Source organism: Sulfurimonas hydrogeniphila, from assembly GCF_009068765.1.
Lineage (GTDB): Bacteria > Campylobacterota > Campylobacteria > Campylobacterales > Sulfurimonadaceae > Sulfurimonas > Sulfurimonas hydrogeniphila.
Genome location: NZ_CP035534.1, coordinates 346029 through 403699 on the forward strand (window position 1 = coordinate 346029; position 57671 = coordinate 403699).

Sequence of the window (57671 nt, forward strand, 5' to 3'; positions counted from 1 at the left end):
TTACGAGAACTTCTGATTGACAAGTTTGAGCTTGTTCCGGATCCAAACGGTGGACGTGCACAGCTTGTAAAAATAGAGGGTGAATCCTATACTATTGAAGCAGACTATCTGATTCCTGCTGTTTCTCAGTCGGCTGATTTGGATTTACTGCCTGAAGAGTGGGACATTGAGATGACTTCATGGGCGACTATTAAGACAAACGGCAAAGACTATATGACATCACGCAAAGGTATTTTTGCCGCAGGTGACTGTGAATACGGTCCTATGACGATTGTCAATGCGGTCGGTCAAGCCAAACGTGCGGCTTCTGTTATGGCCCGATATGTACAGACCGGTGAAGTGAGCTTGACTGATGATGAGATTATGGAAGATCATCTTGTTAAACTGAAAGTTTATGATAAAAAAGAGAAAGTTACCGGCTGGTTGCCGGGTCTTCCTCGTGAGCACTCTTCTGTTTTGGATGTTGAAGTGAGAAAGCATAATAATGCGGAAGTAAATCTTGGTTTCACACAGGAACAGGCTTTAAGTGAAGCTGAGAGATGTATGCGTTGTTATTATATAGCAATGGTACAGGCATAAGGGGAGTCGTAAATGAGTAAAATTATAAATTTTAAAATTGACGGCAAAGATGTTACAGCAGTAAAAGGGGAGACAATTCTTCAGGCTGCGAGAAAAAATGATATCTATATTCCTACTATGTGTTATATTTCAAAAACGACGCCCTGTGCATCATGCCGTATCTGTTCTGTCGAGGTAGAAGGTGTAGATGGGCTTGTTCTCTCCTGTAACACACCTCCGACAGAGGGTATTGAAGTCAGAACAAACTCTGCCGAGCTTGAGCTTGAGCGTACAAATATCATGAGACTCTATGATGTAAATCATCCGCTGGAGTGTGGTGTTTGTGACAAATCCGGAGAATGTGATCTGCAAAATATGACTTTGGAGTTTGGCGTAGCACAACAGGAATTTTCTGCAAAAGACCAACTCAGAAAAGTGGAACACTGGGGACTGATTAATTATGACCCAGCATTATGTATTATGTGCGAAAAATGTGTACATGTATGTAATGAAGTTATAGGCGATGATGCTATTGAAGTAAAATTCGGCGGATACTCTTCTGTGATTATCCCAAAAAATGCGGATACACTGGATTGTACTTTTTGTGGTGAATGTATTGCAGTCTGTCCGGTCGGTGCTTTGGTAAGCAGTGATTTCCAGTACTCTGCAAATGCATGGGAACTCTCCCGTATTCCTTCAACATGTGCCCACTGTTCTGCCGGTTGTGCTTTGGAATATGAAACACGCCACGTCGGTATCAACGGTGAAGATTCTATTTACAGAGTGAAAAACAATTATGAATTCAATTCATTATGTGGAGCAGGGCGTTTCGGATTTGATTTTGAAAATCGCGCCTCTAAAGACGAAGAAGCATTTAAAAAGGCAGTTGAAGCCATTCAAAATGCAAATGCTATACGCTTTTCTTCAATTATTACAAATGAAGAGGCACATATTTTACAGCTTTTAAAAGAGAAACTTGGGATAAAACTTTTTAATGAGGACGCAAGACTGTATGCTGAATTTATGAAATCTTATTCTTCAGTAAGCGGTAAACTGCATCACAGTGCTTCGATGGATGCCGTCAAACAGGCCGATGCGATTATTATTATCGGCACACGTTTGGCGACGGATAATCCGATGGTACGTTATGCTGTGCGAACAGCATCCCAGCATAATGGTGCAAAAATAGTATATGCGCATCCGCTTGAAGATGCGCTTATGAAAAATACCGCTACACAGTTTATGAAATATGAAGTGGGTACAGAAGAGGGTGTCATGGCACTTTTGGCAAATGAGCTTCTTCAAAACAGTGATGTGGACGAACAAACCAGATCATTTTTAGATGATTTGGATTTGGGCTACCTTGAAGCTGAAAGCAATGTGGGCGATGATGAACTTAAATTAATGACGAAGTCATTCAAGCGGGCACAAAAGCATGTACTTATCATCGGAAGTGATGTATTTGCACATAAGCGTGCAAAAAATATTGCGAAACTTGCAGCTTTGATTGAAAAATATACTGAATTTTCATTACTGATTATTCCTGCAGAAGTAAATACTGCAGGGGTTGCCCTTACATGTAAACTCGACACTGATGAAAATATAGGCAACATTGTTGCTTATAATGCAGAAGGTGACTTTATAATGTCATCTTTAAAAGATTCAGATTTAGCGATGCCGGCACTTAATCAAGTGGAAGGAACAGTTGTCAATGTTGACAATCAGGTACTTCCGTTGAATGTGGCACTTCCTTTTGAAGGATATACTTTGAATGATATAGCAAATGCTCTTGGTCTGAAAAAAGAAAATACTATTGACTATACAAAAGAGCTCGACACATCAAAAGGTTTTAAAGCAATTGCTTTTGATGATTTGGAGAATTTTTTAACACCTTACGGTGAAGACAAAAGGGGCTATATCTTAGATGAAGTTGTCTGTGAAGCAGATTCAGAAGTAGCACCGATTGAAGAGTTGCCTGAGTTTAACGGAAGTGTAATTTATAATTGTAACCCTGTTTTGCAGTTTAATGCGTTTACAAATAAAACACATCAGTTGGAAAAAGACACAACATTAAGAGGCTCGGCTCAGTTTGCGGCAGCTGCAAAGATTGCAGATGGTGATGTAGTTGAAATAAGCTTTGCATCAAGAACAATACAAAGAGTTTTTAAACAAGATGAAGAACTAAAAGGAACTATAGCACTCAATCCTACCTTCGATTTAGGTCAGGATTTTAGCAGATATAGATTTGAAAAATCCAAAATAGCGAGAGTAATATAATGAGTGAAATTACCATAAACATTGACGGAAAAGATGTTCAGACAAAAGAGGGTGAGTATTTGTTAAATGCTGCCCGTGCAAATGACATATTTATTCCTGCAATATGTTATTTAACAAGATGCAGCCCGACTCTAGCCTGTCGTATATGTCTTGTTGAAGCAAATGGAAAACAGGTATATGCCTGTAATGCAAAAGCAAAAGAGGGAATGCAGGTAGTAACATCGACTGAGTCTATAGAAAAAGAGCGCAGAATCATCATGGAAGTATACGATGTGAACCATCCGCTTCAGTGTGGTGTATGTGACCAGTCAGGTGAGTGTGAACTGCAAAATTATACACTTGAGATGGGTGTTGATTCACAACATTATTCCATTAAAGATGTAGACAGAAGTTCTCATGACTGGGGACATTTACACTATGATCCGGGCCTTTGTATCGTGTGTGAACGTTGTGTTACTGCCTGTAAGGATATGATAGGTGACAATTCACTTAAAACAATTCCGCGCGGTTCTGATCCTATCAATGCAGATTATAAAGAGAGTATGCCAAAAGACGCATATGCAATGTGGAACAAACTCAACAAGTCTGTCATTGGTTTGACAAACGGAACTGATGTTCTTGACTGTACCTCATGCGGCGAATGTGCAGCAGTCTGTCCGGTCGGAGCACTTGTTGATACCCAGTTTATGTATAAGTCCAATGCATGGGAGTTAAAACAGGTTCCTGCAACCTGTGGACACTGTTCTGCGGGATGTCAGATAACTTATGATCTGAAACATACAAGTATTGACAATCCTGAAGATAAAATATACCGTGTTATGAACGAATGGAACTATGTTTCACTTTGTGGTGCAGGCCGTTACGGATTTGATTATCAAAATGCCGGTGTTACAAAAGACGAGACTGCATTTGCAAATGCAGTAGAGGCCTTTAAAAAGGCAGATACAATAGCTTTTACATCTACAATTACCAATGAAGAAGCCTACCTGCTTCAAAAAATGAAAGAAAAATTCGGATACAGACTTGTCAATCCGGAAGCAAAAGCATTTCAGGATTTTTTAAACAATTATGCACAAATCAGTGGACATAAACTCTATAAAGGCGATCTGGAAAAAGTGCATAGTACAAACTTTATAGTCTCTGTCGGTTCGGCACTCAAAACTGACAATCCAAATGCACGCTATGCATTAAATAATTCGTTGACAGTAAAAAAAGGCGCAGGAATTTATTTTCATCCTGTAAAAGATCCGATTATCGAGGGTATAGGGAAGTCTATCATGACAGTTGCCCATGCTCCTCTTCAAGAAGAAGCAGCATTATATCTTCTGCTTGATCTTTTTGCAAACAAATCAAAACTGCCTTCTGATATTGTGGACTACCTTGCTTCTTTTCATTCACAAAAAACCGTTACAGTTGAAGAAGTTGTGAAAGAAAAAGTTGTGGAACTTGTCAAAGAGACAAAAGTCAATGAAGAAACAGGGGAAGAAGAAGAAATTGAAGTAGAAAAAACCAAAATGGTTTCTACAAAGATTGCAAAAGAAATAGAGGTTGATGATAACAGACTCTTGGAAATACTTGGTCTTGATGATAGTTTTATGCAAACACTTGAAAAGAACCTGAAGAAAAAAGAGACTTTTGCGCTTATGGTTGGACCAGATTTGTATATGCATCCAAATGCAAAAAACCTGGCTCGTCTGGTTGCTTTGCTGGAAAAATACTCAGCTTTTGAAGTTACCATGATTCCAACACTTACAAACTCATTGGGTGTAGCGCTGATCTGTGACCTTGATGATGAGAAAGGCTCTTATACGGTTGCGTACAATACTGATGGCGATTTTGTACTCTCCGGGCTTGGCGACGGTGATTTGGATATGCCGGCGATCAATCAGCAGGAAGGAACATTGACATCTGTAAACAAACGTGTCAACCCTACAAATGCTGCTATCGGATATGAGGGATATGAATTAAACGATATTGCAAAAGCGCTTGGTTTTGAAGCAGAAAATATTATAGATTACACTGTAGAACTTCCTGTTGCGAGAGGATTTAAAGCAGAAGAATTCGATAACCTGCCAAATCATTATGAAAATGACGGTACAGAAGTAAGAGGTTATGTGTTAGAAAATGTAGCAGTAGAGGCCAGTGAAGATGAAAGTGTAGAAAAATTCAGTGAAGATAAGTTAGAAGGGTGTATAATCTATTTAGCAAATCCTGTAAGACAGTTTACGGAATTTACCTACAAGACAACAAATCTTGACGAAGTAAGCGGTATTTACATGAGTGAAGAGTATTTATCCAAAACTGATTACAATGAGGGTGATACAGTCACAGTGAAAACTAAAAAAGGTGAACTGACTGCAAAAGTTGTGTGTGACAATAAAATTGCAGGTGATATAGTGGTTTTACCTACATTTGATAAAAAATTAAACTCAGAAGCACTCTTTGACGGCTACCGTTTTAGTACAGCTTCAATCCAAAAGGGGTAATATATGGATACAGCATATTTAATTGAAACGATTATAAAAGTCGTTGTAATTCTACTTATATTTTCTGCATTGGCAGGTATCGGTACATATTTTGAGCGGAAGATACTTGCATTTATGCAACGTCGTTTAGGGCCGATGTATGTCGGACCATACGGGTTGTTGCAGGTGGCAGCAGACGGTATAAAACTTTTTACAAAAGAAGATATTATTCCTACAAACGTAGTGGGTCCGGTATTTAAAATTGCACCTGTAATTACTGCGGCAACTGCATTTATGGCAGCAGCAGCGATTCCGTTTTTTCCACAATTCACAGTGTTCGGTTATACAGTACATCCTATTGTAGCTGATTTGAATATCGGTATTTTGTATATTCTGGGTGTAATGGCAGTCGGACTTTACGGACCTTTGCTTGGCGGTATGGCTTCGGCAAACAAATTTTCCCTGCTTTCAGCAGCGCGTACGGCAGCTGTTTTCATCTCTTATGAAGTTGTCAGCGGTTTAGCTATTCTGGCGCCGATTATGATGGTGGGTTCTTTGTCTCTGATTGATTTTAACAATTATCAGGCAGGCGGTATCAGTGACTGGATTATATGGTCTCAGCCTGTAGCCTTTGTTTTATTTTGGATCGCGGCTTTTGCTGAAACCGGACGTACGCCGTTTCACCTGATAGCAAATGACCATGAAATTATTGACGGTTTTGGAACAGAGTACTCTGGAATGAGATGGGGTCTTTTCTTCATTGGCGAGTATGCAAATATGTTCTTTATCTCCTTTGTGATTCCTCTTATCTTTTTAGGCGGATACGGTGACGGAAGTATGCTTGGCGCATTGGGGCTGATAGGAAAAGTGGCATTTTTCTTTTTCTTCTTTTTGTGGACAAGAGCTGCCTGGCCGGATGTAAGACCGGATCAGTTGATGTGGTTGTGTTGGAAAGTACTAATGCCATTGGCCGTGATTAATGTTGTAATCACCGGCTTTGTGATGATGTTTTAAGGGGATAATGAATGAAAATGGAACAATTTAATGATAGAAATGTAGCTGACAACGGTTACTTTTTAGTTGATATTGAAGATTATCCTACTGATGGTTGGGGTAAATTTAAACGTGTCGTAAAAAGAACTTTCAGAGCCGAACTTTTTGTAGGTTTATGGGTAGTGCTTCGTGAAATGATCAAATTTGATATTCATACGGTACAGTATCCGCAGGAGAAACTGCCTATAGGTCCTCGTTATCGTGCCGTGCATGAAATGAAAAGACTTTGGGAAAGTGATGCTGAACGTTGTATCGGATGTGGACTTTGTGAAAAAATCTGTATATCTGACTGTATTCGTATGGATACAAAGATAGATGAGAATTCACGAAAAGAAGTAACCGAATATACAATTAATTTAGGGCGTTGTATTTTTTGCGGTTACTGTGCGGAAGTTTGTCCTGAACTTGCTATTACTCATGGCGGAGAGTATGAACAGGCATCAGAACAGCGTGAGCATTTTGTTGACTATGCGTATATGTTGACGCCACTTGACAAAATGAAAGCCGGAACTCAAATGGAGTTTGAAGGTTTTGGTGCGATTACACCACATGAAGATGAGCGTGTTAAAAAAACACCTCTAGCATATTAAGGAGTTTGGATTATGTTTGAAGCGGTAGCATTTTACTTGTTTGCATTTCTGACGATAACGATGTTTTTCATCACAGTAACAACATCACAGGCGTTATATGCATTAAGTGCATTGGCAGCGGGAATGATTTTCATATCAGCATTTTTCTTTATTCTGGGTGCTGATTTTTTAGGTGCAGTGCAAATAATTGTTTACACTGGTGCAGTAATGGCTTTATATGCTTTTGGTATGATGTTTTTTGACACGACAAGAGAAGTTAAAGAGAAACAGGGAAACAAATACATTATCGTCGGACTCTCAACACTGGCAGCAGTTCTGGTAGTTGTTATTTTTGCAGCGCCGATGGTATCTGAAAATATTGTTGCTCTTTATCCGGCAATTGAAGGAGTAGGCAATACTCAAGAAGTAGGACTGATTTTATTTACAAAATATCTAGTACCGTTTGAAGTGGCTGCAATTATGCTGCTTGTTGCAATGGTAGCAGGTATCGTCCTTGCAGGGAAGAAAATGGATCTTTCAATTACACTGATGAATGATGCTGAAATTGAAGAACAAAATAACACAAAGGTACTTTCATGATGGAAATAGGTTTAAATCATTATCTTGTTTTATCTACTATTTTATTTGCTATTGGTTTAGTAGGTGTTATGCGTAGAAAAAACCTTCTTTTACTGTTTTTTGCAACCGAAATACTCTTAAATGCAGTTAATGTTGCTTTTGCAGCAATTTCGCATTATTATGGCGATTTGACTGGTCAGATGTTTGCATTTTTCGTAATTGCTATTGCAGCTTCAGAAGTTGCAGTCGGTCTTGGACTTCTGATAGTATGGTATAAACGCCACAGTTCAATTGACTTAGATGCGTTAACAGCGATGAAAGGATAAAGAATGGAAAAATATTTATACATAGCACTCTTTGCTCCGCTTGTAAGTTCTTTGTTCTCAGCGTTGTTTACAGCGACACCAAAGAAACTGTTTACGGGTATTGTTGCCAGTCTTATGATATTGACATCATTTGCAGCAAGTACAGTCCTGTTGATTTATATACTCAAAGGCGGAGAGCCTGTACATGTAGAGATGATGACATGGATGGCAACCGGAGATCTTTACATTCCTTTTGGTTTTGTTGTTGATCAGATTTCGGTAACTATGATGATGGTTGTTACCTTGGTTTCAACTATCGTACATATTTACTCTATCGGTTACATGGATCATGACAAAGGTTTTAACCGTTTCTTCGCATGGCTGTCAGCATTTGTGTTTTCAATGATGGTTCTTGTCATGAGTGACAACTTCGCAGGACTTTTTATAGGCTGGGAAGGTGTTGGTCTCTGTTCATGGGGTCTTATCGGTTTTTGGTATCATAAACAAATTGCCACATGGGCAGCCAATGAAGCGTTTATCATGAACCGTATCGCCGACCTTGGTATGCTTATCGGTATCTTTTTAGTCTATTGGAATACAGGTACACTGCAGTATGATGAAGCATTTGCCGTTATGCCATTGCTGGATACTGCCACATTGACATGGATAGGTATATTTTTATTTATCGGTGCAATGGGTAAATCAGCACAGTTTCCTCTGCATACATGGCTTGCAGATGCGATGGAAGGGCCTACTCCTGTATCGGCTCTTATTCATGCAGCAACAATGGTTACAGCGGGTGTTTATCTTGTAGTGCGTTCGAATGAGCTTTACAGTTTGATTCCTCATGTCGGATTGTTTATTGCTTCACTTGGTGCATTTGTGGCATTGTTTGCAGCTTCTATGGCCCTTGTAAACCGTGATATGAAAAGAATCATTGCCTACTCTACACTTTCTCAGTTAGGGTATATGTTTGCCGCAGCAGGTCTTGGTGCTTACTGGGTTGCACTTTTTCACTTAATGGCACATGCGTTCTTTAAAGCACTGTTGTTCCTTGGTGCGGGAAATGTAATGCATGCGATGCATGATGAACTTGATCCGTTTAAGATGGGTGGACTGAAAAAAGTAATGAAGTGGACATGGATTATGATGACAATTGCCTCATTGGCTTTGGCGGGAATCTTTCCTTTTGCAGGATTCTTTTCCAAAGATACGATTCTTGAAGCGGCATTTGCTGAGCATCACTTTGTGATTTACGGTGTACTGCTCTTTACGGCAGGTCTGACAGCATTTTATTCATTTAGACTTGTGGCACTGATCTTTCACGGTGAAGAACGTTACAAGATATTTGGTATTCATCCGCATGAAGCCTATAGATTTATGCTGATTGCAATGAGTCCGTTGCTTATTCTTGCTATGATAGCCGGAATTTTTCAAGAACCGTTCTTTGGCATGATCGAAGAAATTTTACGTGCGCATGAGTATCATATCCATTCCCATACAACACTATGGATTATGTTGGTCGGTACGCAGCTTTTTGTAGCACTTGCTATTTTGTATGCATATAAAAAATATGCTTCATGGAGCAGTGTTCCGGATGGCACAAGTCCGATAGAAAATTCATTTATCTATAAACTGCTGTTTAATCAGTACTATATTCCATATTTTTACGAAGAGTACCTTGTAAAACCGTACAGAGAGGCTTCTGAACTTTTCTGGACAAAAGTAGATATGAAAATTGTGGATGCTACTGTTGACGGGATTGCAGGTATTGTGTATGGTACCGGTAAGAAAACTAGGAAAATGCAAAGTGGTAACTTATCTACTATGCTTAAATGGATGGTAGCAGGTTTAGTTGGTCTGCTCTCACTCGCTGTGGTGTTTGGGCTTGCAGCAAGATATTCTGATGAGATTGTACTATTCTTATCAGCTCTAGGAGTTTAGTATATGTTAGATCATATTTTATCGTTATTAATTTTCTTTCCGGCACTCGCAGCCGTATTTGGTTTTATGATACAAAAAGAGAGTATGCGTGCATACGGTATCTCTGTCGCTGCTATAGAGTTTGCACTTTCACTGTGGCTGTGGTATGTATTTGATGGCAATGTGTCCGGAATGCAGTTTATGGAGAGCCTGCCGCTTGTTCCTTCTTTTGGAATCAATTATATACTTGGAGTGGATGGTATATCTTTGTTTATTGTTATTCTTGCAGCTTTTTTTACTATGATAGGAATAGCCAGTTTAACAGATACGCCTAATGTAAAATATATGATTATTACATTGTTGTTTTTACAAATGACAATGGTCGGTGTTTTTGTGGCACTTGATGCAATAGTCTTTTACATTTTTTGGGAACTTTCGCTTGTACCTATGCTTTATATCATCGGTGCATGGGGCGGACCGTTGCGAATATATGCCTCTGTTAAATTTTTCCTGTATACTTTTACAGGTTCGCTTGTGATGCTTGTCGGTATGCTTTTTATGGCATATTTTTACTATCAGGCAACAGGTGTCTGGAGTTTCGCTATTTTAGACTGGTACAGACTGATTTTACCAGAGTCTTTCCAGCTTTGGCTTTTTGCAGCATTTTTTATCGGTTTTGCTATTAAAGTACCGATGTTTCCGTTTCACACATGGTTACCGTATGCGCACGGACAGGCACCGACTATCGGTTCTGTTATCCTTGCAGCAATTCTGTTAAAGATGGGAACATACGCGTTCATTCGTTTCTCTTTACCAATGTTTCCGGATGCTTCGGCATTTTTTATGGTTCCAATCGCAATCATCGCAATTATTATGATTGTGTATACTGCTATGGTTGCCTATGCGCAAAAAGACATCAAGCAGGTTGTTGCATATTCATCGATCTCGCATATGGGTGTTATTATTCTGGGAACATTCGCACTGAATGTAGAAGGTATCTCGGGATCAATCTTTTTAATGATAGCACACGGTGTTGTTTCTGGAGCTCTGTTCCTGCTCGTAGGTGTTATTTATGACAGACGCCATACGAAGATGATGAGTGAATTTGGCGGCTTGGCACAGGTGATGCCAAGATATGCAACAATATTTGGTCTCATGTTAATGGCTTCTGTCGGAATGCCTTTGACAATCAACTTTGTAGGTGAGTTCTTGTCGCTTCTCGGATTTTACCAACAGTCTCACATTTTGACACTTTTAGCCGGAACAGCGATTATTGTCGGTGCCATCTATATGTTGGCAGCATACAAAAAAATGTTTTTTGGTGAGGTAACAAAAGAAGAGAATAAAAATCTTAAAGATGTCAATAAAAGAGAATGGGTTGCCCTCCTGCCACTTGGAGTAATTACCATATGGCTGGGTATATATCCAAAACCTGTGTTGGAACCGATTAACAACAGTGTGAAATCAATTGTACAGTTAATGCACAATAAAGCTACAACAGAATTAGGTAAAGAAAGAATTCCAAATTTAGTGAAACCTAAAGTTGTAATTATAGAAAAAACTATTATAGAGGAGGTTCACTAATGTTAGCGCCGATAAATATTTCAATGGAGTCGTTAAATGTAATGACTCTGGCGCCTATGCTGATACCGGTAGTAGGTGCATTGTTAATCTTAGTGATTGATGTTATCAAGGGTGGGCTTCACAAATCACTCTACGTCGTACTGAGCCTGCTCTTTTTGGCAATGGACTTTTTCTCTCTGCTTGATGCCTCAGAGATTTTTACCCAAAACGGTACAGTACTTGGTATGTTTGATGTAATGCTGATAGACGGTCTGGCTTTGTTGGCTCAGTTTATTATCGTTATAGCATCAATGCTCTTTATTCCGTTGGCTTTGACAAACAAACGCTTTCATGAGTTTTCCTATCCTGAGTTTTTTGCACTCTTTTTGTTTATGATTGCAGGTTTCCAGTTTATGGTTGCTACAGATAATCTGATCTTGATATTTGTCGGTTTGGAAACAGCATCTTTGGCATTGTACACGCTCATAGCTATGCATAACCGTGACAAATCTTTTGAAGCTGCTGTGAAATACTTTACAATGGGTGCCTTGGCCGCAGGTTTCTTCAGTTTCGGTGCCATGGTCTTTTATGCATTGACGGGTTCGGTAGAAATTAATAAAATTGCCTTGGTTCTTGCTGCAAACGGGTATGCTGACATCGGATATGTCCTTGTAGGTGTTTCGTTTATGCTGGCAGCCTTTGCTTTTAAATTATCACTTATTCCATTTCATACATGGGCTCCGGATGTGTATGAAGGTTCTTCTGCACCAATGGCCGGTTATATGTCAATCGTACCAAAAATAGCTGCTTTTGTCGTGGCTATGAGATTTTTTGAATTTTTAGTCCACAGCGGTATCGTATGGCTTGATATTGTTTTATATGCCTTTGTCATTATTACGATGACAGTGGCAAATATGTGGGCTCTTGTACAAACTGATGTGAAGCGTATGCTGGCATACAGTTCGATTTCGCATGCAGGTTTTGTGATGGCTGCTATTTTAATAGGAACAACACAGGCAAACAGCGCACTCTTTTTATACTGGGTTCTGTTTACATTCACAAACCTCGGGTCGTTCTCAATGCTATGGATCTCCCGTCAAAAAAGCTTACCGGATCATCAAATGTCAGACCACTCGTATGACAAATTTGCGGGGATGATTAAAACCGCACCGGTACCGGCAATGATTATGGGACTGTTTATGCTGAGCTTGGCAGGAATCCCTCCGTTTGCACTGTTTTGGGGTAAAATCTATCTGATCAGCTCTGCGGTAACAAGCGGTTATACAATCCTTGCACTTATTATGGCACTAAACTCAGCAATAGCAGGGTATTACTATTTAAAACTTATTGTATACATGTTTATGAAAGAACCGGTTGTCGGTGCGAGCGGACAGATATATGTTGCCAATGCGACATTGGCGCTCAAAACTATTATCGGTATAGCAGCAGTAGGAACCATATTTGCTTTTGTTGCTATAAACCCGCTTCTAGAGTTTATTACAGCTTTTGTATATAACAGTGGATATTAATAGTCTAAAATCTTAAACAAGGGGGAGAAAATTTGCTAAAATGGATACTCCTGGCCTTTGTTCTTACAAATTCTTTTGCACTTGAAATTTCCATAGAGAGTGCAAAGGACAACTTCATAAAATACTCTACACTTGATATTCGAAACACTGAACGCTTTACATGTAAAGAAATTAAAAATGATCTTGATACAGTTTTGGAAATTCGATGTATTTTTTTAAAAAGACCAGTGCGAAAACTCAAGCATATTCAAAATGATTTTTTTAAAGTAAATACAGTTTTTAAAGATGAAAAATTTATTGTTACAATCAAGCCTTTTTACAAAATAAAATTGATTCCGGAAATATTTGATCTCACAAAAGACAATGAAGTTTTTAATGCAAATGTAACATATTCAGACCATTGGAGTGTTCTAGGGTACAAAAAAACATTTCCTTTGTTTAAGCAGGAGGAAGCCTCTTCACTTGCATTGGATTTTCCTTTTTACCTTGACAAAGACAAACTGCCGTATGTAGGAAGTCTGGACCTGCAGGGAAACCCGGTATATATCAAAAATGTAGAAGATGTGAAAGAGTACTTGAAAATAAAAAAGTATTATAAACACAAAGAGTATGAAATGTGTCTTGAAAGTATAAATGACATATTGAATGATTATCCAAATACGCTTTTTAAAGCAGAGCTGCTCTATTATAAAATTAAAGTGTATGCAAAAATAAAAGACTGGGATAATGTAGTAAGTGTAGCAAAAGAGTTTTTAAGAGAATACTCTTCTGATGAGAATGTAGCAGAGGTCCTTTCCCTGGTAGCAAAAGCATATGCCAAACTCGGTGAAAATTCAAATGCTGACTACTTTTATGACCGATTGTTTACAGAACATCCAAAAAGTAAATTTACACAACTGGGATATATATACAAGGGAGAGATGCTTGAAGAGTCAGGTGGTACAAAACAAGCGCTAAAGTATTATAAAAAAGCATTGTATGAGACGAAAGATTTAGAGGTGGCAGCAAATGCCGCATACCATTTAGCCTCTTTGTATCTTTCTTACAAGCCAAAAGAGGCTTCGCAGTATGCGATGAAAATTATTCAGGCAGATCCTGGCTTTTTTATGGAAGATTTTAAAGCATCACAAAAGATGATGGAGGAATTTGCAAATCAGGGGTATTATAAAGTTGCTGCAGCTATAGCCGATACTTTGTTGCAGGAGATCGATGCCACATATGATGAATATGAAGAGTTGCTTAAAAACAAAGCTTTATGGCTTGCTCAAACAAAAGAGAAAAAGAAGGCTCTGGCTGCTCTCAATGAATATTTGAAAAAGTTTCCTGACGGAGACTATGTGGATGCTGTTCAGGTTGCCAAAGACGCACTCTTTTTTGAAGTTTCTGATTTAAATACAACAGCAAAACTGGCAGAATTTGACAAGCTTATTCAAGAGTACCAAAACGATACTATAGGCAAACGCGCACTGTATGAAAAAGCAAAATTACTTTTAAAAGAGGGAAAATACAAAGAGGTGCTCTCTTTAAAAAACTCCCTGGAATCTCTGGATGGGACAGAGTATAAAGATATCCAAAAAATTATACAGGATGCTGCTATCGGAGAGATGAAACAGTCTCTGCGTAAGAAAAACTGTAAACAGGTTTTAATCATATCAAATGAATATAATATTACGCTTTCGGATAAATGGGATGACGGTATATATGAATGTGCAATGAAAGGCGGAGATTTTCAGCTTTCAAAAAGTATAGCACGTAAAAATTTAAAATCCAAAGATTTGGATAAGCGAAAAAAATGGCTCTTTCGCTACATAAAAGTTGATTTTGCTACGGGAAATTACAGTGATGTACTGGATGCAGCCAAAGATTTAATTACTTTGATAGAAGATGACAAAAATTCAAAATACAAAGAGGTTTACAGATATCTGTTTGATACATATGAACGATTAGAGCAAAAAGAGAAGATGATTGATGCAATGGCAAAAATCGAAGAAATTTTTGGCCTCGACTATAAAGATATAGAACGTTATGTTGCAATGGTAACATTCGGAAACGAACGACATGATGATAATTTGATAATAAAATATGCAAAAAAAGTAATGCAGATACAGAACAAATCAAATTCCTATGCGCAGAGTCCTTATGTGGAATTTGCACTGTACCAGGCATATATGGATAAAAAAGAGTACAACAAGGCTTTGGAAGTTATAAAATCATTGGATAAACTGGGATTAAGGCCTACATTACGTGCGCGGCAAAAATATCTTTTAGGCAGTGTACTTGATAAACTATGGAGAGATGATGCAGCGAAAAAAGCATATAAGGAAGCAATAGCCGCTGACCCAAAATCTTCCTGGGCCAAACTGGCAAAAAGTGCATTGGAACTTTAAATTAAAGTTCCAAACAATCACTGATGCTGTAGAGACCGGCTTCTTTGTCTGCAAGCCATTTTCCGGCACGAAGGGCACCTTTGGAAAAAGTATTTCTTGAAGTTGCTGTATGGTTGAGTTCTATAAATTCTCCGTCATTGTAAAAGCCGACGGTATGGCGTCCTACGATGTCACCGCCACGCAGAGCCATAACTGCTATTTCATCTTTGCTTCTTTCGCCGATGTTCCCGTCTCTGCCGCTGATGCGTACTTTGTCAAGATCCAATCCTCTTGCGGCTGCTGCTGACTGGCTGAGTGTCAATGCCGTACCGCTTGGCGCATCTTTTTTGTGTCTGTGATGCATTTCTACAATTTCTATATCAAATCCCTCAAGGGCTGCTGAAGCCTGATAAACAAGTTTGTTCAAAAGTGCTACACCCAGAGACATATTTGTGGCATAAAGCACTGGCATGCGCTCACTTGCCTCTTTTAAAAGATTGAGTTGATGTGTATTGAGTCCTGTTGTTCCGATGACTAACGGTTTGGGAGTTTTCATTGCTTCTTCCAGAAGTATCTCACAGGCATCCGGTAGTGAGAAATCTATAATAATATCAGCCGCATGCAAAAATGCCTGCATATCAGAAGTAACCAGAACTGAAGGATCTATGGAAAAATCAAGTGAATTTCTGACAAATACTGTACTCAAACTCATTTCATCTGTTGTTTTTAAATCTTCTATTAAAAGTCTGCCAACTCTACCGCTCGCACCGAATACGCCTACTTTTATCATAATATATCCTCATTTTTTTTTCTTATAATAGCAAAATATTACTCAAATACTACTTTCTTTTTCATATACTCATTGTAATATTTTTGCGCTTTGAGTATATTGAGCAGGAGTAAAAGAGATGAAAACAAAAAGAGTGTTGCCGAGGGTATGATAAAAGCAGGTGACAATACAGTGCACAAAAAAAAGAAATATGTGAGATAGTATAGATTTATCTGGATGTTCATCTTTTTCTTTGGAATGACATCACCCATTTCTGCATCAAAAACCATATTTGAACTTAAATGAAACCAGGTCAAAAAAGGGATGATTTTATAAAGCATTGCATTGATTAAGGCATATACAGCGCCAAAGAGAGTAAAAAACCCAATAGCAAAAGAAAGGTTTACATGTAAAATATTTGCACCTGTAAAAAGGAGAGACGCAAGAACAGCATTGCCCATGGCAAAATACCAAAGCTGGATGCTGGCATCTTTTCTTGCCCGTTTTCTTTTTCGTAAAATTTGTATACTCAACAGAGCAAAAATGATGACTGGTACGCAAAGCAGTATCTGTGTTAAAGTGAGAAGCAGCATTTTTTCTTGAAGTTGTGCATATGCAAATAAAAGTAAAAATACAAGTTGTGCAGGATAGAGTCTTTTTTGTAAAAATATCGGAAACTCTTTTGCAACAAAAAACATAGGAATAATTTTATACGATACGGAGACTATAAGTAAAAAGACCCAGCCAAAAAGCATAAAAGCAATATGAGTGTTTCCATAACGCAATGTGTCAACAAATCCAAAATGTCCAAGCAGTGCCAAAGCTCCAAACAGAGCTGCTGCAAAAAGAGCTATAAAAGAAGCTGCAAAGTTTTGTACCAGCGTGTTTTTTTCCTGGCTGAGCAAAACTGTTTTAAAAGAGAGTATTGCAAAATAGAAAAAGGTTCCGCTCAGCACTGCTCCTGCAAGATAGAGCAAGAGTGGCGTATTTGTGAGAAATCCAACAACAAAACTCAGAATTCCGGCATTTAAAGCAATGTGAATGATTGTTGCATTTTTTATGACATTTGTATAGGGTGTTGCCAGCATAACAGGCAACATTTGAAAGAGTGAGCCGAACATGACATGTGTGATAAAGCCCAGAGTCAGCAGATGTGTCAAAGCAATAACTTCATAATCAAACCGTGAACCTATAGAAAATCCGTAGATTGCAATGGCTACTGAAAGAAGTATAAGATAAAAGGCACCACTGAGATAAAATTTTATTGGAATTGCATAAGGGGGTGCCTGTTCAAGACTCAGACCTTGAAACATTATTTACAGATCCTCATTTCAAACTCATTTTCATTTTCTTTCGTAATTTCATATTGCAAACCAAGGGACAAAATGTTTTGAAAAAGCATTTGAGGGTTCATCCGATGGCGAAATATCAGCACTTCATCATCCTGTAAAATATTAAGAGCATTGATGGCTTCTACCAGAGGGTAGGGCGCTTCAAGCTCACTGACATCCAGAATAATCTCTTTTTTAGTTTTCATAGTTTTGTAGTTTTTGAACGATTTCTTCTGCATTTTCTGCCAGGGCACTGTTCATCATGGTATAGAGCATCTGCTCTTCTTTGAGATTGTGCTGTTGCAGGAGAATATTCATGGACTCTCCAAGAGAAAAAGCTCTTTCTTTGTCTTTGGCATTATAGGCTTCATCCATTTTTTCAAAGAGTGATTTTGCCTGTGCATGCTCCATTCGCATAACATTTGTCGGTCCCATACTTCCTATCCCTGATTTTTCTTCAAGCATAGGAAAAAGATACTCCTCTTCCATTGTGAAATGCAGGAGAGTTTCATTTTTAAAGGCTGAATATTTGGAAAGAGCTTCGTCAAACTCTCCGCTTTCAAGAAAATCTTCTGCCTGCGTCAAAAGATGATCACACTCTCTGTGTTTACTTGTCATAAAATCTTTTATAGTCATATCGGTACTCCTAATTTAGTAATTCATCAACATATGAAATGGCAGAAAGCGCAGCAACAGCGCCGTCTCCGGCTGCTGAAACAACCTGTTTCGGTGCTTCTATCCGTATGTCACCCGCAGCGAACAGTCCAGGAACAGAAGTTTTCATGCTTAAGGTTACAATAACCTGTCCCTGCTCATTCACATCACACAGATAAGTTCCGTCTTCTTGGATAAGTGTCTGATTATTGACATTGTTCCCCACAAACACAAAAACACCGGGAACCTGTATATCTTTTATATTTCCATCTTTGTCTTTGACTTTCAATCCGTTTACTCCGCTTGCATCGCCATAAACTTCATCAGGAACAGAGTTGAGTACAAGTTCTATTTTTTCATTTTCTTTGACTCTTTTTACTGTATTTGGTGCTGCACGAAAGCTGTCGCGTCTGTGAACAAGATAGACTTTTGTGCATATTTTTGCAAGGTATAAGGCTTCTTCAAGAGCAGTGTCTCCGCCTCCTATCACTGCCACTTCTTTTCCTTTGTAAAAAAATCCGTCACAGGTTGCACAGGTACTGACCCCTTTGCCAAAAAATTCGTCTTCTCCCCTGAAACCTGCACGGCGGGGAGAGGAACCGGTACAAACAATAACACTGTGTGCCTCAATGCTTGTTCCGTCTGATTTGAGTACATGAAAGAGATCGCCATCTTTTGTTATACGGTTTACTTCTGCCATATCATGTTTGAGTCCAAATCTTTGACACTGCTCGGGCCATGGCATCATCAGATCCATTCCGGTTATCTCACCTGTTACACCCGGATAGTTTTCTATTTCGGAACTCTGTGTAATCTGCCCGCCAGGCATACCTTTTTCAAACATTGTAACATTTTCAAGTCCGCCGCGTGTAGTGTATAGTCCTGCAGTAAGACCCGCCGGTCCCCCACCTATAATTGCACAGTCTAAAGTCATGATTTTATCTCCTCTAATTGGTCTAAATTGTCAAGCTTACGTATCATACTATTTTGCTTATAAAGGGAATCTTTTATTCTCTTTATGAAAAAAATAGATGGTGAGTTGTAGATATTGAAGCGCTGTATGAATTTTAAAGATGTGTTGGTCCCACTTCTTAAAAAAGTAGTTGTTTTTGTGTTTTCCCGGACCCTGTTATAGTAGTCAATGGCAAGTATCGGCAGGTTTAAATCTAAATTTGCAAGTCTGTTCATTGTGTGTTTATCTCTTGAAGAATAAAAAATGACGATATACTCTTCACTTACTGGCGTGAAAACATCATTTTTTTCATAATAAACGAACTCTTTAAAATTAATAAACTTATACTCTGAAAATTTGTAGTTGAAATAGGCAAAAGCGCCTGCTATCATTGCAGCACCAAAGAAAGATGCTAGAAGAGTGGAAAGAGAAAAGAGGCTTTTGCCTCCCTTTCCGGCCACTTTTGAAGTCCTTGAGATTACGCTAAAAGAGCGTCAAGTTTTTCTGCAAGAGCCTGTTTTGACTGTGCGCCTACGATTTGGTCTACCATTTCACCGTTTTTGAAAAACATAATAGTAGGGATTGAACGAATACCGAATTTTACAGCAATATCCTGCTCTTCATCAGTATTGACTTTACAGATTTTAGCTTTTCCGTCATAATCTTCCGCCAATTCTTCAATAACAGGAGCAATCATACGACACGGCCCACACCATGGCGCCCAAAAGTCTACCAGAGATACACCCTCTGCAAGAGTTGCTTCAAAATTTGCACCAGTTAGTTCTATATATTTACCCATTAGTAAATCCTTTTTATTTTGTTTGTTATAAAAGTATTATACAAGTGCTATCATTAATCCAAACTTTAAATTTAGTTATAGCAATAATTTGTATAATTCTCTATAATGAACTACATGTAAAGGAAAAAAGTTTTGAAGTTAGAAATTACAGCTGGAAAAATTGATGTACGACCTCCTGTGGCAAAGCCTCATCCGGGTTTTTTTAATGAAGTGGGAGAAGAAAGGTTTAGAAAACTGGTGTTTGAACATTATGAATCCATCAAGAGCAGTGATATTGCTTTTTTATTTCCTGTATTTGATGATGATGATTTTGCAGAGGCACAAAAACATGCAGCTGATTTTTTGATAGAAATTTCAGGTGGTCCTGATTATTTTACACAAAGCAGGGGAGAGCATCAAATGGTTGGGCGTCATGCACCCTTCCGCATAGATGAAAATGCGCGAAGAGTCTGGCTGGAACTTTACATTCCGCTTTTGAATGCGCTTGCAGAAGAAGGTATTTCTCCCAGGTATATAGAATCTTTTTGGAACTATTTGGATCTTTTTTCTATGTGGGTGGTGAATACGAAGAACTAAAACTGTAAAAACCTTCGCTCTCTGTTTATAAAGTAAGCACACTCTGAATAGCCGATATCTTTGGCAAGCTGTGTGACTTCTTTGTCAAACATAGCCACCTGTTCGGGTTTGTGGGCGTCAGAACTGAAAGTGATAGGTATATTGAGTTTATATGCCTCTTCAAGGAGTTCTTTTGAGGGATAAGCTTCACCGACAGGCTTTCTGTAGCCGGCTGCATTGATTTCCAACACCATGTCGGCATTTTTTATGGCATGCAAAGCATTTTTTGCTATCTCTTTGATGTCTTGCGTCGGCATAAATTTAAATACTTTTATAAGGTCCAGATGTCCGACAATGTCAAATAGTCTACTGTTGGCCATAGCCTCGACAGCATTGAAATATTTCTGCCATATCAGATTGATATCTTCATTTTGGTACTCTCCTATAAACTCCGGATTGTCAAAACCCCATTCGTCTATAAAATGTACAGAACCAATGAGGTAGTCAACATCGGCAGTGAGCACTCTTTTGTCCATATGCCCCTCAAGGTAGTCAACTTCATAGCCAAGCAAAACAGTAATCGCATCAGCATACTTTTTCTTTGCATCGAGAATGTCTTTTTCATATTTTTGCATCTCTGAAAATGACATTCTGTATTTTGGATCAAAGTCCATAGGCGCATGGTCGGAAAAGCCAAATATTTTCGTATTGTTCCTGATGGCAGCATTGATATACTCGTCTATTGTGCCCTGGGCATGGTTACACAATGGTGTATGGTTATGGAGGTCTACTTTCATATTTGTTCTCGTATTATATAATTTATGCTATTATAGTGTGAATTAATAAATTATTCAATTACGGAGACTGTTTATGACGCAAGAAGAACTGGACGCCTTAATGAGCGGTGGTGTGGATATGGATGATATGTCTGAAGAGGATGAGCATACCCAAGATGATGAAAATTCGCAGGACAAGGAAGATGAATCTTCCAAAGACCCGATAACAGCAGGCATTGAAGCAGCCGAACTTCCGCTTCCTGCGACAAATGAAAACAAAATGGTGCATCAGCTTGACGATGTTACCAAAGAGAGTGAAGAAAAAGCGAGTGAGATTTTTGATATTATTGACAATATCAGCAGCAATTTGATGGAAAAAGAAGAAAGTCTCAATATAGTAAGTGAAATTCTTCATTCAAATATAGAATTGTTTACAAAATTGTGTGAAAAATTCCCTGATGTGCAAACCTTCCAAACACAGCTGGAAAAAAATGAAACAGCTCTGAATGAAATCAACGGTGTCATAGAAGTTTTGCAAGAGAGCGGAGATGCTATCATGAGTGTTATGGATATCATGCAGTACCAGGATATTCACAGACAGAAAATTGAGCGGGTTATCAATGTCATGCGTGCATTGTCAAAGTATATGAATACGCTCTTTGAGGGTAAAATTGATGATGACAAACGTGTCTCTTCCGCCATACACATTGCGGGAGACACGCACAACGAGCTGGCTTCTACAGATGACATAGAAGCGCTTTTGGAACAGTTTTCAAAACAATGAATAAAGTAGAATTGCTTTCCCCCGCAGGAACCTTGGAAAAATTAAAAATTGCACTAGATTTTGGTGCAGATGCCGTATATGGCGGAGTCAGTCATTTCTCACTGCGTATTCGCTCCGGAAAAGAGTTTAGTTTTGAAGATTTTGAAGAGGGTATCAAATATGCTCATGAACGCGGAAAAAAAGTCTATGCAACAATAAACGGATTTCCATTTAATTCCCAGCTTGATTTACTGAAAAAACATATTGTGAAAATGGGTGAACTGGGGCCCGATGCTTTCATCGTAGCGACACCGGGTGTGTTGAAACTGTGCCATGATCTGGTGCCCGATATGCCTCTGCATCTCTCAACACAGGCAAATGTTATGAATGTGCTTGATGCACAGATTTACCATGAAATGGGTGCGACACGCATTATTACTGCACGAGAAATTTCTCTGCGTGACTTAAAAGAGATTAAAGCGGCTTTGCCTGATTTGGAACTAGAAGTTTTTGTGCACGGTTCTATGTGCTTTGCCTACAGCGGGCGCTGTCTGATCTCAACCCTGCAAAGCGGGCGTGTGCCAAATCGCGGAAGCTGTGCCAATGACTGCAGATTTCCTTATGAAATATATGCGGCAAATCCGGAAACAGGTACGCTTTTCAAGCTTGAAGAGGACCCGGGTGTCGGTACCTACATTATGAATTCAAAAGATCTGAATTTGGCTTCACACATACAAGAGATTTTAGACAGCGGTGCTGTGGATTCCATAAAAATAGAAGGACGTACAAAAACTGCCTATTATGCGGCTACTACAGCAAAGGCATACAGAATGGCAATAGATGACTACTATGCCGGAAAGATTGACAGCGAACGGTATCAGTATGAACTGCAGTCTCTGCAAAACCGAGGATATACGGATGCCTATCTTGTCTCTCGTCCATTTGAAAGACATGATACCCAGAGCCTGGACTTCACCATGCAGCTTGGCACGCATCAGGTCAGCGGTGTTGTCAATGCCGAGGGCACACATTTTTTATGTAAATACAAAACATTTCCCGGTGATGAGATGGAAGTCGTTTTTCCTTTGGGCAGTGAAGTGGAAAAGGTTGATAACGATATAGGCTCGACATATGAAAGAGACGGGAAATTTTTTATGAAACTCAAACAGCTTAAAGCACAAAACGGAAAAATCTGGGAAGAAATTCACAGCGGCAATGTCAACCCTATAGAGTTGCCGACAAAATTTCCGCCCTATACATTCTTTAGAATACCGGCGAGTGCAGATATGAATACAGCTCCAAAAAAATAATGCAGAGTGTTAAAATTAAAAGAAAGGTAAAATAATATGAAGTTTGTATCTATAGTAATAGGCTCAAAAAGTGATTATGAAGTAATGAGATCGTGTTCTGACACATTAGAGGCATTTGGAGTCAGTTATGAGATGGTTATCTCATCAGCGCATCGTTCCCCTGAGCGTACAAAAGAGTACATAGAAGAAGCTGAAAAGAAAGGTGCGCAGGTCTTTATAGCTGCAGCAGGCATGGCTGCCCATCTTGCAGGTGTATTAAGTTCAAAAACCATCAAACCTATAATAGGCGTACCGATGTCAGCATCTGCACTGGCAGGCATAGATGCACTGCTCTCAACTGTGCAAATGCCTGCAGGTATGCCTGTTGCTACTGTTGCCATAGGCAAGGCAGGGGCTATTAATTCGGCATATCTGGCTATGCAGATACTGGCGCTTGACAATGAAGAACTCAGTATAAAACTCAAAGAAGACCGTATTGCAAAAGCAAAAAAAGTAGAGATGGATTCTTTAGAGATAGAAACTATTATAAAATAGCTACACAAAAGAGAGGTTTGGCAATGAAGTGGATGAGTGATGAGGAATACAGTCAACTGACGGGATTGGATATAACTTCTATTGAAGATTTGATTGAGAGGGGCAAATTAAGTGTAAAAATTGAAGACGGCATTCGTTACATTGATCCGTCAAAAGGTGCGACAGAAGCCGTTGTGCCTGCCAAACTTAAGGAACTTGCGAAAAAAAACACCCATGAAATGCTTGTTCAGCCTGAGTTCGTTGAAAAAACCATCGGGACTATCATCAATCTGCATGAAAAAGTTTTGGATGCAAAAGATGAAACACTCGAAGCCGTCCGGGTGGAAAATGAGTTTTTACGTGAAGCATTGGCTTCTTTGCAGGAACTGTATGATGAAGACAGAAAAACCATACATACTCTGCAAGAACAGCTCAAACTCTCACAGCAGGAAGTTGAATTTATGCGCCGCAAATATAAACTTATGTGGAACAAGGCTATTGATGAACATACTGGAAAAGCATGACCATAGATAATGAATGTGTCGGATGTATCATCAACCAAAGTGTGAAAGTCGCTGATGCAATTGGTGCAGATGAAACTTTAAAAAACAGACTCAGAACAACTGTGGAAAGCATGAGCAAAGATTTTTCTTTTTCAAAAACTCCTCCGGAAATTGCTGCAGATGTGTATGAAAAAATGTCAGAGATTGCAGATAAAAAAGACCTGTATGATGAGGTCAAAGAACTCTCAACAAAAAAAGCCCTGTCCTTTATTCCGTTTTTAAAAGAAAAACTCTTTACATGTAATGACAAACTTTTGACAGCCACAAAAATTGCTGTAGCAGGCAATGTTATAGATTTGGCTGCTCAGGTAGAATTTGATTTGCAGGAAGAACTTGAGAAAATCTTTCATACAGAATTTTCTCATAATGATTTTGAAGCGTTTGCAAAAGTATTGCAAACTGCAAAAAACATTGTAATTCTTGGTGATAATGTCGGCGAACATATTTTTGACTATTTGTTTATAGAGACTTTACAGGAACTCTATCCAAAACTTACATGTACTTATATGGTACGGGGTAATCCTATAATCAATGACGTTACATGTAAAGAGGCAAAAGAAGCCGGCTTTGAGAAACTCTGCAATCTGGTTGACAGCGGTGTCAATACTCCGGGATTTGTTTACGAACGTGCTGCAAAAGAGGCACAAAAGCTTTTTGATGAAGCGGACTTGGTGATAAGCAAGGGCATGGGAAATTATGAATGTCTCAGTCCAAGCCACAGAGATAATATCTGTTTTTTGCTCAAAGTAAAATGCAATGTTGTTGCCAACTCATTAGGCAAAGAAGTCGGTGATATAGTTTGTAAACTTGTATAAGGAATCAAAATGTTAAAAAAACTGACGATAGGTATGCTGTTAGTTAGTTCAACGGTATTTGCAAAAGTAAGTTATGAATATGCCATAAATATTGTTGGTATGAGTATGGATTATAAAGAGTCCGAAAATGGAGTTTTTTTGGATAGTGAAGAATCAGATTTTGCAGATTTAAATGGTCTAGAAATTCAATATAAATATATAAAGCAAACAGAAACTTCACAAGATTTTGATACGGTATCAATAAATATCATGGCTGTAGGTGGCAATACAGAATACAAGGGTGCATACATTGGTTCTAACCTTGGATATGGAAGTTTAGTAAGTATAACTTCAAATCAAATTTATGATATGGAAATAGATTTTGCACACACTTATGAAGATAGATCTTCCTTTACAACTACTATCTCTCTAGGTGTTGGGTACAGATTTTGGCGCAGGAAGCTGTCAGCTCAACAAATAGAAGACTATACATGGTTTTCTCTTCGACCAAGTGTTTCATTTTCTTATATGTATTATGATTTGAAAATTGCCCCGAAATTTGAGTTTCAATATGGGTTAGGACCTAGAATGAGTGCTACAGGTATTAGTGATGACTTTAAGCTAGGTTCTGCAAATATTATGGAGTTTACACTGCCTATAAAATATGCAATTACACAAAAATTTTCTTTATATGCTGCATATACATATCAGTATCAAAAAATAGAGGAATCTAATGTTGTATATGATAATACAGGCACAGGGTATTTGGAACCGGAAAGTAAAGCATATAACGAATACATTAAATTTGGAATTGTTTTTAAATACTAAAAAAGTCTCTTTGGCTATAATAGCAAAAACAAATTGAAGGCAAAAAATGATTACTTTTAGCGAAATGTTACTCAAATTACAAGAATTCTGGATGAAACAGGGGTGCAATATTGTACAGCCTTACGATATTCCTGCCGGAGCAGGAACTTTTCACCCTGCTACATTTTTGCGCTCACTCGATTCTACGCCCTGGGCAACGGCGTATGTCGCTCCCTCTCGCCGTCCGACAGACGGAAGATACGGAGAAAATCCCAACCGTCTAGGTTCCTATTACCAGTTTCAGGCACTTATAAAACCTTCGCCGGATAATATCCAAGAGTTGTATCTGCAGTCTTTGGAGTATTTGGGACTTGATGTTGCAAAACATGATATTCGTTTTATAGAAGACAACTGGGAGTCTCCGACACTCGGTGCATGGGGACTTGGCTGGGAAGTATGGCTTAACGGTATGGAAGTGACGCAGTTTACCTATTTTCAACAGGTCGGAGGCATTGAATGCGATCCGGTTGCGGTTGAAATTACATACGGAACGGAGCGTCTGGCAATGTATTTGCAAGGCGTTGATACGGTCTTTGACATCGTGTGGAATATTGCTCCTGATGGAAGTCAAACGCTCTATAAAGATGTGCACAAAGAGAGTGAAATCGAGTTTTCAAAATACAACTTTGAAGTAGCCGATACAGAAATGCTCTTTGCTGACTTTAATGCAAAAAGCAAAGAGTGTTTACGCACACTTGAGGCCGGTTTGCCTTTACCTGCCTATGATTTATGTATGATGGCATCAAATACGTTTAATGTTTTAGACGCAAGAAAAGCAATTTCACAAACAGAAAGACAAAACTATATTTTAAAAATTCGAGAACTTTCAAAAGGGTGTGCAGAACTCTATAAAGAACAGGAAGATGAACGTACTAAAAGAGTAAATACTTAATTTTATTTCAATTTGTCATATTTTATAAAAGTTTTTTTCTTTTTCTTTATAATTTAGTTTGAAAAGGGAAATTATGAATTTATCAAAGGATGAAGAGGCAAAGTTTCGCAAGCTTGGAATTAATTCTGTTTTGGAACTTGCCTTGCTGGTACCTCATACCTATGAAGATTACAGACTTCATGAAAAATTACTTCCACAAAAAGCACAGCTCATAGATGCGACGGTTGAGTCTGTCTATAAAGCCCCAAATTCTATTCAAATTACTTTTTTTGCACACAATCTCGGGCATACTGTTCAGGGAGTGCTTTTTCGCCCCAAACCTTACATGTTACATCAGTTTAAAGTAGGAAAGAGGGATTGTTATTACGGTGTTATAGACTGCAAGCAGGGGCACTGCAGTATGAGTATGCCAAAAAAAGTCTCTAAAGTGGGGATGATTACTCCAAAATATAAAACGGCACTCAGAAGCGATGTTATGCAACGGCTTGTACAGAATTGTCTTACAAAAGAAAACCTGTTACATGTAAAGCTGCGTGAAGATATTGCCGAGGAGCTGTTAGCACTTCATTTTCCAACAGATGAATTTTTACAAAATAAAGAGTACAGTGAAAAAACACGCAAGGCATTAAAATACACGGAACTTTTTTCCTATATGCAGATGTTAGCTGGAAAAAGGCGTTATTTTGAATCACTCTCTTCACAGGCAAAAGAGTATACGCCATGGAGTAAAACGCTCCCTTTTGTGCTGACAGAAGAGCAGTTGAGAGCTATAGAAGATATTTATCAGGATTTGAAAAAAGATGTAGCGGCAAAACGGATGGTTGTCGGGGATGTGGGGAGCGGTAAAACAATGGTGATTCTGGCAGCTGCCTATATGAATATGCCAAACCGATCTGTCTTAATGGCTCCGACAACGATTTTGGCAAATCAGCTCTTTGAAGAGGCACAAAAATATCTTCCTCAACTCAAAGCTGCACTTGTAACAAATAAAACAAAAAAAACAGACTTGAGTCCTTATGACTTTATCATAGGAACGCATGCGCTTCTGTATCGAGAATTGCCGCAGGCTTCACTGATTATGGTGGATGAACAGCATCGTTTTGGAACTCTACAAAGAAATATGCTTGAAAAATTGGTGACAGAACAGGCATTAAAACCGCATTTTATACAGTTTTCAGCCACTCCGATTCCAAGAACACAGGCGATGATTGAGAGTGCACATATAGATGTCAGCCTCATTACTACTACGCCTTTTACAAAAGATATTTGTTCAAAAGTCATTCACAGAAATGATTTTCAAGCATTGCTTTTACATGTAAAGGCGGAAATTGCAAAAAACAATCAGGTTTTACTTGTCTACCCTTTGGTGGAGCAGAGTGAAGCTTTTGATTATCAGAGTATAGACGAGGCACGGGGCTACTGGGAGAAAAATTTTAAGAATGTTTATGTGACCCATGGAAAAGACAAAGACAAAGAGCAGGTACTGCTTGATTTTAGAGAAAAAGGCGACATATTGATAGCGACTACAGTTGTAGAAGTGGGTATATCTTTGCCTCGTCTGAGTACGGTAGTAATAGTTGGAGCAGAGCGTTTGGGGCTTTCAACGTTGCATCAGCTTCGTGGAAGGGTGAGCCGTACCGGTTTAAAAGGCTACTGCTTTTTATATACAAACAAAAAAAGTCTGAGCGTTTAGATGAATTTATACATACCAAAAGCGGATTTGATATAGCAAATTTGGATTTGAAGTTTCGAAAGAGTGGTGATCTGCTCAAAGGAATTGTACAAAGCGGGAGCCGGTTTAAATGGGTGGATTTTGCGCAAGATGAAGAAATAGTTAAAATGGTAAAAAAAGATTTAAAAGCTGTTTCTAAACCTAAGTGTTAACCTGGGTCTTAGTCTTTAAAGACACAAAGCCCGCACTGAAGTACGGGTTTCGGGTTTAATAGAGCCCGAATTTTTTGTTCCCCATTTTAAAAAGAACACGTGTTTTGTTTTCATTGTCTAAAAAGATTTCAAATGTTTTATCACTGTTTTTAAGATCTTCTAAAACATCTTCGACTTCACGAGGCTTGTAGAGTTCAAGTTCTACCGGAATGATTTCATCTTCCATTGCTTCTGCAGCAGCTTTTACATCGACTTCTTCCGCTTTGACTTCATTTAAACCGACTTTTTGATGGTCTGTTACTTTGTCATGGAGACGACGAAGTGATTTTTGTGCTCTGTTGGTTGCAAGGTCAATAGCAGCATAGGCATCCTCATCATTTTGCTTGATTACTATAGTATTTTTATGTGCAAGATTGATGACAAACTCAACAATAGCGTGTTCTTTGCCCTTTTTTGTCTGTGTAGAGACAACAACATTTACCGAAATAATATCTAAATTAAATTTTTTTAGTGTTTCGATAGAAGCTGAAATATGCTCTTTTAAAGCATCAGTAAGTTCTACATTTCTTCCTGTCATGCTGATATTCATGATTAAATCCTTTTTTATTCTATTGGAAAAAAATTATACCATTAAAAAGTTTAATAAAAAGTACGAATCTATAATTTTTGCAGAGTTCTTTTGAAATATCTGACAGGTTCACTGGCAACTGTTGTATCATTTACATCTACAGTTACATCCATAAGGACAGAACCGTTTTGTTCGGGTGTGGTAACAGTTGTATAGAGTATGCCTCTGTTGGCAGCAGGTATAGCATTGCAAACAGCTTGTGCTTCATTGACTAAAGGTGTATTTGGATCATCATAATATATGTATTGTAGTTTGATTGTTATATTGTAAAGTGTGTCTTGCGTGAATGTTGTATCTAAATCAGTACAAGGTGGAGTTTGCGAAATCCGCAAAAGTGCATATTCTGCTGCACTGTGCGCAAGAAGTACAGACTGCTCATACAGATAGACATCTGTCGTGCGTTTGGTTGTTTGGGAAGTAAGAGAAATGGCTAAAGCCATTATGGTTGCAATAATGACAATAACGGCAATCGCCATAATCATGGCAATACCTGAACGCTTCCCTTTTAAAATACTGTTTTTTCTTTGCATAAAGAGTACTCCTCTGCCAAGTCTGTTTTCGTGCATACCTGAATCTTCATAATAGAACCTATAGCGGTAAATCGGAAGGTACTGACATTTTGCATAAGTAATGATTTGTGGAGGCTGTCATTGTTGTCATCATATTGTTCTCCCTGCCATGGCTGATAATTGTGATATAGATATAAATTACCCATTTTTGTAGTTGAATTATAGTCCTCCATAGCTACGGCATAGGCAGTCCATGCTAATTTGTAATACTCGTAAATATCGACACCGCTGAAGTCTGTACCTGTAGAAGATGTAAACTGTGTCGGTTGTCCGGCTACACTTTGGACAGGGTGCATAGCTCCTTGCTGGGCATTTATTATCGTTGTATTTGTATCCCATCCATAGCCGGTACGGATGTCACTGTCTGCCCCTGTAAAGAAGATGGCGCTGTCATTTATTCCTGCAGTACCACTTGAGAGTATAGCAATCAAAGTATTTGTTTTTGTGGTATTGGTCTCCGGAGATACCAATGTATTGCTGTTTCCTGCATCCAGATCTATAATGCCACTCCAATTAGGAAGATGGATTGCAGTGGTATCTGAAATACCGCGAAAGCCGTCCGTATCACTGCCAATCCATTCTAACACTGCATAGGTTTTTGAATTATTTACGTCTCCGATCGGATCAAAATTTTTATTTGCTTCTCTGGCAATCACAGAATCCTTTATGCGACCTTCGAGCCGTTTTGCTATGAGTTCAACCGCAGCTTCACTCTTTGACTGGAGTTCATGATTTATTTTTGAGAATATAAAACTGTTATAGGCCTGTGCCAAAAATTCCACGCCGAATTTTCCTATAATTCCCATAATGACAATGACAAATACTAATTCAAGCATAGTAAAAGCAAAACGATTCTTCATTAATAGGACCTTTTGTAGTAGTCTATGCCGCCGATATTTGCAACATAGGTAAATAAAGAAGTAACAACATTACCTTCTTCATCTTTAACGGTAATGGTTAATTTTTTCATATTAGGTCTTTGAATTCCGTCAAATACAGGGTTATAGCTGATGACAAGTGAAGAGTTAAAGTCTTGCTTGTACCCTTCCTGCCCCGGTGTTAAGTTTAAAAATATATTTCTGTATCCATGTGCTTTGTCTTCAACTGCATCAACGTCCGGGTTGGTATTGGAATGGAGTGCTGTTTGATTTAAATTGTTTAAACATTTTCTATGAAGCGGTTCCAGAATATGTCCGGGTTTTAATCGGTAGTGTTGACTGGATTGATTGTTTTCACATAAGCCGTCGAGGTTTATAACCTGACTGACAGTTGTACTTGCGTTTTCATCTATGGAAGCTTCGTCCCATTGGGCAGTTGTTGCTTCATTGAGTTCTGTTGCTGCTGCAAAAATGGCTTCTTGCAGCAGATTTGAATCAATTCCTTTTGAAATGGACTGATTCATCATTGGCAAAGAGATGACAGTAATTGCAATCACGACGATGGCAAAAATAAGCTCTATGAGCGTAAAAGCGCTTTTTTTTACCACATAAGTCTCCTGTTGGTATTATCAGAAGCATTTTTATTGGTTGTGGCATTTGTTTCATATATGCCGGCCCAGTTTGCATTAGGATTGACAAAGTCTACCTGAAACTCATTGGTTACGGCATTGGCATTGTATTTGTTATAAATGAGCCAGCCTGAGGCATTGTTTTCCATTGTTGCCTTGTACGGATATCCGCTGCTTCCATTGTAGTGTACTCCAATATAGTCAGGATGATTTCCGTTGGCTTCTCTGGTAATACTTACATTTACACCATTCTTTTGCACTGTGGCTGTTTGTGCAGCTGTTCCTGCATCGCTAGTATGGTTGGTATTGACAAACCAACGCGGATCGTCTGTTGATGTTGAACTGTTCCCGTCTTGAAGTAATGATTTGTTACATGTAGCCCCGTTGCAGAATACTTCATAGTATACAGAAACATTGCCGTCAGAACCTAAAACAGTCTGTCTCGGTGTATTTGTGCGCCCGTAATAGTGCCTGACGGGTATTGTCGAATTTAAATCTTTAATCCCTTTTGTTGTCTTGCTGTTTATAAGGTCAGCATGAAAAGTACAATCAGCTACTGCATTTGTACAGTTGACCTGATACTTTATAAAGGTGAGTGTTGTCGGATTGACAGCAGTGTCTTTTTCTCTCACATAGTTCATATTTAAGCGTGTCTGCATAGTACCGTTTAAATTTTTAGGAAAATATGTTTGAGCAGTTTGAATGCGTATGTCATTAGACTGCAGTGCGGGATTTGTTTCTGTAAGATTGATATCCAATGCATTTATAATATTGCCACTCGAATTAATGTCATGAAAACGTATTCTGTAGGGAACATGATTCCCCTTTGAGTCATTCAAGTCTCTGTTGCTTGTAGAAATGTTTATATCCAAAGGTACTGCATAACATTGGTCTACAAAGTTTGAAAGGGTGACATTGTTTTCACCTAAAGCTGTAATGCTCCCGTTTAAATGGTAGGACATATTCTCATCCAGTGTATTGTTAATGTCTGCCATATAGATATACGGTGTGGTGCCTGGCACAGGAGTAAACAGCAAGCCGATAGTAGGAGTAACAGCTGTTCCTCCTGCAGTTGCATTGAGATCAAATCTGTAAGGGTGATAAAATACAAGCATATCCTGAAAATCTTGGGAATAGTCATTATTATGATGCACCGAAGATATGTTACAACCATTCTTGGAAGCAGAACTTTCATCTTCGACTGCAGATGAGTTTTGTATACAGTCCGCTCCTGTTTGAAAATACGGAGCTGTATGATGATCAAGATAGAGAGAATCAACCGCTGTCCATTTTGTATCAATAATATGAAGTTTGTATGATCCGACATTGTTCCATGTTGTGTTCGTTTCTGCAACACCATTGACAAAAGGATGTTCGAGTGTAATATTGCTTTCATCGTTACAAACAAGTGAAGAAGTTCCCTGCCATGTCATATTTGCATCAAGACTACTTGTGGCGTAACCGAGGACAGGTGTATTGTTAAGATGGTCCGTTGCATTCATGGTCAAGAGGTAATTGTACCCCGCAGCCAAGTGGGCAGTTTTTATGTTGCTGCCGTTATTGTCTATGATAAAACTTTTTTGTGACGGATTTGAGTGATTATAGTCTGTAAATTCAAAAGAGTAACCTTCCGGGCGGATGGCAAAGTTGTCTCTTGAACAGATGCTTTTCGTATTGTTGTTTTCATCTGTATAAATAATTCTAAAGGCCGCATTTTGAGAGGCTTTGGAAAAGACTGCTGCAGTACGCATTGCATCTTTATCAATACTGACGGTTGTATCATTAATATTAAAGTGTGTGCTTACAGGCGTGCCTATCACAATACTGTTGTCAGGATCTGTACAGGTTGCATTGGTATAATGAAAACCTGACATATTTACCATTGTAATATTGACATCCTGTGCCTTGCTGACAGCTTTTGATTTGTTTAAATCATTGGGATCCATTGATTCTAATAAAAAGTTCCCCACTCTGTTGACGACCTGTGTTGGAATATTAAAATAATAGTAAGGATCATCACTTTTTGTTTCTCCGGCTTGAACAATATTGAAAATATCCGGAACCGGTTCGTAGCCTGGAGTCGGCTGGCAAGGATCCATGTCGCTTAATTTAGTGCTGTATGTCCCTAATCCAATACCGTCAACAGTCAAATCATAGCGAAACTCTATGTCAACCGGTACTTCTGAAAGAGTACTTTGATTCAGGTCTAAACTATAGTAGAGATAAAAATAATCCAAACTTCCAAAGCTACCAATAGGGATGTTCTTAACATAACTTTTGTCCGATGCAATATCTAAAATATTATCATCAATATTTGTCACAGTGGTATCTGTTTTAGCTATTTTTGTAGAGTTTAAATGATAAACGGCTTCTTTAAGGTTTAGTATATCTATGTTCAGGTTGTTAATAGTAGTGTCAGAATTTTCTCTGTTTCTGAAATAGACTTTAAGGTCAAGTGGTGTACTTTTGTTGAAAGTTCCATCAATAAGTGCAGGTTTGATACTTGGTGCTGTAGTATAGTATCCGTTTTGTCCATAGGTATAATCGTAACAGATATCAAGGGTATAAAGGTTTGTTGTGAAAACAAACATACTAGGATAGTATGAATCTCCACTTGATGTAAAGCGTACTGTAGCACTGGTGTCTTTGTATCCTAGCAAGTCTGCTCCGGATGTACCGATATCTATATTTTGAATATCTATACCAAAATTGTTTGTTAAGCTTGGCTCTTTCTCAAATCCGCTGGTGTGTGAGTACATGACATTGTTGGAGTTTCCAATTTGAGAGCCGTTAAAATAGAGTTCATCTCCAGTATAGGCTATATCCCCTTCCCCTGCAAAGAAAGAAAAAGTAGAGTTGATATCTCCTGCTTTTGGGGTTAAAAAACCGCTTAAATCTATGGTCTCTTCTCTGTTGTATGATGAAATGTTAGTATAGCCATCAAACACAGTAATGTTACGAAAGCTTTCACTGCTGTCTTTATATATAACAACAAGTGTCCATGCTCCAAAATAGCCCAAGGATATATCTTTTCCTTCGCTAGCCTTGATATTTGCACCTGTCCACCAGCCGTTTATCTCACTCCCTTTTTTTCCAATGAGAGCATTGACGGTACTAAAGGTTGAATAGGTGTAGCCAACCCACTGTAAGGAATCAATCACTTCCGGATACAGCGGGAAAAGAGTGTTATCCGGTGCTATAAGGTACATTGGCTGAGAATTGAGGTCTGCTCGAACTGTTTCTAGGGATTCATTTGTATATCCTTGTGCGTAAAACCCTGCCCACACTACCTCTGCAGTATCCGGAATACCGCTTATTTTTGCTTTTGAAGCATTGATGAAACCATCTACCTCTTTAATGTAACTTAAAGTAGTGTTATTGTTTGGATCAGAGGTTTCCTTGCATTGACCATTACTGTCTTTTTCACACAGAACAGTGTTCCCGATGATTTTGACATTACCTCGAATATTTCTGGTGTCATCCGGATTTCTAATGGTAAAAGGACGACCATCTGAAGTCTCGTTTGTATCACTTTTGCATTGTGAAAGTTTTCCACTGTATGTCGTGCCGTCTTTTGTATATGTTGCCAATAAATCATAATCGTTACTGTTTAAAAAACTAAAGAGTGATTCAACATAAGCACTTTTTGAATTGTTTGATATAAGTGTTTGTAAATCATATGTGACACCGCTGTTAAAGGCTGTAAAAGTATTGAAAAAACTCAAATCACTTGTTTGTGAACATGTTTCACTGCCGTCACCATCTAAAACATCACAGTTTGAAAAAGCTGAAAAAAGCGAATCAGATGCCAGAACTACCTGTACATCAGATAAATTATCATTTGAAATATTTCTGATAGGAATAGTTGTTTTGCTGAGAACATTTATAAATCCAAAATTTAGTCCACTGACTGAGATACTGTCATAACAAATGTCATTGGCAATTCCATTAGTAACGATTGGAGTTGTGCCTTGTACAGTAATAGTAACTGTTGCAGTTCCCTCGTTCCATCCCAACCACCACCATCTCATAGTATATGTGAATGTATCAGTTCCCACATAGTTTGCATCTGGAGTATATGAAAAGTTGCCATTTGTATAAAAACTTGAAATTGTTCCATGGGACGGAGCTGTATATGAGGTGACCTGCTTGTATAATCCTGAATCATTTGTTAAAACATTTTCATTTAGAAGGGTGTTTTGATCCGTTGTAAAAGTATCATTAATTGCTTCGGCAAAGGCAAAAACAGGTAAAAAAATAAATAAAAGTATTACAGATTGTATTTTAAAATTTTTCATAATAACCCTTTTTGAAAGTAAAAGTAAAAAAAGTGCACCAAAAATCAGGGCTCACCCTCTCTTTTTACTTAATTGTAGCACTTTTTTTCAAGATTATTCTGAAACAGCTGCAAAGGAGACTGATTTTGATAACTTTTTGATGTGAATTAATGTTTCACATGTCAGTATAAGCTCAAATTTAGTAAGCGTCTGATAATATTTCATTTCTTTTAAACAAATGGCCTGTTAGCTCAGTCGGTAGAGCAAGTGACTGAAAATCACTGTGTCCTTGGTTCGATTCCGAGACAGGCCACCACTTATTCAGATATATTTTCTTTAATCTCACCTATAAAATTTTTGAAGTCATCAATAGAATTTAAAAAATCATAGAGTTTTTTTATGTCAATTGTCGTATATTCATGGATAAGAAGATTTCGAAGTCCTATCATTGCAATATACTTTTGGCTATGAAATTTGTTTAGGTAGTCATTTTTACTAAGAATTTCTATGCATTCTTTATAATTTTCAGGCTTCCCCAGGTTAAAATAATTTGTCACTTTACAGCTGATATCTATCATTATTTGTATTGATTCAAAAAAACCATATCGAAGTTCCCATTCGTAACGTTTATTTGCCGCAATGTCTTCAACTTGCATCTCTTGTTTCAGTTCTTCTAATATTTTTATATTTTCTTCAAGCTGTTTGAGTTTTTGCAATATTTCCATTACTTATCCTTTTGCTAAATGCCAGGTTTTGCTCATCAAGTATATGCTTAAAATCAAGATAGTAATGGAGAGCATTTTCTTTGAAGACATCATATTTTTTTTATTATTCAGTATAAGAATCGTATGGTTTTTGTAGATATTATAGGCAAGAAGTGGTGATGTTTTATAAAGTTCATTAAATATTACAAAATCTATTTTATGATTTAGTTCCGTCTCAAGGCTTGCGATAATATCACCCATCTCAAACAAATTGAGTTCACGGCTTGTTTGCACTGCAATATCCATGTCACTCATGTTGTGCTGGGTATTTGTTGCATACGACCCAAAGAGTAATGCATTTTCGACAGTGTCATATCTTTGTAAAATACGCTTTATTTGATTTATATCCATCTTGTTGAACCTTTTATTTATTTATTATAACACATAAATTTTTTTAGTTTAATCCCTATTATATAACTTTTGGATAAAATAACATTCAATTTAATTTAATTAGGATATTTTCATATGAAATCAAAATTCTCTTTTGTATTTGCTCTCTCTTTTATCATTTTATTTGCTTCGTGTTCAAAAGAGGTGGAGGAATACAACAAGCCGGCTGTTTACTGGTATGGCAAAATTGTGGAGTCTATTTCATCCGGAAATATTGACAAAGCGGATGACTATTATTCCTCTTTACAGGGGGAACATATCGGGTCACCTCTTTTGCCTGAGGCAACCATGATTCTTGCAATTGCGCATATGCACAATGAAGAGTATCTGCTTACTGAACACTTTTTAAATGAATATGTCAGAAGATATGCAAATGCCAATGAGAGAGAGTTCGCGGAATTTTTAAAGATTAAAGCAAAATATATGGCCCTTCCAAATCCAAGACGTGATCAAGGGCTTATACTTGAGGCCATAAAAAATGCAAAAACATTCAAGCAAAATTATCCGCACTCTATGTACTACTCTTTGGTGGATACGATGCTGACAAATTTATATCTTGCTGATGCCTCTTTAAACAAGGAAATTGTCGATTTGTATACCAGGTTAGACAAGCCGGAATCGGCAGCATATTATCGCACCTTAAGAGTAGACCCGTGGATAAAATGGGATGAAGTTGAGCGTGCAAAAATACCATGGTACAGAGAAATATTTGAAGGAGACGGTACATCCAGCTGGTATGCTTTTATGATTCCGGATACACAGAGTGTCGTCTCTAGAAATACAGTTAAATCAGACAATAATAAAACAAAATAATATAAGGAAACTATATTTATGAAATTAAGCAACTACGGAGAATTTCCTGCTGACATCCCGGTGATAGCAGAAGATGAACTTTTTTTATATCCTTTTATGATTTCACCGCTTTTTTTAAGTGATGAAAAAAATATTAAGGCGGCAACAAAGGCCATTGAAAACAATTCTTTGGTGATAGTCTGCCCGACTAAGCCAGGACATGAAGGTGAAAGAGAGTATGACGCACTGTATGACGCAGGTGTGGTAGGTTCAATTATGCGAAAGGTTTCGCTTCCTGACGGACGGGTCAAAGTACTTTTTCAAGGGCTTGCCCGTGCAAAATCTTTATATAAAGTTGCAGAAGATCCGCTTATAGCCCATGTAGACGTGATGCAGTCAACAGAGGTTGATTCTTTAAAAATTGATGCAATACTTGAAGTCGTGCGTGAAAAAGTGAGAGCTTTGGCTGCTGTAAGTAACTATTTCCCGCCCGATCTACTGCGAACTATAGAAGAAAATCATGATCACAACCGTATCATTGATCTGATATGTTCAACAGTAAAACTCAAAAAAGAGCAGGCTTATAAGCTTTTTGTAGAAACTGATACAGAAAAAAGATTTTTGGATCTTATCGATCTGTTGATTGATGAGATAGAGGCAAACAAGCTTCAGCGCGAAATTCGTTCAAAAGTACATACACATATAGAAAAAGTCAACAAAGAGTACTTCTTAAAAGAGCAGCTCAAACAGATTCAAAAAGAACTCGGAACGGACACATCCCGAGAAGAAGAGATAGAAGAGTACAGAAAAAAGCTTGAAGCCAAAAAAGAAAAAATGGGAGAAGATGCCTACAAAGAGATAAGCAAACAGCTTGAACGATTTGCACGTATGCACCCGGATTCTTCGGATGCTTCTATGACGCAGACATATCTTGACTGGGCTTTGGATCTTCCTTTTGGCGATTTGGCAAAAAAACCGCTTCGCATAGAGAGTGTGGAAGAACAGCTCAACAAAGACCATTTTTCGCTAAAAAAACCAAAAGAGAGAATCGTAGAGTATTTTGCAGTAAAAGAACTGCTTGAACTTCGTGGTGTCTCAGCGAAAAAAAGTGCTGGAGCGATATTGTGTTTTTCCGGCCCTCCGGGTGTCGGAAAAACCTCTCTTGCCAACTCTATAGCAACAGCACTCAAACGTCCGCTTATCAGAATAGCACTGGGCGGTCTTGAAGATGTGAATGAATTGCGCGGACATCGCCGTACTTATGTTGGGGCTATGCCGGGACGTATAGCACAGGGGCTTATAGATGCGAAAAAAATGAATCCTGTGATAGTGCTTGATGAGATCGATAAAATTACCCGCTCACAAAGAGGGGACCCGACAGCGGCTCTTTTAGAGATTTTGGATCCTGAACAAAACAGCGAGTTTCGCGATTATTATCTGAATTTTGATTTGGATCTGAGTAATGTGATTTTTATAGCAACAGCAAATGATGTCGGGCGTATTCCTGCTCCTTTGCGTGACAGAATGGAATTTATCACCTTAAGTTCATATACACCGCAGGAAAAGTTTGAGATAGCCCGTCGTTATCTGTTGCCGCAGGAGATTAAAAAACACGGACTCAAAAAATCTGAACTCAGTATTTCAAAACCGGCGTTAAAAGAGCTGATACACAGTTATACACGTGAAGCAGGTGTGAGAAATTTACGCCGCCGTATAGCTGAAATGGCGAGAAAAGCAGCTATGGAACTGCTAAAACACAAAAATGTTGCAAAAGTATCAGTGACACTGAAAAACTTAAAACAGTTTTTTGATAAAAGTGTCTTTGAGATTGAAAAAACAGACAAAGTTCCTGTTATCGGTGTAGTCAACGGCCTGGCATGGACAGCAGTAGGCGGAGATGTTTTACGAATAGAGAGTATCCGCATCAAAGGCAAAGGCAATCTGCAGCTTACAGGCAGTCTTGGTGATGTTATGAAAGAGTCTGCAAGAATTGCCATGAGTGTTGTAAAAACACTTATAGACAAACGCAAGCTGAGAATTTCTCAAGACAATATTCCGCTTACTTTTAAAGAAAAAGAAGAAATTATAGAAGTTGATCCAAGCGAAGTATATAAACGGTATGATTTACATGTACATGTACCGGACGGCGCAACGCCAAAAGACGGACCGAGTGCAGGTATAGCTATGGTAACAGTTATATCTTCCATACTCGGCTCCTATAAAGTACGTTCAGATGTCGCCATGACAGGAGAAGTTTCATTAACAGGGGATGTCCTGCCGATTGGCGGATTAAAAGAGAAGCTTATAGCTGCATATAAAGCAGATATGACTAAAGCTTTGATTCCTGTAAAAAATTATGAAAGAGATTTGGAAGATATTCCAAAAGAAGTAAGAGAAGCACTTGAGATTGTACCGGTCAAACGGGTAGAAGAGGTATTAAAACAGGTTCTTGTGTAGAACCTGAAAAATCCAAATTTATAATTACATGTAACGATACGCCCTTTTTGAATGTTTGTTTATTTGTTATAATGTTTAAAAAGAGAAATATAATGCTGAGAATATATATAGACGGCGATGCCTTTCCTAACCTCTTAAAACCGATTATTTTTCGTCAAATAGAAAAGTACGGCATAAAAACCTGTGTGTTTGCAAATAAAAAAATCAATATTGGAAAATCAAAAAATATAGAGTATGTCATTGTAGATGCAGGTGCAGATGAGGCTGACAATAAAATTGTACAAAAAGTACATTCGGGGGATTTGGTTATCACTGCAGATATTCCCTTGGCGGACAGAGTTATAGATAAGAATGCCCATGCAATAGATCACAGAGGCGAACTTTACAGCAAAGACAACATCAAACAGTATCTTGCAATGCGGAATCTCATGGAGAATATCAGAGAAATGGGAGAGATGACGCAAGGTCCGAAGCCTTTTGGTTCAAAAGATGCCGAACTTTTTGCAAATCAGTTAAACATGTTTTTGCAAAAACATATGCGATGACACTCTTTTAGATTTCGTCATTTTTCCAGGAACAAACGGCATCATTTAAACTTTCAAATCCACTTTCTTTGCCGATAATGAAAATTTCATCAAAAACATAACAGGTGACTCGTGTATTTGGTTCAAGCAAGAATACGGCATATTCTTCATTCTCTTTTTGATTGACAGATAAAACACGCATGTCATCAACTATATCTCCAACCTGTGGCGTTACATCAAACTCAACATTAAGTAATTTTTTGCCGTCGCTACTGTAGATTGCCATGATTGCCTCTATTTTTTTGTATAATAAGTATTGCTTTAAAATAGCAATACTTATTATACTCAAAGAATAGGAAATATATGAAATCCGTTATATTTGTATGTCTTGGCAATATCTGCCGTTCCCCGTTGGCAGAGGGGATTGCCAAAAAAATAGCACAAGAACATAAAATAGATATAAAAATAGACTCTGCAGGGACAGGAGACTGGCATATCGGCGAACCCCCATGTGAGGGTTCAATCAAGGTGGCACAAATGCACGGCATAGATATCAGCCATCTTAGAGCGAGACAGTTTACAAAAGAAGATATTGATTTATATGAGTTGATAGTTGTACTTGATGAAAACAACAGGCTGCATGTCAAGAAACTGGGTGCCAAAAATATAGAAAAGCTGGGATGCTTCGCATTTAATTGTCAGGATGTTCCGGATCCGTATTTTTTTGACGGATTTGACGGATTTTTAGAAGTCTACAAAATGATAGAAGTTTGTGTAAATAATCTTTTTAGTGTAAAATTACTTCAAGAGGAAAAATAATGAAAATTGCAAAAAATATAACTGAATTAGTAGGCAACACGCCATTGGTAAGGCTGAATGAGGCATCAAAGCTGACAGGTGCCACGATATTGGGAAAATGTGAGTTTATGAATCCGACAAGTTCGGTCAAAGACAGAATAGGATTCAATATGATCCGCAGGGGTATAGAATCAGGACGTATTCAAGCAAATACAACGATTATTGAACCTACAAGCGGAAATACAGGAATTGCTCTGGCAGCCAACTGTGCAGCTCAAAATTTAAAACTTATTTTAACTATGCCTGAGTCTATGAGTGTAGAGAGAAGAAACCTGCTCAAGGCTTTAGGCGCTGAACTGGTACTGACTCCGGCTGCAAAAGGGATGAACGGAGCCATTCAAAAAGCACTGGAAATTCAGGAAAATACACCGGACTCTATAATCTTACAACAGTTTGAAAATCCGGCAAATCCGGAGATACATGAAATCACAACGGCACAGGAAATCCTCCGTGATACAGAGCAAAATCTGGATGCTTTTGTGGCAGCTGTAGGGACGGGAGGAACGCTTAGCGGAACTTCGAAGGTCTTGAAAGAACATATTGCAGATATTGCTGTTTTTGCAGTAGAGCCTGAAGCTTCGGCAATTCTCTCAGGAGAGAGCCCGGCTCCACATAAAATTCAGGGAATAGGCGCAGGTTTTGTTCCTGCAATTTTAGATACCTCCTGTTACAGTGAAGTGATAAAAGTGAGTAATGAAGATGCCATAGCAACAGCCAGAATGTTGGCAAAAAAAGAGGGATTGCTTGTAGGTATATCTTCAGGAGCAAATGTATATGCTGCTATGCAGGTGGCTTCACGGGAGGAATTCAAAGGCAAAACGATTGTGACCGTTTTATGTGACACGGGAGAAAGGTACTTAAGTACAGAACTTTTCAGTGAATAAAATTCAATATTTAGAAACAATCAAAGCAGTTGATGCAAAACTGTTTCATCTTGCATACCATCAAAAACGGCTTGAGAAAACAGTTGGGTATTCCGGCATTATACTACAAGATATTTTACATCCTCCCGCATCAGGATTTTTCCGGTGCAGGGTTGTATATGATGGCGAAGAGTACAGCATCACATACCATCAGTATAAAAAAAAGAGTATTCAAACCCTGAAACTTGTTTTTGATAATGAGATAGAGTATTGTAAAAAATATTATGACAGAAGCAAAATAGAGAAGCTGCTGGAAAAAAAATCTTTTTGTGATGACATACTTATTGTAAAAAATTCTCTTATTACAGATACATCCATTGCCAATATCGCTTTTAAATATAAAGATGAATGGATAACACCAAAAAGCCCTTTGCTTGAAGGAACGACCAGAGCAAGGTTGCTCGAGAGCGGGAAAATCAGAGAAGATGATATATCTGTAGAGGATTTAAATCATTTCGAACAGGTTGCACTGATGAATGCTATGATAGATTTTGATATAATACCAAATGAAAACATAAGGGATATAATTTGTTAGAAAATATAATACAAGACAGAGATTTTGCACACTTAATGAAAAAAAATATTCAGGAGTTGATTGTTCTGCTGTTTGAAAAAGAGCAGAATTTCGGTATTTTATGTAAAATCGAAGATGTGAGTTTTGCACCGGCACTACCGGAAAGTATAAACGCTGAGTTTCGTCCGTTGACACTTTTCTTTTTAGCAGGATATACATTTGAGACTGCCAGAATAGAGGATGATATTTTAATTTTTGAGGCAGGTTTTGGTAGTGAAAATTTTGGAAGTGTTGTACATGTACCCTTGCTGAGTATTTTACAGATTATTATCGATGAAACTCCGGTTTTGATTAATATATCTGCATATAAAGAGGAAACAAAGAAACAAGAAGCTGATATAGACGAAAGCGGAGTGAAAAACTCCATGGCATCTTTTCTCTCAAATCCGGAAAACTCCAAGTTTATAAAATAAGACGCTATCTACACTCTGTTAAGCGAGAGCAGATAATTGACTACGTTGTCTACAAAAGCATCATGTTTTCTGTCTTTGAGATAGGCTATGTAAAAACTTCTTGTAATTTTATGGTTTTTTAGTCTGGCTTCATAAAGTTGGCCGTTTTCGATTTCTGACTTGATGACATGACGGGACATAATAGAGACAAGAGGTCGTTCTGCATTCTTGTCTGCATGTAAAATAGACTCCTTGATGGAAGTCGGACTGGCAAGAACACCGATAACATTGAAATTATTACACTGCACTCCCATCTCTTCAAAAACTTCTGATGTCAGTTTTCTTGTGTGGGAGTCCTCATTGCGACAAATCCAGTCGAAATCGAGTAAATCATCTGCACTGAGATGTTTTTTCATCGGCTGGTTTGAAAAAACGACCAATTCATCTTCCACCCATTCTCTGTAAATGACACCATCTCTGAAAACAGGAGATTCGATGAGTGCGACATCTATTTTTTTATCTTCAAGCTGGTCAATAATGTTTGAAGAGAGATCCACATTCATAAAAACTTCATTGTTGATGCGTTTTTTTATTTCACTGAGATAATTCGGAAGCACATAATTACCGATTGCAAAAGAAGAACCCATGACAAAAGTGAACTCTTTGTTGATTATTTTTAACAACTCTTTTTCACTGCTGTGTATAGCTTTTTCAAGTCTTAAAGCGATTCTGTAGAGATCTTCACCCTCTTTTGTGAGGATAATTCCGTTTTTCTTTCTATCAACTATTTTTGTATCAAGATAATCTTCAATGAACTTGATTTGCTGCGTGACAGCGGGCTGGGAAATCCCAAGTTTTGCTGATGCTTTAGAGAAGCTTTTCTCTTTTATAACCATCAAAAAAGTATGTAATTTCGCAAAATCTTTTAACATAATAATTCCTATAAGTATCAATAATAGTAAAATTATAACTCATAATTATAATTATTGCAATAGTTTTGTAATAATTTATGACATTTTAGCTATAATAAGTAGAAATACAACTTAGTAGTGAACATATATGGAAAAAATTTTTAATCATTTAAATGAGTCTCAAGCAGCAGCAGTAAAGCAAACAGAAGGACCTGTCCTGATTCTTGCAGGAGCGGGAAGCGGAAAGACGACAACAATTATTTCACGCTTGGCGTATCTTATTGAGGTTGTGGGTATTCCCGCTTCAAATACACTTACCCTGACATTTACAAACAAAGCTGCAAAAGAGATGAAAGAGCGTTCTCTCTCTATGATAGAAAATGTCGCCTATCCTCCTCTTCTTTGTACCTTTCACAAGTTTGGACTTCTTTTTTTAAAATTCAATATACATCTTCTGGGCAGAGCCAATAATTTTGTTGTGATAGATACAGATGATAAAAAGAGAATCATTAAAAAAATAAATTCTGAGCTGCCGACACCACTTATCGCGAGTGAAATTTCCAGATACAAAAACTCTTTAATGAGTCCTGATGATGCCTACAAGCAGACTGAACTGTTCAGTTACAAGCAGATTGCCGAAGTTTTTGCAGAGTATGAAAAATATTTACTGGAAAACAATCTTGTTGATTTTGATGATCTCATCGCGCTTACCTATAAACTTTTGGATGAAAACCCTGAGTTGGCAAAGGCTACCTCGCAGAAATATCAGTACATTATGATTGACGAGTACCAGGATACAAACGAACTGCAGTTTAAGCTGTTACAAAAACTTTGTACAGTGCATAACAATTTGTGTGTAGTCGGTGATGACGATCAGAGTATATACGGCTGGCGTGGTGCGCATATTCGTAATATTATGGAGTTTGACCAGGATTTTTCAGGCACACATGTCTTTAAACTCGAAGAGAACTACCGTTCACGTGCGCCGATTTTAAAAGTTGCCAATGCGCTTATCGAGCACAACCGGTCCCGTTTGGGAAAAAAGCTCATAGCAACGCGTGGCAACGGGGATGATGTGACAACACTGAATTCTAATGATGAAAACGAAGAGGCAAGAAAAGTTGCCGCAAAAATACAAAAACTGCTTGAGAGCGGAGTACGTGCCAGAGAAATAGCTATTTTGTACCGTGTCAATGTTCTGTCACGTTCTGTAGAAGAAGGCTTGAACCGTTACGGGATTAACTATAAACTTGTGGGTGGTTTGCGATTTTATGACCGGGCAGAGATAAAAGACCTTATTTCTTATATCAGGGTGATTACAAATCATCATGATGACTTCTCCCTGAAACGTATAGTCAACAAGCCGAAACGCGGACTGGGCAAAGCAAGTTTGGATAAAATTGAACTTGCAGCTCAGAAAAAGGGAACTTCTATTTATGAATATATCACTCAGGCATCCATGGAAGAACTTGAAGGCTTGGTCAGAAAGAAAAATGCTGCAACGCTCAAAGAGTTTGCTAAAAACATTCAAGAGGTTGCCGGTATTGCGCAGGCGTCTACCTATGAGTTTATAGATGCTTTGGAAGAAACTTTTTCTTTGAAAGATATTTACAAAAACATGCAAGACTCACAGGAAAGAATTCTCAATATAGATGAGTTTTACGGTCTTTTTAGAGATTTTGTAAAAAAATCACCACAGAGTTCTTTGGATGAGTTTTTAAACGAACTGACGTTGCAAAGTGAGCAGGACCAGGTGGAGGGGGAGAGTATCTACATGATGAGTATACATGCCTCCAAAGGTTTGGAGTTTGAACATGTTTTTGTCATAGGAATGGAAGAGGGCTTTTTGCCACTGACAGGAGACGGAAGTGATTTGGAAGAAGAGAGACGACTTGGGTATGTTGCGTTTACCCGTGCCAAAGAGACCTTGACGCTTTGCCATGCCGGGAGCAGATTTTACAAAGGACGCAGAAGTGATTTGGAAAAAAGCCGTTTTTTCAATGAAGCCGGACTTTGCAAAGGCTCTTTAAAGTGTGAAAAAAACACAGCATTTAAAAAAGGTGATCTGGTACGGCATAAAATCTTTGGAACAGGGCGCATTATCGGTGTGAGTAAGTCGGGAAGAGAGTTTAAACTCAAGATTAATTTTGCAGGAACAAAACGCGATATTCTTGCATCATTTGTAGAGAAGTTATGAATCGTCTTTTTGTTGCATACAAACCTTCGGGAGTAGGCTCAAACAAGTATCTTTACAGTCTGAAAAAAAAGTATAACAATAAAAAAGCAGGTTTTGCCGGAACACTGGATCCTTTTGCCAAAGGCGTGCTTTTGGTAGGTTTTGGCTCACATACGAAACTTTTTAGATTTTTGAACAAAACACCTAAAAGATACAAAGCGACTTTGTGGCTTGGTGCAAAGAGTGATACCCTTGATACAGAGATGATCGAAGAAGTTGTACTTCCTGAACCTTTACATGTAAAGGAGATTGAAGCGGTGCTTTTGTCTTTAGAGGGTGAATTGGAGTATAAACCGCCGATTTTCAGTGCAAAACGGATAAACGGACAGCGAGCGTATGATTTGGCACGTGCGGGAAAAGAGGTTGTTCTCAATACTGTCAACTCAATTGTTTATGAAATGAAACTGATTCACTACTGCCATCCCTTTGTGACCTTTGAAGCAAGTGTCAGTGAAGGGACTTATATACGTTCTCTGGGAGAGATGATTGCGCATAAACTTGGTATAGCGCATGGAAGTTTAAGTATGCTTGAGCGACTGAATGAAGGACAGTTTGTTTATGAGGATGAAAAAGCCTTGAATATCAAAGAATCTTTAAACATTCCCCAGAATTACTATTTGGGTGAAAGCGATAATGTAAAGTATGGAAGAGTTCTTGCTTTAGAAGATTTAGAGTTTCAGGATGACGGCACATACTGGCTGGATAATGGCGAAAGCATCTCCATTATTACAGTAAATGAGGGCAGAGTAAAATATGAATTAGGCAGGATAGAATGTTAGTACTTGCAAGAAAAGCAGATGAATCTATAGTTATTGGTGAAAATATTGTTGTAAAAGTTATCTCTGTAGAAAACGGTGTCGTAAAACTCGGAATTGACGCGCCAAAAGAGATTTCCATCATTAGAAATGAGCTTATCGAAGAGGTCAAAGCGAGTAACAAGGCGGCTTCTTTGGGAACTGTAGACGAAAATGATATTCTGTCTTTGAACAAAATACTGGGAAAATAAAAAGCGGATGAAAAAGTATAAGGCCTATGCCAAAGTAAATATTTTTTTAAAAATAACAGGCAAAAGAGAAGAATACCATGAAATAGTATCGCGATTCATGCGAGTTGATGACTTGTATGATGTACTCTCTTTTGTTTCGAAGAAAAATGTTCAGGCAAAAGCGAATGAGTTTAAAATACTTGGCGACTTTGATTGTACTACAACACAAAACACTGTTTACAAAGCGTATAAGGCATTGAAGGAGGTTACAAAAAATCAGGCGCTTGAAGAGCTTATGAGAACGCATGCCGTGAGCGTTGAAAAACGTATTCCGGCATATGCCGGACTTGGCGGAGGCAGCAGTGATGCAGCAACCTATTTGAAAATGTGCAATGAAGTACTGCATTTGGGTCTGAGTCTCAATGAACTCGCACAAATAGGTTTACATGTAGGGGCGGATGTGCCGTTTTTTATTTATGGATACAATAGTGCCAATGTCAGTGGCATAGGTGAAGTGGTAGAAGCCTTTGATGAGGAACCGCTTAGCTTCGATATTTATACTCCTGCGGTAAAAATCAGTACACCAAAAGTCTATCAGGCCTACCGGAGAGACTTTTATGCACCGATAGACGGATTTCAAGCCGATGCATTGAAAAAGAAATCTTCAGTAGAAATCTTGCAGGAACTCGATGCAAAAGAAGCAAATGATCTTTTTGCGCCTGCATTGCAGGAGTATACAGAATTGGAAAAACACTATAAAGAGGGCTACTTCTTCAGCGGCAGCGGCAGCAGTTTTTTTAGAGTAATTTAATAGTTTGCACCATTTTATTGGCATAAGAGAATGTTTTTTGTCAAAGTATTCAATATTATGATACAATAAAAATTGTCAAAATAAGGGGGGCAAGATGAGAAAATTATTACTAATAAGTGTGTTTGCATTGACGTTGTCAGTTACTTCTGCATCAGCATATAATCTTAAGTCAAATATGATACTTTTAAACACAGAATTACGAGAAGTTCAACAAGGCTTTATAACTAGTGATAAAGAGGGTATAAAAGTTTCGATTGAACGGTTTGCAAAACACGCCAATGATTTATTGGCTGATAAAGAAAAATTTGAGGAGATGCTTCCTAAAAACAAGAAGCATAAAGCCAATGAAGCGATTATGAGTGCACAGATTATTGCACATAATGTTCAGATTATATTAGACGCTATTGCGAATAAATATAACCAATCGGGTAAACTTCGAAGAGAAGAGTCTCAAAGAGCTTATACCTATATTGAGCATGCCTGTTTTCGCTGTCATAATATAGTTCGCGATGAAAACTAAAACAATAAACATCTCTTTAACAATCCAAACCTTAATGAATGCATGCTAAAATAGCAGAAATATTTTAGGCTATACAGTTTAGAAGGAAGTGGATTATGGGTGAAACAATAGCAAAAAACAAAAAAGCGTATCATGATTATTTTATTGAAGAGAAGTTTGAAGCAGGGCTGGTTCTTACAGGGAGCGAGGTCAAAGGCATACGTGCGCATCGCGTTAATCTTAAAGACAGTTTTATCCGCTTTGTCAACGGAGAGGCTTTTTTGTTTAATGCGCATATCGGCAGACTCGAGACGACGCACCATTATTACGGGCATGAAGAGCGCGGGGCAAGAAAACTGCTTTTGCATAAAAAAGAGTTAGAGAAAATGCAAAAGGCTGTAGCACGTGACGGGTATACCATTGTGCCTTTGCAGCTCTATTTTAACAAACGCAACATTGCAAAGCTGCAAATTGCCATAGCAAAAGGAAAACTGCTGCATGACAAAAGAAATGATTTAAAAGAGAAAGACCAAAAGAGAGACATTCAAAGGGCGATGAAGGATTATTGATGAAACTTTTGCTTTTTTTGTGCTTTTTTGTCTCCTCTCTTTTTGCTTTACATGTAAAGATAGTCAATGATGAGGTAGGTAATGGCAAGACAGTACTGGTGAAGTTTGCAAAAGAAAAAGGCATTGAATACAAAGCACTCTTTTTTGAAGAAAAAAAGATAAAAATTTTTCCGAATCCTTTGAACAGGAGTGAATATTATGCCTTGATTCCTGTCTCCTATTACGACAAACCTGCTCAAAAAACCGTGAAAGTTATTTATCTGCAAAACGGGATAAAAAAACACAAAGAGCTTTCTCTTACAATCAAAGATGCAAAATACAAAAAAGAAACCATCCGTGTAAGCGCTTCGAAAGTAAATCCGACGCTGCCCAAGATAAAAAAAAGAATCGCAAAAGAGTACAGGGAAGCTATGAAAATTTATCATACAATAACAAACAAAAGCTATATGCATTCAGATTTTATCTTGCCGGTGGAGAGTAAAATTACAAGTGCTTTTGGTACAGCAAGAATTTATAACGGAGCTTTGAAAGGGTATCACAGCGGGACGGATTTTCGGGCGAAAACAGGCACACCGATTAGAGCGTCCAATGACGGAAAAGTCGTTTTGGTCAAAAAAAGATTTTATTCGGGAGGCACTGTTGTCATTGATCACGGTGAAGGCATTTATACCTGTTATTTTCATATGAGTAAATTCAATGTCAAAACAGGTCAGCTTGTCCAAAAAGGAGAACTTTTGGGCTTATCAGGAAAAAGCGGCAGGGTAACAGGTCCTCATTTGCATTTTTCAGCTAGAATTGACGGTGTACAAGTTGATCCGTTGCAACTTATAACATTACTCAATAATAATTTAATTTTAAATAAATAGGAAAACAATTATGACACTTTTTCAGTTACTTATGCTTGGAGCCTCTGCTTTTTTTGCATACAAAATTTACGAACATATACAAACACTTAAAGATCCGCAGGACCAACAGCACACAGGTGCCCAAGGTGAACGAAGTGCTGAGGCATTTTCCCCTTTTGATGCCTCCTCTTTGGTGGAAAAAGCCGATGAAGAGATGCAAAAGGGAGATTTGCAAAAAGCGCTTGCCATTTACAGCGAGGCAAATATTAAAAATCCAAAGAACCCTGAAACACTCTTTAAAATGGGTTATACACTTGCACAGCAAAACAGGGACGATGAGGCTATGGAGTATTACAAAGAAGCGTTGGAACTGGACCCGAACAATACCTATATCCATCAGGCGATGGCATCCCTGTATAGAAAAGCGGGTGAATATGCGAGTGCAAGAAATCATCTCAACAAGTCGCTTGAAATTGATGCCACAAACCCTATTACCTACTATAATTACGGGAATCTGCTTGTTGATATGAAGCATTTTGATGAAGCAAAAGGAATGTATGAAAAAGCGATAGAGCTTGACCCTGAATTTAAAGAAGCAAAAGAGGAACTGAAAAAAATCAAGAAGGGAGAATCGCTGTGAAAATATTGGAAATATACAAATATCTCAATGAACTTTCTCCTTTTGATATTCAGGAGTCATGGGATAATTCCGGTCTTTTGATAGGTGATTTCAAAGATGATATTTCAAAAATTGCTTTGAGTATTGATGTAGATGAAAAACTGATTGATTCTTTGGATGAAAATACGCTGCTTATTACGCACCATCCGATTATTTTTGGCGGACTCAAACAACTTGAGTTCTCTAAATATCCTGCAAATTTGATTCAAAAAATGATTAAAAAAAATATTTCAAATATTGCGATGCATACAAATTTTGATCAGACACACTTAAACGAATATGTTGCAAAAGAGATACTCGGATACGAAATTTGTAAAAAAGACGGTTTTGTTGCATACCTGGAAGTGAATGAAGATTTTGATATATTCGCAAAACATGTTTCAAAAGCATTTGGACTTAAATGTGCAAGAACAGTTAAGTGTGCTCAAAGAGTAAAAAAAGTGGCCCTGACAACAGGATCGGGATGTTCTTTGATGAAGAGTCTGGATGCTGACTGCTTTTTGACAGGTGATGTAAAATATCATGATGCAATGGAGGCAAAAAGTATAAAATTGTCTTTAATTGACATCGGACACTATGAAAGTGAGTACTTTTTTGCACAAATTATGCAAAAGCATTTGAAAATTTTAGGTTTAGAAGTTATAATTGCATCATCAGAAAACCCATTTACATATATTTAGGTCTAATAATACAGGTAATGGTAGAAGTAAACCCCTAAAGGATCCCAATGAACAAGCACTTAAAACAATTAATCGATCTGTCAATTATAGATAAAGAGATAGACGCATTTGAACCTCAGATTGAAGAAGCAAATGCAAATTATGAAGCGGCTCTTGCAAAAACAAAGAGCATAGAGTCAGATATTGAAAATTTAACGAATGAAATCAAAGAAGAAGAAGTTAAAAAAGCAAAAAACGAACTGCATCTCTCGGAACTTTCACAAAAACTTGAAGAGAATGTAAAAAAAAGCTCTGAAGTAAAAACAGAACGTGAGATGAAATCGCTGCAGCTTGAAGAAGAGATTGCCAAAGAGCAGGTCACATTTGCAAATGAAGAGATTCAAAGACTTGAAAAAATCATTGAAGCAAAAAAAGAGCAGATTGAAGCTGCAAAAAATGCTCTGGAAGAGTTAAATGCAAATTTGGAAAGTGTAAAAGCTGATGTAGATACAAAACTTGAAAAAATACACAAAGAGAGACAAGAGGTTTTCAAAAGAAAAGAGACTCTTTTGTCAGATATCAATCAAAAAGGGCTTGCTTTTTATCAAAAAATCCGTCGTTGGGCAAAAAATACAACAGTGGTTCCTGTTGAAGAACAGGCATGTATGGGATGCCATATGATAATAGGCGATAAGGTTTATGCTGATGTCATAAAAGGTGAAGATATCACTACATGTCCCCACTGCGGACGCATCCTTTATGTGAAAGTTAACGAAGAGTAGGCTTGAAGCCGTTTTCCCTTTTCTATTATGTACTGAGTGTAATGCTGTTTATAACAGCATTGCCTCTTTTGATATTGCTTGCTTTTAAAAAAAAATACAAAGAATCAATTCCTGCACGTTTTTTTCTTTTTAAGAACCCTCCGTTTCGCAGTACAAATGCAATTTGGTTTCATGTCTGCTCTTTAGGCGAAGCCAGAGCTCTTAAACCGCTTCTGGATCTATTGGCAAATAAAAAGATACTTGTGACAACGATTACACAAACCGGACACAATGAAGCAAAAAAATATAATGCAGAGGTACGTTATCTTCCGTATGAAATGTATCTGCCGTTTTGGGTCAAACCGCAGAAAAAGCTTATTGTACTTGAGGCAGAATTTTGGTATCTGCTCTTTAGCATAGCGCGTTCACGTGGTGCAGAAGTTATTTTGCTTAATGCCAGAATTTCAGATAAAAGTGTTAAAAAATATATGAAGTTTGCCTGGTTTTATAAAAAACTTTTAGAGAATGTAGATATGGTCTATGCTCAAAGCGAAAGTGACAAAAACAGATTTTTGGCCTTAGGTGCAAAACACATTGAGGTGATTGGCAATATAAAATTGGCAGGTGAAATCAAAAAAACAAAAGAATACGAAAAGCCCGATGCGGAAGTAATTGTAGCTGGAAGTACCCATCCTGGTGAGGAACAAAGCATTTTAGAGGCATTTTTTGCCTATGAAAAGAGCAAAGAGGCAAAACTTGTAATTGTTCCCCGTCATCCGGAACGTTTTGCAGAGGTATATAGCTTAATGGAGCGATACGGCAGGCAAAATAATGCCACTGTTTCCCGTTTTTCAGAAGGAAAGAGTTTTGCAGGTGATTTGATTTTAGTCGATATGATGGGTGAACTCAACAATATCTATGCCATCAGCGACATAGCCATATTAGGGGGTGCTTTTAAAAATGATGTCGGTGGGCACAATCCGCTCGAACCGGCTTATTTCGGATGTAAAATAATTACAGGAAAGCATTTTTTTCACCAAAAAGAGTTGTTTAAATATGTCCATCACGTGCAGTATGTTGAGCCGGATGAAATAGCTGATGCACTTGAGATGACAAAGGAGTTGCCGCCTTCAATGGTAGAAGAGCAGATAAACCTGGAACCCGTGGTTCAAAAAATATTAAAAAATTAAAAGGAGCTGGTAAAATGGCAACAGAAAAAGCGTATAAATTATTGGCACAGCAAGAGGGAATTTCCAATTCCAATGCAAAGTCTATGATAGACAGAGGACTTGTGTATGTCGGCAACAAAAAAGTGATGATTGCCCGTGGTGAAATTGATGAGCGAACGATATTCAGAGTAGAAAAAGTAGAACACGTTAAGCCTATTTTTGAAAATGATGACATTGTTGTAGTCGATAAGCCGGCACATGTAAACTCGGACGAGATAGAGCGTCAATTTAAACCGGCGGTACTGTTGCACAGACTCGACCGCGAAACAAGCGGTGTTTTAATGCTTGTAAAAAATGAGGAATTTCGTCAGCGTGCTATCAAAGAGTTTCGTGATGACAAAGTCTACAAAGAGTATATCGCCTGGGTTGAGGGAATAATGACCGAGCCGATTGAAGTAGACAAAGCAATTACTACACAGAAAAAAAACAACAAAGCCTACTCAAATGTTTCTCCAAAAGGAAAACCGGCGAGAACGGAGTTTTTTCCTGATATTGTCAGTGCCAAAAAAACAAAAGTCAAATGTATTATTCACAATGGGCGCACACATCAGATAAGAGTCCATGCACGTTATATTGACCATCCTATAGTCGGTGACGAGCAGTATGGCGGGCGTCGTGCAAAACGCGTGATGCTCCATGCCCATAAAGTCAGACTTCTTGGAATGGAGTTTGTGGCAAAAGAGCCCAAAAGCTTTGTTACATTTGAATAATTAAGAAAAACTTAGTTACAATTTCGAAAAAATTTATATAGAATAAAAGAGGTGTTTTCATGTTCGGTACTTTAACAGATTCGTTTACAAATGCAATAAAAAAGATTCGTTTTCACGATGATGACAAGGCACTCTCCAAAGCACTCAATGAACTGAAAAAAAATCTTTTAAAAGCGGATGTCAACCATAAAGTCGTCAAAGAACTGATTCAAAAAGTACAACTGCGTACAAAAGAAAAAGGGATAGGCAAAGACCAGTTTCTTGAAGCCTTACGTGAAACTCTCAACGAACTCTTGGATGTAGGCGGCAACCGAGGATTCATCTTTGCTCCCAACCCTCCGACTGTGATTTTGATGACAGGACTGCAGGGGTCTGGTAAAACAACTACAACCGGTAAGCTTGCAAATTATCTTAAAAACAAAGGCAAAAAAGTACTTGTTGTTGCAGCTGACTTGCAACGTCTTGCCGCGGTAGAACAATTACGCCAGATTACCGCACAAATTGAAGTTGAATTGTATGAAGATGAAGCAACAAAAAATCCTGTAGATGTTGTACAGTCTGCATTAGAGTATGCTGATTCCAAGATTTTCGATGTTGTGCTTATAGATACGGCCGGTCGTCTGGCTATTGATGAAGAACTTATGGATGAGCTTGAAAATGTAAAAAAAGCGGCAAATCCTGATGAAATCTTTTATGTGGCTGACTCTTTGACAGGGCAGGATGCCGTACGCACAGCAACGAGTTTTAAAGAAAAAATCGGGATTGACGGCGTAATTCTTTCCAAATACGACGGAGATGCAAAGGGCGGTGTTGCTTTGGGCCTTTCATCTCAGGTACAGGTACCGCTTCGTTTTATCGGTCTGGGTGAAAAAATGGAAGATTTGGAAGTCTTTTTACCGGAGCGTATTGTCAACCGTCTGATGGGTTTTGGTGATGTAGAAGGACTTGCGGAAAAAGTAACGAATGTTATTGATGAAAAACAGGCGAAAAAACTGACAAAAAAAATTCAAAAAGGCAAATTTAACTTTAATGATTTTTTAGAACAGATGGAACAGATGAAAAAAATGGGAAGCATGAGTTCTATCATAGGAATGATTCCGGGCATGGGCAATATGTCCAAAGCGATTAAGGATTTTGATTTTGAAAACTCCGGAGAGCTTAAAAATATCAAAGCCATGGTTGCTTCAATGACAAAAAAAGAGCGAGAAAACCCCGACCTGTTAAATAACTCAAGAAAGCAAAGAATTGCAAAAGGGTGCGGCCTTGATATCGTTGAAATAAACAGAATGATCAAGCAGTTTAAAAATGCAGGGAAAATGGCAAAGAAATTTTCCGGCAAAAACGGTATGAAGCAGCTTCAGTCGATGATGGGTCAGGCAGGCGGACCAGGAGGTATGGGTGGCCTGCCAAGATAGAGATTGTAATTTAAGAAAAAAGTGGATATAATTCCATTTCAAATAAATCTTTTTAAACAATACCTCTGTGATAAAAAGATTTGTAGCCTGTTTACCGGTTACATGTGTACATCCAACTATAGAGATGGTAAGAGGGAAGCAAAATTATTTAAGAGAAAAAAGACTCTTCTACATTTATACCTTCCCAAAAAAACTTAGCATTTATAGTAATAAACTCTCAATATGTATACATGTAACCGGTAACAGGTAAATAAAAAAACAGGAAACAAAATGACAGTAATTAGACTTACTCGTATGGGAAGAAAGAAAAGACCATTTTACCGTATCGCGGTAACAGACAGCCGTAAACGTAGAGATGGCGGTTGGATAGAACTTATCGGATATTACAATCCAATGACAAAAGAGCTGAAAGTTGACAATGAAAGAGTTGATTACTGGTTGGGCGTCGGTGCTCAGATGAGTGATCGTGTGAAAAAGATCACTGGTCGTTAATTATGATTGCTGATTTTGTCGCACAATTTGCAAGACTGATAGCATCACACCCCGATGATATCAGAGTTGAAGTTCAAGAGGGCGATGAAATAACAGAAATAGTTCTCTACGCAAACCAGGCAGATATAGGGAAATTAATAGGAAAAAGCGGTAAGATGATTGGTGCTATTAAAACTGTGATTTCCGGATGTAAAGCAAAAGATGGTGTGAGTTACCGTATCAATGTCGAAGCAGTCTAGTAAAGAAAAGTTGTTGCATATAGCAACGATTGGTAAAACCGTCGGCATTCATGGAGATATGAAATTGCACCTTAAGTGCGATTTTCCTGAACAGTTTGTTAAGGGAGCCACTTTTTTAATCAATAAAAGTGAGCGCATTACTTTAAGTGATGTTGATTTGAATCGTGGATTGGTTCGCATTAACAGCATTGCAAATCCTGAAGATGCCAAAAAGTTTACAAATGCAAAACTTTTTACCACCTACGAAGAGACAAGAAAAAACTGCCATTTGGAAGAGGGTGAGTATTTCTGGTTTGATTTAGAAGATTGTGAAGTCTATGAAGATGGCAAATGTCTTGGCAGAGTAAAAGAGATAGAGAGATTCAATACTACCAATTATTTAAGTATTGTTACGGATGCAAGTTTAGTCGAAAGCGGTTTGGCCAAGAGCTTTTTGGTTCCTTTTATTGAGCCGTTTAAAGTGGAAGTTGACATTGAGAACAAACGCATCACACTCAGTGGTGCTGTTGATATCCTGGAAGCTTCTTGAATGCGCTTTACTTTTGTTACTCTTTTTTCTGCTCTGATTGAAGGCTATTTTAAAGATTCGATTTTGAAACGGGCCATTGAGAAGGATATCATAAAGATAGACTATTTGAATCCTCGGGATTACTCAAAGAACAAACACTCTAAAGTTGATGATACGGCAGTAGGCGGCGGTGCGGGAATGGTAATGAATCCACAGCCGCTTTTTGATGCACTGGATGATTTGAAAAATAAAGATGAAAATGTTCATATCATTTTTTTGACTCCGGTTGCCAAACCTTTTGTACAGAATGATGCAAAGCGTTTGGCAAAGAAAACCCATATAGCTTTTGTGAGTGGAAGATATGAGGGAATAGATGAAAGAGTTATTGAAAAATATGCGGATGAAGTATTTTCTATCGGTGATTATATTTTAACAGGAGGCGAACTCGCCTCTCTGGTTATATGTGATGCTGTAAGCAGAAATATAGAGGGTGTTTTGGGAAATTCTGAATCTTTGGAGATTGAGAGTTTTGAAACGCCGCTTTTGGAAGCACCGTCATTTTCAAAACCACAAAACTATGAAGGTTTAAGTGTTCCATCAGAATACTTAAAGGGAAATCATAGTAAAATTCGCTCACTAAAATTAGCCTTGTCTGAAGCAAAGACCAAATTCTTTAGACCAGAACAGCTATTAAAGCACAAATCGGAAGAACGATTACGCTAAATCGCACCAGTGCGATGGGCTTTTCGCCGAGAAAAACAAAGTGTTAACGTAGAGAAAGGAATTATTTCCATTCTCGTTATAAATCAAATGGAGGGTTTCCTTCATTTATGAAATAAATTAAGGATCTAGTCTTATG

Annotated in this window: 63 protein-coding genes and 1 tRNA gene (2 of these 64 cut by a window edge); 47 read left to right on the plus strand and 17 right to left on the minus strand. The window is 38.1% G+C overall.

The window, feature by feature from the left end; genetic code table 11:
* The 11 genes in view from ETP70_RS01750 to ETP70_RS01800 are tightly spaced (at most 32 nt apart) and all read left to right on the plus strand, a layout consistent with a single transcriptional unit that may run on beyond the window.
* Window positions 1–579: the final stretch of an FAD-dependent oxidoreductase gene (locus tag ETP70_RS01750; RefSeq protein ID WP_151899556.1), read on the plus strand. 1458 nt of this gene lie to the left of the window's left edge; only the last 579 of its 2037 coding nucleotides appear in the window; the start codon falls outside the window, past its left edge; the stop codon is at window positions 577–579.
* A 12-nt stretch (window positions 580–591) separates the two neighbouring features.
* Window positions 592–2835 (plus strand): NADH-quinone oxidoreductase subunit G, encoded by a 2244-nt coding sequence (locus ETP70_RS01755; protein ID WP_151899557.1) that lies wholly within the window; start codon window positions 592–594, stop codon window positions 2833–2835.
* The gene (locus tag ETP70_RS01760; RefSeq protein ID WP_151899558.1) at window positions 2835–5321 is read left to right on the plus strand and encodes an NADH-quinone oxidoreductase subunit G; all 2487 of its coding nucleotides are present in this window, start codon (window positions 2835–2837) and stop codon (window positions 5319–5321) included. Before ETP70_RS01755 ends, ETP70_RS01760 begins: the two co-directional genes overlap by 1 nt.
* 3 nt (window positions 5322–5324) lie before the next feature.
* Window positions 5325–6314 carry an NADH-quinone oxidoreductase subunit NuoH gene (gene nuoH / locus ETP70_RS01765; protein WP_151899559.1) on the plus strand — a complete coding sequence of 330 codons (990 nt, stop codon included), beginning with the start codon at window positions 5325–5327 and terminating at the stop codon, window positions 6312–6314.
* A gap of 11 nt (window positions 6315–6325) precedes the next feature.
* Window positions 6326–6943, plus strand: coding sequence for an NADH-quinone oxidoreductase subunit NuoI (nuoI, locus tag ETP70_RS01770; protein ID WP_151899560.1), 618 nt, complete (start codon window positions 6326–6328; stop codon window positions 6941–6943).
* Between the two features lie 12 nt (window positions 6944–6955).
* Window positions 6956–7522 carry an NADH-quinone oxidoreductase subunit J gene (locus ETP70_RS01775; RefSeq protein ID WP_151899561.1) on the plus strand — a complete coding sequence of 189 codons (567 nt, stop codon included), beginning with the start codon at window positions 6956–6958 and terminating at the stop codon, window positions 7520–7522.
* Complete coding sequence (nuoK, locus tag ETP70_RS01780) at window positions 7519–7827, plus strand: NADH-quinone oxidoreductase subunit NuoK (RefSeq protein WP_151899562.1); 309 nt, start codon at window positions 7519–7521, stop codon at window positions 7825–7827. The genes ETP70_RS01775 and nuoK overlap by 4 nt, the downstream gene beginning before the upstream one ends.
* A 3-nt stretch (window positions 7828–7830) precedes the next feature.
* A complete protein-coding gene (gene nuoL / locus ETP70_RS01785) occupies window positions 7831–9750 on the plus strand; it encodes an NADH-quinone oxidoreductase subunit L (protein ID WP_151899563.1) in 1920 nt (639 codons plus the stop codon).
* 3 nt (window positions 9751–9753) lie between these two features.
* Window positions 9754–11313: an NADH-quinone oxidoreductase subunit M gene (locus tag ETP70_RS01790; RefSeq protein ID WP_151899564.1), complete on the plus strand. Its 1560-nt coding sequence runs from the start codon at window positions 9754–9756 to the stop codon at window positions 11311–11313.
* Window positions 11313–12821 carry an NADH-quinone oxidoreductase subunit NuoN gene (gene nuoN / locus ETP70_RS01795; RefSeq protein WP_151899565.1) on the plus strand — a complete coding sequence of 503 codons (1509 nt, stop codon included), beginning with the start codon at window positions 11313–11315 and terminating at the stop codon, window positions 12819–12821. The genes ETP70_RS01790 and nuoN overlap by 1 nt, the downstream gene beginning before the upstream one ends.
* Window positions 12822–12853: 32 nt before the next feature.
* Window positions 12854–15208, plus strand: coding sequence for a tetratricopeptide repeat protein (locus ETP70_RS01800; RefSeq protein ID WP_151899566.1), 2355 nt, complete (start codon window positions 12854–12856; stop codon window positions 15206–15208).
* Window position 15209: 1 nt separating this feature from the next.
* Here ETP70_RS01800 and dapB read toward each other — a convergent pair whose 3' ends face one another.
* The 7 genes from dapB to trxA all read right to left on the minus strand — a co-directional run bounded on the left by dapB (window position 15210) and on the right by trxA (window position 19692).
* Window positions 15210–15977, minus strand: a complete 768-nt coding sequence (dapB, locus tag ETP70_RS01805; RefSeq protein WP_151899567.1) for a 4-hydroxy-tetrahydrodipicolinate reductase — start codon at window positions 15975–15977, stop codon at window positions 15210–15212.
* A 38-nt stretch (window positions 15978–16015) separates the two neighbouring features.
* Entirely contained in the window at window positions 16016–17269 is a 1254-nt protein-coding gene (locus ETP70_RS01810) for a hypothetical protein (protein WP_151899568.1), read from the minus strand.
* Window positions 17269–17493 (minus strand): DUF2249 domain-containing protein, encoded by a 225-nt coding sequence (locus tag ETP70_RS01815; RefSeq protein ID WP_151899569.1) that lies wholly within the window; start codon window positions 17491–17493, stop codon window positions 17269–17271. Before ETP70_RS01815 ends, ETP70_RS01810 begins: the two co-directional genes overlap by 1 nt.
* Window positions 17483–17923 (minus strand): hemerythrin domain-containing protein, encoded by a 441-nt coding sequence (locus ETP70_RS01820; RefSeq protein ID WP_151899570.1) that lies wholly within the window; start codon window positions 17921–17923, stop codon window positions 17483–17485. Before ETP70_RS01820 ends, ETP70_RS01815 begins: the two co-directional genes overlap by 11 nt.
* Before the next feature lie 10 nt (window positions 17924–17933).
* Complete coding sequence (gene trxB, locus ETP70_RS01825) at window positions 17934–18875, minus strand: thioredoxin-disulfide reductase (RefSeq protein WP_151899571.1); 942 nt, start codon at window positions 18873–18875, stop codon at window positions 17934–17936.
* Window positions 18872–19285: a hypothetical protein gene (locus ETP70_RS01830; protein WP_230973293.1), complete on the minus strand. Its 414-nt coding sequence runs from the start codon at window positions 19283–19285 to the stop codon at window positions 18872–18874. The genes trxB and ETP70_RS01830 overlap by 4 nt, the downstream gene beginning before the upstream one ends.
* 86 nt (window positions 19286–19371) lie before the next feature.
* A complete protein-coding gene (trxA, locus tag ETP70_RS01835; protein WP_151899573.1) occupies window positions 19372–19692 on the minus strand; it encodes a thioredoxin in 321 nt (106 codons plus the stop codon).
* Window positions 19693–19824: 132 nt separating this feature from the next.
* Here trxA and ETP70_RS01840 point away from each other — a divergent pair, with 132 nt between their 5' ends.
* Window positions 19825–20268 carry a globin domain-containing protein gene (locus tag ETP70_RS01840; RefSeq protein WP_151899574.1) on the plus strand — a complete coding sequence of 148 codons (444 nt, stop codon included), beginning with the start codon at window positions 19825–19827 and terminating at the stop codon, window positions 20266–20268.
* Here the strand turns inward: ETP70_RS01840 and ETP70_RS01845 are convergent.
* Window positions 20265–21044: a histidinol-phosphatase gene (locus tag ETP70_RS01845; RefSeq protein ID WP_151899575.1), complete on the minus strand. Its 780-nt coding sequence runs from the start codon at window positions 21042–21044 to the stop codon at window positions 20265–20267. The two genes, ETP70_RS01840 and ETP70_RS01845, sit on opposite strands and share 4 nt — an antisense overlap.
* 73 nt (window positions 21045–21117) lie before the next feature.
* Here ETP70_RS01845 and ETP70_RS01850 point away from each other — a divergent pair, with 73 nt between their 5' ends.
* The 9 genes from ETP70_RS01850 to ETP70_RS12760 all read left to right on the plus strand — a co-directional run bounded on the left by ETP70_RS01850 (window position 21118) and on the right by ETP70_RS12760 (window position 28609).
* Window positions 21118–21807, plus strand: a complete 690-nt coding sequence (locus ETP70_RS01850; RefSeq protein ID WP_151899576.1) for a chemotaxis protein — start codon at window positions 21118–21120, stop codon at window positions 21805–21807.
* Window positions 21804–23096 (plus strand): peptidase U32 family protein, encoded by a 1293-nt coding sequence (locus ETP70_RS01855; protein ID WP_151899577.1) that lies wholly within the window; start codon window positions 21804–21806, stop codon window positions 23094–23096. The genes ETP70_RS01850 and ETP70_RS01855 overlap by 4 nt, the downstream gene beginning before the upstream one ends.
* Before the next feature lie 36 nt (window positions 23097–23132).
* Window positions 23133–23630, plus strand: a complete 498-nt coding sequence (gene purE, locus ETP70_RS01860; RefSeq protein WP_151899578.1) for a 5-(carboxyamino)imidazole ribonucleotide mutase — start codon at window positions 23133–23135, stop codon at window positions 23628–23630.
* Window positions 23631–23653: 23 nt separating this feature from the next.
* Window positions 23654–24133 carry a DUF3972 domain-containing protein gene (locus tag ETP70_RS01865; protein WP_151899579.1) on the plus strand — a complete coding sequence of 160 codons (480 nt, stop codon included), beginning with the start codon at window positions 23654–23656 and terminating at the stop codon, window positions 24131–24133.
* Window positions 24130–24987, plus strand: coding sequence for a damage-control phosphatase ARMT1 family protein (locus ETP70_RS01870; protein ID WP_151899580.1), 858 nt, complete (start codon window positions 24130–24132; stop codon window positions 24985–24987). Before ETP70_RS01865 ends, ETP70_RS01870 begins: the two co-directional genes overlap by 4 nt.
* Window positions 24988–24996: 9 nt before the next feature.
* Window positions 24997–25794: a hypothetical protein gene (locus ETP70_RS01875; protein WP_151899581.1), complete on the plus strand. Its 798-nt coding sequence runs from the start codon at window positions 24997–24999 to the stop codon at window positions 25792–25794.
* Window positions 25795–25840: 46 nt separating this feature from the next.
* Window positions 25841–26725 (plus strand): glycine--tRNA ligase subunit alpha, encoded by an 885-nt coding sequence (gene glyQ / locus ETP70_RS01880; RefSeq protein WP_151899582.1) that lies wholly within the window; start codon window positions 25841–25843, stop codon window positions 26723–26725.
* 73 nt (window positions 26726–26798) lie between these two features.
* Entirely contained in the window at window positions 26799–28418 is a 1620-nt protein-coding gene (gene recG / locus ETP70_RS01885; RefSeq protein ID WP_347400463.1) for an ATP-dependent DNA helicase RecG, read from the plus strand.
* Window positions 28419–28465: 47 nt separating this feature from the next.
* Window positions 28466–28609 carry a hypothetical protein gene (locus ETP70_RS12760; protein WP_347400464.1) on the plus strand — a complete coding sequence of 48 codons (144 nt, stop codon included), beginning with the start codon at window positions 28466–28468 and terminating at the stop codon, window positions 28607–28609.
* A gap of 55 nt (window positions 28610–28664) precedes the next feature.
* On the opposite strand, the gene hpf is transcribed toward ETP70_RS12760, so the two are convergent.
* The 5 genes from hpf to ETP70_RS01910 form a co-directional block, all read right to left on the minus strand.
* On the minus strand, window positions 28665–29198 hold the full coding sequence (gene hpf, locus ETP70_RS01890) for a ribosome hibernation-promoting factor, HPF/YfiA family (protein WP_151899583.1): 534 nt from the start codon (window positions 29196–29198) through the stop codon (window positions 28665–28667).
* 68 nt (window positions 29199–29266) lie between these two features.
* Entirely contained in the window at window positions 29267–29767 is a 501-nt protein-coding gene (locus tag ETP70_RS01895) for a hypothetical protein (protein ID WP_151899584.1), read from the minus strand.
* A complete protein-coding gene (locus tag ETP70_RS01900; protein ID WP_151899585.1) occupies window positions 29743–30666 on the minus strand; it encodes a type II secretion system protein in 924 nt (307 codons plus the stop codon). The genes ETP70_RS01895 and ETP70_RS01900 overlap by 25 nt, the downstream gene beginning before the upstream one ends.
* Window positions 30666–31292, minus strand: coding sequence for a type II secretion system protein (locus ETP70_RS01905; protein ID WP_151899586.1), 627 nt, complete (start codon window positions 31290–31292; stop codon window positions 30666–30668). The genes ETP70_RS01900 and ETP70_RS01905 overlap by 1 nt, the downstream gene beginning before the upstream one ends.
* Window positions 31286–35611 carry an Ig-like domain-containing protein gene (locus ETP70_RS01910; protein ID WP_151899587.1) on the minus strand — a complete coding sequence of 1442 codons (4326 nt, stop codon included), beginning with the start codon at window positions 35609–35611 and terminating at the stop codon, window positions 31286–31288. The genes ETP70_RS01905 and ETP70_RS01910 overlap by 7 nt, the downstream gene beginning before the upstream one ends.
* 219 nt (window positions 35612–35830) lie before the next feature.
* Here ETP70_RS01910 and ETP70_RS01915 point away from each other — a divergent pair.
* Window positions 35831–35906 (plus strand) — tRNA-Phe (locus ETP70_RS01915).
* A gap of 1 nt (window position 35907) precedes the next feature.
* Here ETP70_RS01915 and hepT read toward each other — a convergent pair.
* On the minus strand, window positions 35908–36315 hold the full coding sequence (gene hepT, locus ETP70_RS01920; RefSeq protein WP_151899588.1) for a type VII toxin-antitoxin system HepT family RNase toxin: 408 nt from the start codon (window positions 36313–36315) through the stop codon (window positions 35908–35910).
* 3 nt (window positions 36316–36318) lie between these two features.
* Window positions 36319–36705, minus strand: coding sequence for a nucleotidyltransferase domain-containing protein (locus tag ETP70_RS01925; protein WP_151899589.1), 387 nt, complete (start codon window positions 36703–36705; stop codon window positions 36319–36321).
* 114 nt (window positions 36706–36819) lie between these two features.
* Here ETP70_RS01925 and ETP70_RS01930 point away from each other — a divergent pair, with 114 nt between their 5' ends.
* From ETP70_RS01930 to ETP70_RS01940, 3 genes are all read left to right on the plus strand, one after another.
* Window positions 36820–37557 carry an outer membrane protein assembly factor BamD gene (locus tag ETP70_RS01930; RefSeq protein ID WP_151899590.1) on the plus strand — a complete coding sequence of 246 codons (738 nt, stop codon included), beginning with the start codon at window positions 36820–36822 and terminating at the stop codon, window positions 37555–37557.
* An 18-nt stretch (window positions 37558–37575) separates the two neighbouring features.
* Window positions 37576–39993: an endopeptidase La gene (gene lon / locus ETP70_RS01935; RefSeq protein WP_151899591.1), complete on the plus strand. Its 2418-nt coding sequence runs from the start codon at window positions 37576–37578 to the stop codon at window positions 39991–39993.
* A gap of 92 nt (window positions 39994–40085) precedes the next feature.
* On the plus strand, window positions 40086–40538 hold the full coding sequence (locus ETP70_RS01940) for a YaiI/YqxD family protein (RefSeq protein WP_151899592.1): 453 nt from the start codon (window positions 40086–40088) through the stop codon (window positions 40536–40538).
* Window positions 40539–40545: 7 nt separating this feature from the next.
* Here ETP70_RS01940 and ETP70_RS01945 read toward each other — a convergent pair whose 3' ends face one another.
* Window positions 40546–40803, minus strand: coding sequence for a hypothetical protein (locus ETP70_RS01945; protein ID WP_151899593.1), 258 nt, complete (start codon window positions 40801–40803; stop codon window positions 40546–40548).
* 77 nt (window positions 40804–40880) lie between these two features.
* Between ETP70_RS01945 and ETP70_RS01950 the strand changes: the two genes are divergently transcribed.
* The 4 genes from ETP70_RS01950 to ETP70_RS01965 are packed head-to-tail and all read left to right on the plus strand — an operon-like array spanning window position 40881 to window position 43285.
* Entirely contained in the window at window positions 40881–41336 is a 456-nt protein-coding gene (locus ETP70_RS01950; protein ID WP_151899594.1) for a low molecular weight protein-tyrosine-phosphatase, read from the plus strand.
* Window positions 41336–42259: a cysteine synthase A gene (cysK, locus tag ETP70_RS01955; RefSeq protein ID WP_151899595.1), complete on the plus strand. Its 924-nt coding sequence runs from the start codon at window positions 41336–41338 to the stop codon at window positions 42257–42259. Before ETP70_RS01950 ends, cysK begins: the two co-directional genes overlap by 1 nt.
* Complete coding sequence (locus ETP70_RS01960; RefSeq protein WP_151899596.1) at window positions 42252–42833, plus strand: aminotransferase class IV family protein; 582 nt, start codon at window positions 42252–42254, stop codon at window positions 42831–42833. The genes cysK and ETP70_RS01960 overlap by 8 nt, the downstream gene beginning before the upstream one ends.
* Window positions 42827–43285, plus strand: a complete 459-nt coding sequence (locus ETP70_RS01965; RefSeq protein ID WP_151899597.1) for a hypothetical protein — start codon at window positions 42827–42829, stop codon at window positions 43283–43285. The genes ETP70_RS01960 and ETP70_RS01965 overlap by 7 nt, the downstream gene beginning before the upstream one ends.
* An 8-nt stretch (window positions 43286–43293) precedes the next feature.
* Here ETP70_RS01965 and ETP70_RS01970 read toward each other — a convergent pair whose 3' ends face one another.
* Entirely contained in the window at window positions 43294–44196 is a 903-nt protein-coding gene (locus ETP70_RS01970; protein WP_151899598.1) for a LysR family transcriptional regulator, read from the minus strand.
* A 127-nt stretch (window positions 44197–44323) separates the two neighbouring features.
* Between ETP70_RS01970 and ETP70_RS01975 the strand changes: the two genes are divergently transcribed.
* The 18 genes from ETP70_RS01975 to rplS all read left to right on the plus strand — a co-directional run.
* Window positions 44324–46372: an ATP-dependent helicase gene (locus ETP70_RS01975; RefSeq protein ID WP_151899599.1), complete on the plus strand. Its 2049-nt coding sequence runs from the start codon at window positions 44324–44326 to the stop codon at window positions 46370–46372.
* The gene (gene truB / locus ETP70_RS01980) at window positions 46369–47190 is read left to right on the plus strand and encodes a tRNA pseudouridine(55) synthase TruB (protein ID WP_151899600.1); all 822 of its coding nucleotides are present in this window, start codon (window positions 46369–46371) and stop codon (window positions 47188–47190) included. Before ETP70_RS01975 ends, truB begins: the two co-directional genes overlap by 4 nt.
* Window positions 47184–47417: a carbon storage regulator CsrA gene (gene csrA, locus ETP70_RS01985; RefSeq protein WP_151899601.1), complete on the plus strand. Its 234-nt coding sequence runs from the start codon at window positions 47184–47186 to the stop codon at window positions 47415–47417. Before truB ends, csrA begins: the two co-directional genes overlap by 7 nt.
* A gap of 7 nt (window positions 47418–47424) precedes the next feature.
* A complete protein-coding gene (locus ETP70_RS01990; protein WP_151899602.1) occupies window positions 47425–48207 on the plus strand; it encodes a 4-(cytidine 5'-diphospho)-2-C-methyl-D-erythritol kinase in 783 nt (260 codons plus the stop codon).
* A 94-nt stretch (window positions 48208–48301) separates the two neighbouring features.
* Window positions 48302–48727, plus strand: coding sequence for a hypothetical protein (locus ETP70_RS01995; protein ID WP_151899603.1), 426 nt, complete (start codon window positions 48302–48304; stop codon window positions 48725–48727).
* Between the two features lie 95 nt (window positions 48728–48822).
* Entirely contained in the window at window positions 48823–49275 is a 453-nt protein-coding gene (gene smpB, locus ETP70_RS02000; protein ID WP_151899604.1) for an SsrA-binding protein SmpB, read from the plus strand.
* Window positions 49275–50141, plus strand: a complete 867-nt coding sequence (gene pgp3 / locus ETP70_RS02005) for a peptidoglycan metallopeptidase Pgp3 (protein WP_151899605.1) — start codon at window positions 49275–49277, stop codon at window positions 50139–50141. The genes smpB and pgp3 overlap by 1 nt, the downstream gene beginning before the upstream one ends.
* A gap of 10 nt (window positions 50142–50151) precedes the next feature.
* Window positions 50152–50760, plus strand: a complete 609-nt coding sequence (locus ETP70_RS02010) for a tetratricopeptide repeat protein (protein ID WP_151899606.1) — start codon at window positions 50152–50154, stop codon at window positions 50758–50760.
* Window positions 50757–51479: a Nif3-like dinuclear metal center hexameric protein gene (locus tag ETP70_RS02015; RefSeq protein WP_151899607.1), complete on the plus strand. Its 723-nt coding sequence runs from the start codon at window positions 50757–50759 to the stop codon at window positions 51477–51479. The genes ETP70_RS02010 and ETP70_RS02015 overlap by 4 nt, the downstream gene beginning before the upstream one ends.
* A 47-nt stretch (window positions 51480–51526) precedes the next feature.
* On the plus strand, window positions 51527–52240 hold the full coding sequence (locus ETP70_RS02020) for a zinc ribbon domain-containing protein (RefSeq protein ID WP_151899608.1): 714 nt from the start codon (window positions 51527–51529) through the stop codon (window positions 52238–52240).
* Between the two features lie 41 nt (window positions 52241–52281).
* Window positions 52282–53409, plus strand: coding sequence for a lipid IV(A) 3-deoxy-D-manno-octulosonic acid transferase (waaA, locus tag ETP70_RS02025; protein ID WP_230973294.1), 1128 nt, complete (start codon window positions 52282–52284; stop codon window positions 53407–53409).
* 14 nt (window positions 53410–53423) lie between these two features.
* On the plus strand, window positions 53424–54158 hold the full coding sequence (locus ETP70_RS02030; RefSeq protein WP_151899610.1) for a pseudouridine synthase family protein: 735 nt from the start codon (window positions 53424–53426) through the stop codon (window positions 54156–54158).
* A 59-nt stretch (window positions 54159–54217) separates the two neighbouring features.
* Entirely contained in the window at window positions 54218–55573 is a 1356-nt protein-coding gene (gene ffh, locus ETP70_RS02035; protein WP_151899611.1) for a signal recognition particle protein, read from the plus strand.
* 270 nt (window positions 55574–55843) lie between these two features.
* Window positions 55844–56065: a 30S ribosomal protein S16 gene (rpsP, locus tag ETP70_RS02040; RefSeq protein WP_151899612.1), complete on the plus strand. Its 222-nt coding sequence runs from the start codon at window positions 55844–55846 to the stop codon at window positions 56063–56065.
* A 2-nt stretch (window positions 56066–56067) separates the two neighbouring features.
* Window positions 56068–56304 (plus strand): KH domain-containing protein, encoded by a 237-nt coding sequence (locus ETP70_RS02045; protein ID WP_151899613.1) that lies wholly within the window; start codon window positions 56068–56070, stop codon window positions 56302–56304.
* A 13-nt stretch (window positions 56305–56317) separates the two neighbouring features.
* Window positions 56318–56833: a ribosome maturation factor RimM gene (gene rimM, locus ETP70_RS02050; RefSeq protein WP_230973295.1), complete on the plus strand. Its 516-nt coding sequence runs from the start codon at window positions 56318–56320 to the stop codon at window positions 56831–56833.
* Window positions 56834–57535, plus strand: coding sequence for a tRNA (guanosine(37)-N1)-methyltransferase TrmD (gene trmD, locus ETP70_RS02055; RefSeq protein WP_151899615.1), 702 nt, complete (start codon window positions 56834–56836; stop codon window positions 57533–57535).
* A gap of 133 nt (window positions 57536–57668) precedes the next feature.
* On the plus strand, window positions 57669–57671 hold the 5' end (the start) of the coding sequence (rplS, locus tag ETP70_RS02060; protein WP_151899616.1) for a 50S ribosomal protein L19. Its footprint extends 357 nt past the window's final position; the window shows 3 of its 360 coding nt (coding positions 1–3); its start codon is at window positions 57669–57671; its stop codon lies off the right edge, out of view.

Coding starts and splice junctions, on each gene's coding strand:
- ETP70_RS01755 (WP_151899557.1), top strand. CDS start 592: ATGAGTAAAATTATAAATTTTAAAATTGACGGCAAAGATGTTACAGCA.
- ETP70_RS01760 (WP_151899558.1), top strand. CDS start 2,835: ATGAGTGAAATTACCATAAACATTGACGGAAAAGATGTTCAGACAAAA.
- nuoH (WP_151899559.1), top strand. CDS start 5,325: ATGGATACAGCATATTTAATTGAAACGATTATAAAAGTCGTTGTAATT.
- nuoI (WP_151899560.1), top strand. CDS start 6,326: ATGAAAATGGAACAATTTAATGATAGAAATGTAGCTGACAACGGTTAC.
- ETP70_RS01775 (WP_151899561.1), top strand. CDS start 6,956: ATGTTTGAAGCGGTAGCATTTTACTTGTTTGCATTTCTGACGATAACG.
- nuoK (WP_151899562.1), top strand. CDS start 7,519: ATGATGGAAATAGGTTTAAATCATTATCTTGTTTTATCTACTATTTTA.
- nuoL (WP_151899563.1), top strand. CDS start 7,831: ATGGAAAAATATTTATACATAGCACTCTTTGCTCCGCTTGTAAGTTCT.
- ETP70_RS01790 (WP_151899564.1), top strand. CDS start 9,754: ATGTTAGATCATATTTTATCGTTATTAATTTTCTTTCCGGCACTCGCA.
- nuoN (WP_151899565.1), top strand. CDS start 11,313: ATGTTAGCGCCGATAAATATTTCAATGGAGTCGTTAAATGTAATGACT.
- dapB (WP_151899567.1), bottom strand. CDS start 15,977: ATGATAAAAGTAGGCGTATTCGGTGCGAGCGGTAGAGTTGGCAGACTT.
- ETP70_RS01810 (WP_151899568.1), bottom strand. CDS start 17,269: ATGTTTCAAGGTCTGAGTCTTGAACAGGCACCCCCTTATGCAATTCCA.
- ETP70_RS01815 (WP_151899569.1), bottom strand. CDS start 17,493: ATGAAAACTAAAAAAGAGATTATTCTGGATGTCAGTGAGCTTGAAGCG.
- ETP70_RS01820 (WP_151899570.1), bottom strand. CDS start 17,923: ATGACTATAAAAGATTTTATGACAAGTAAACACAGAGAGTGTGATCAT.
- trxB (WP_151899571.1), bottom strand. CDS start 18,875: ATGACTTTAGACTGTGCAATTATAGGTGGGGGACCGGCGGGTCTTACT.
- ETP70_RS01830 (WP_230973293.1), bottom strand. CDS start 19,285: ATGATAGCAGGCGCTTTTGCCTATTTCAACTACAAATTTTCAGAGTAT.
- trxA (WP_151899573.1), bottom strand. CDS start 19,692: ATGGGTAAATATATAGAACTAACTGGTGCAAATTTTGAAGCAACTCTT.
- ETP70_RS01845 (WP_151899575.1), bottom strand. CDS start 21,044: ATGAAAGTAGACCTCCATAACCATACACCATTGTGTAACCATGCCCAG.
- ETP70_RS01850 (WP_151899576.1), top strand. CDS start 21,118: ATGACGCAAGAAGAACTGGACGCCTTAATGAGCGGTGGTGTGGATATG.
- ETP70_RS01855 (WP_151899577.1), top strand. CDS start 21,804: ATGAATAAAGTAGAATTGCTTTCCCCCGCAGGAACCTTGGAAAAATTA.
- purE (WP_151899578.1), top strand. CDS start 23,133: ATGAAGTTTGTATCTATAGTAATAGGCTCAAAAAGTGATTATGAAGTA.
- ETP70_RS01865 (WP_151899579.1), top strand. CDS start 23,654: ATGAAGTGGATGAGTGATGAGGAATACAGTCAACTGACGGGATTGGAT.
- ETP70_RS01870 (WP_151899580.1), top strand. CDS start 24,130: ATGACCATAGATAATGAATGTGTCGGATGTATCATCAACCAAAGTGTG.
- ETP70_RS01875 (WP_151899581.1), top strand. CDS start 24,997: ATGTTAAAAAAACTGACGATAGGTATGCTGTTAGTTAGTTCAACGGTA.
- glyQ (WP_151899582.1), top strand. CDS start 25,841: ATGATTACTTTTAGCGAAATGTTACTCAAATTACAAGAATTCTGGATG.
- recG (WP_347400463.1), top strand. CDS start 26,799: ATGAATTTATCAAAGGATGAAGAGGCAAAGTTTCGCAAGCTTGGAATT.
- hpf (WP_151899583.1), bottom strand. CDS start 29,198: ATGAATATCAGCATGACAGGAAGAAATGTAGAACTTACTGATGCTTTA.
- ETP70_RS01895 (WP_151899584.1), bottom strand. CDS start 29,767: ATGCAAAGAAAAAACAGTATTTTAAAAGGGAAGCGTTCAGGTATTGCC.
- ETP70_RS01900 (WP_151899585.1), bottom strand. CDS start 30,666: ATGAAGAATCGTTTTGCTTTTACTATGCTTGAATTAGTATTTGTCATT.
- ETP70_RS01910 (WP_151899587.1), bottom strand. CDS start 35,611: ATGAAAAATTTTAAAATACAATCTGTAATACTTTTATTTATTTTTTTA.
- hepT (WP_151899588.1), bottom strand. CDS start 36,315: ATGGAAATATTGCAAAAACTCAAACAGCTTGAAGAAAATATAAAAATA.
- ETP70_RS01925 (WP_151899589.1), bottom strand. CDS start 36,705: ATGGATATAAATCAAATAAAGCGTATTTTACAAAGATATGACACTGTC.
- ETP70_RS01930 (WP_151899590.1), top strand. CDS start 36,820: ATGAAATCAAAATTCTCTTTTGTATTTGCTCTCTCTTTTATCATTTTA.
- lon (WP_151899591.1), top strand. CDS start 37,576: ATGAAATTAAGCAACTACGGAGAATTTCCTGCTGACATCCCGGTGATA.
- ETP70_RS01940 (WP_151899592.1), top strand. CDS start 40,086: ATGCTGAGAATATATATAGACGGCGATGCCTTTCCTAACCTCTTAAAA.
- ETP70_RS01945 (WP_151899593.1), bottom strand. CDS start 40,803: ATGGCAATCTACAGTAGCGACGGCAAAAAATTACTTAATGTTGAGTTT.
- ETP70_RS01950 (WP_151899594.1), top strand. CDS start 40,881: ATGAAATCCGTTATATTTGTATGTCTTGGCAATATCTGCCGTTCCCCG.
- cysK (WP_151899595.1), top strand. CDS start 41,336: ATGAAAATTGCAAAAAATATAACTGAATTAGTAGGCAACACGCCATTG.
- ETP70_RS01970 (WP_151899598.1), bottom strand. CDS start 44,196: ATGTTAAAAGATTTTGCGAAATTACATACTTTTTTGATGGTTATAAAA.
- ETP70_RS01975 (WP_151899599.1), top strand. CDS start 44,324: ATGGAAAAAATTTTTAATCATTTAAATGAGTCTCAAGCAGCAGCAGTA.
- truB (WP_151899600.1), top strand. CDS start 46,369: ATGAATCGTCTTTTTGTTGCATACAAACCTTCGGGAGTAGGCTCAAAC.
- csrA (WP_151899601.1), top strand. CDS start 47,184: ATGTTAGTACTTGCAAGAAAAGCAGATGAATCTATAGTTATTGGTGAA.
- ETP70_RS01990 (WP_151899602.1), top strand. CDS start 47,425: ATGAAAAAGTATAAGGCCTATGCCAAAGTAAATATTTTTTTAAAAATA.
- ETP70_RS01995 (WP_151899603.1), top strand. CDS start 48,302: ATGAGAAAATTATTACTAATAAGTGTGTTTGCATTGACGTTGTCAGTT.
- smpB (WP_151899604.1), top strand. CDS start 48,823: ATGGGTGAAACAATAGCAAAAAACAAAAAAGCGTATCATGATTATTTT.
- pgp3 (WP_151899605.1), top strand. CDS start 49,275: ATGAAACTTTTGCTTTTTTTGTGCTTTTTTGTCTCCTCTCTTTTTGCT.
- ETP70_RS02010 (WP_151899606.1), top strand. CDS start 50,152: ATGACACTTTTTCAGTTACTTATGCTTGGAGCCTCTGCTTTTTTTGCA.
- ETP70_RS02020 (WP_151899608.1), top strand. CDS start 51,527: ATGAACAAGCACTTAAAACAATTAATCGATCTGTCAATTATAGATAAA.
- waaA (WP_230973294.1), top strand. CDS start 52,282: ATGCTGTTTATAACAGCATTGCCTCTTTTGATATTGCTTGCTTTTAAA.
- ETP70_RS02030 (WP_151899610.1), top strand. CDS start 53,424: ATGGCAACAGAAAAAGCGTATAAATTATTGGCACAGCAAGAGGGAATT.
- ffh (WP_151899611.1), top strand. CDS start 54,218: ATGTTCGGTACTTTAACAGATTCGTTTACAAATGCAATAAAAAAGATT.
- rpsP (WP_151899612.1), top strand. CDS start 55,844: ATGACAGTAATTAGACTTACTCGTATGGGAAGAAAGAAAAGACCATTT.
- ETP70_RS02045 (WP_151899613.1), top strand. CDS start 56,068: ATGATTGCTGATTTTGTCGCACAATTTGCAAGACTGATAGCATCACAC.
- trmD (WP_151899615.1), top strand. CDS start 56,834: ATGCGCTTTACTTTTGTTACTCTTTTTTCTGCTCTGATTGAAGGCTAT.